Annotated in this window: 42 protein-coding genes and 2 pseudogenes; 41 read left to right on the top strand and 3 right to left on the bottom strand. The window is 43.5% G+C overall.

The window, feature by feature from the left end; all coding sequences use genetic code 11:
- The 12 genes and pseudogenes from AC1U9U_RS03880 to AC1U9U_RS03825 form a co-directional block, all read left to right on the top strand.
- Nucleotides 1-271 (top strand): annotated as a pseudogene (locus tag AC1U9U_RS03880) (hypothetical protein); the annotation flags it as partial.
- 354 nt (nt 272-625) lie between these two features.
- On the top strand, nt 626-1,939 hold the full coding sequence (locus tag AC1U9U_RS03875; RefSeq protein WP_479959232.1) for a radical SAM protein: 1,314 nt from the start codon (nt 626-628) through the stop codon (nt 1,937-1,939).
- Nucleotides 1,936-4,116, top strand: coding sequence for a molybdopterin-dependent oxidoreductase (locus tag AC1U9U_RS03870; protein WP_479959231.1), 2,181 nt, complete (start codon nt 1,936-1,938; stop codon nt 4,114-4,116). Before AC1U9U_RS03875 ends, AC1U9U_RS03870 begins: the two co-directional genes overlap by 4 nt.
- A 366-nt stretch (nt 4,117-4,482) precedes the next feature.
- Nucleotides 4,483-4,962 (top strand): GNAT family N-acetyltransferase, encoded by a 480-nt coding sequence (locus tag AC1U9U_RS03865; RefSeq protein WP_479959235.1) that lies wholly within the window; start codon nt 4,483-4,485, stop codon nt 4,960-4,962.
- Nucleotides 4,959-5,804 (top strand): TIGR04282 family arsenosugar biosynthesis glycosyltransferase, encoded by an 846-nt coding sequence (locus AC1U9U_RS03860; RefSeq protein WP_479959230.1) that lies wholly within the window; start codon nt 4,959-4,961, stop codon nt 5,802-5,804. Before AC1U9U_RS03865 ends, AC1U9U_RS03860 begins: the two co-directional genes overlap by 4 nt.
- A 28-nt stretch (nt 5,805-5,832) precedes the next feature.
- The gene (locus AC1U9U_RS03855) at nt 5,833-6,864 is read left to right on the top strand and encodes an NADH:flavin oxidoreductase (protein ID WP_479959229.1); all 1,032 of its coding nucleotides are present in this window, start codon (nt 5,833-5,835) and stop codon (nt 6,862-6,864) included.
- A gap of 38 nt (nt 6,865-6,902) precedes the next feature.
- Nucleotides 6,903-8,156 (top strand): ABC transporter substrate-binding protein, encoded by a 1,254-nt coding sequence (locus AC1U9U_RS03850; RefSeq protein ID WP_479959228.1) that lies wholly within the window; start codon nt 6,903-6,905, stop codon nt 8,154-8,156.
- On the top strand, nt 8,146-9,027 hold the full coding sequence (locus tag AC1U9U_RS03845) for an ABC transporter permease (protein ID WP_479959227.1): 882 nt from the start codon (nt 8,146-8,148) through the stop codon (nt 9,025-9,027). The genes AC1U9U_RS03850 and AC1U9U_RS03845 overlap by 11 nt, the downstream gene beginning before the upstream one ends.
- 30 nt (nt 9,028-9,057) lie before the next feature.
- Nucleotides 9,058-9,864, top strand: a complete 807-nt coding sequence (locus AC1U9U_RS03840) for an ABC transporter permease (protein WP_479959226.1) — start codon at nt 9,058-9,060, stop codon at nt 9,862-9,864.
- Between the two features lie 39 nt (nt 9,865-9,903).
- Nucleotides 9,904-10,962, top strand: coding sequence for an ABC transporter ATP-binding protein (locus AC1U9U_RS03835; protein ID WP_479959225.1), 1,059 nt, complete (start codon nt 9,904-9,906; stop codon nt 10,960-10,962).
- Between the two features lie 11 nt (nt 10,963-10,973).
- A complete protein-coding gene (locus AC1U9U_RS03830; RefSeq protein ID WP_479959224.1) occupies nt 10,974-12,068 on the top strand; it encodes an aminoglycoside phosphotransferase family protein in 1,095 nt (364 codons plus the stop codon).
- A 49-nt stretch (nt 12,069-12,117) separates the two neighbouring features.
- Nucleotides 12,118-13,056: a nucleoside hydrolase gene (locus AC1U9U_RS03825; RefSeq protein ID WP_479959223.1), complete on the top strand. Its 939-nt coding sequence runs from the start codon at nt 12,118-12,120 to the stop codon at nt 13,054-13,056.
- A 92-nt stretch (nt 13,057-13,148) separates the two neighbouring features.
- On the opposite strand, the gene AC1U9U_RS03820 is transcribed toward AC1U9U_RS03825, so the two are convergent.
- Nucleotides 13,149-13,754, bottom strand: a complete 606-nt coding sequence (locus AC1U9U_RS03820; protein WP_479959222.1) for a DUF2238 domain-containing protein — start codon at nt 13,752-13,754, stop codon at nt 13,149-13,151.
- 210 nt (nt 13,755-13,964) lie between these two features.
- Between AC1U9U_RS03820 and AC1U9U_RS03815 the strand changes: the two genes are divergently transcribed.
- The 19 genes from AC1U9U_RS03815 to AC1U9U_RS03725 all read left to right on the top strand — a co-directional run bounded on the left by AC1U9U_RS03815 (nt 13,965) and on the right by AC1U9U_RS03725 (nt 30,212).
- Complete coding sequence (locus AC1U9U_RS03815) at nt 13,965-14,762, top strand: SDR family NAD(P)-dependent oxidoreductase (protein WP_479959221.1); 798 nt, start codon at nt 13,965-13,967, stop codon at nt 14,760-14,762.
- A 24-nt stretch (nt 14,763-14,786) separates the two neighbouring features.
- Nucleotides 14,787-15,566 carry an ABC transporter ATP-binding protein gene (locus AC1U9U_RS03810; RefSeq protein ID WP_479959220.1) on the top strand — a complete coding sequence of 260 codons (780 nt, stop codon included), beginning with the start codon at nt 14,787-14,789 and terminating at the stop codon, nt 15,564-15,566.
- On the top strand, nt 15,563-17,455 hold the full coding sequence (locus tag AC1U9U_RS03805; protein WP_479959219.1) for a putative ABC transporter permease subunit: 1,893 nt from the start codon (nt 15,563-15,565) through the stop codon (nt 17,453-17,455). Before AC1U9U_RS03810 ends, AC1U9U_RS03805 begins: the two co-directional genes overlap by 4 nt.
- A gap of 174 nt (nt 17,456-17,629) precedes the next feature.
- On the top strand, nt 17,630-17,842 hold the full coding sequence (locus tag AC1U9U_RS03800) for a Sec-independent protein translocase subunit TatA/TatB (RefSeq protein WP_479959218.1): 213 nt from the start codon (nt 17,630-17,632) through the stop codon (nt 17,840-17,842).
- A 652-nt stretch (nt 17,843-18,494) separates the two neighbouring features.
- Nucleotides 18,495-18,620: a hypothetical protein gene (locus AC1U9U_RS03795; protein ID WP_479959217.1), complete on the top strand. Its 126-nt coding sequence runs from the start codon at nt 18,495-18,497 to the stop codon at nt 18,618-18,620.
- 265 nt (nt 18,621-18,885) lie between these two features.
- The gene (locus tag AC1U9U_RS03790) at nt 18,886-19,506 is read left to right on the top strand and encodes a cobalamin B12-binding domain-containing protein (protein WP_479959216.1); all 621 of its coding nucleotides are present in this window, start codon (nt 18,886-18,888) and stop codon (nt 19,504-19,506) included.
- Nucleotides 19,507-19,551: 45 nt separating this feature from the next.
- Nucleotides 19,552-20,355, top strand: coding sequence for a methyltetrahydrofolate cobalamin methyltransferase (locus tag AC1U9U_RS03785; RefSeq protein WP_479959215.1), 804 nt, complete (start codon nt 19,552-19,554; stop codon nt 20,353-20,355).
- Between the two features lie 42 nt (nt 20,356-20,397).
- Nucleotides 20,398-21,513, top strand: coding sequence for a uroporphyrinogen decarboxylase family protein (locus AC1U9U_RS03780; protein WP_479959214.1), 1,116 nt, complete (start codon nt 20,398-20,400; stop codon nt 21,511-21,513).
- A gap of 68 nt (nt 21,514-21,581) precedes the next feature.
- Entirely contained in the window at nt 21,582-22,310 is a 729-nt protein-coding gene (locus tag AC1U9U_RS03775; RefSeq protein WP_479959213.1) for a GntR family transcriptional regulator, read from the top strand.
- 31 nt (nt 22,311-22,341) lie between these two features.
- Nucleotides 22,342-22,992, top strand: a complete 651-nt coding sequence (locus tag AC1U9U_RS03770) for a cobalamin B12-binding domain-containing protein (RefSeq protein ID WP_479959212.1) — start codon at nt 22,342-22,344, stop codon at nt 22,990-22,992.
- A gap of 11 nt (nt 22,993-23,003) precedes the next feature.
- Entirely contained in the window at nt 23,004-23,702 is a 699-nt protein-coding gene (locus AC1U9U_RS03765) for a DUF1638 domain-containing protein (RefSeq protein ID WP_479959211.1), read from the top strand.
- A 39-nt stretch (nt 23,703-23,741) separates the two neighbouring features.
- Complete coding sequence (locus AC1U9U_RS03760) at nt 23,742-25,571, top strand: ASKHA domain-containing protein (protein ID WP_479959210.1); 1,830 nt, start codon at nt 23,742-23,744, stop codon at nt 25,569-25,571.
- Between the two features lie 2 nt (nt 25,572-25,573).
- The gene (locus AC1U9U_RS03755; protein WP_479959209.1) at nt 25,574-26,212 is read left to right on the top strand and encodes a GTP-binding protein; all 639 of its coding nucleotides are present in this window, start codon (nt 25,574-25,576) and stop codon (nt 26,210-26,212) included.
- Nucleotides 26,193-26,741 (top strand): hypothetical protein, encoded by a 549-nt coding sequence (locus tag AC1U9U_RS03750; protein ID WP_479959208.1) that lies wholly within the window; start codon nt 26,193-26,195, stop codon nt 26,739-26,741. Before AC1U9U_RS03755 ends, AC1U9U_RS03750 begins: the two co-directional genes overlap by 20 nt.
- Before the next feature lie 13 nt (nt 26,742-26,754).
- Nucleotides 26,755-27,306 carry a DUF2284 domain-containing protein gene (locus AC1U9U_RS03745; RefSeq protein ID WP_479959207.1) on the top strand — a complete coding sequence of 184 codons (552 nt, stop codon included), beginning with the start codon at nt 26,755-26,757 and terminating at the stop codon, nt 27,304-27,306.
- A gap of 247 nt (nt 27,307-27,553) precedes the next feature.
- Nucleotides 27,554-28,183 (top strand): DUF3786 domain-containing protein, encoded by a 630-nt coding sequence (locus AC1U9U_RS03740; RefSeq protein ID WP_479959206.1) that lies wholly within the window; start codon nt 27,554-27,556, stop codon nt 28,181-28,183.
- Nucleotides 28,184-28,257: 74 nt separating this feature from the next.
- Nucleotides 28,258-29,127 (top strand): SDR family oxidoreductase, encoded by an 870-nt coding sequence (locus AC1U9U_RS03735; protein WP_479959205.1) that lies wholly within the window; start codon nt 28,258-28,260, stop codon nt 29,125-29,127.
- Nucleotides 29,128-29,164: 37 nt separating this feature from the next.
- Nucleotides 29,165-29,662: a dihydrofolate reductase gene (locus AC1U9U_RS03730; RefSeq protein WP_479959204.1), complete on the top strand. Its 498-nt coding sequence runs from the start codon at nt 29,165-29,167 to the stop codon at nt 29,660-29,662.
- A 109-nt stretch (nt 29,663-29,771) separates the two neighbouring features.
- Nucleotides 29,772-30,212: an ImmA/IrrE family metallo-endopeptidase gene (locus AC1U9U_RS03725; protein WP_479959234.1), complete on the top strand. Its 441-nt coding sequence runs from the start codon at nt 29,772-29,774 to the stop codon at nt 30,210-30,212.
- Nucleotides 30,213-30,540: 328 nt separating this feature from the next.
- On the opposite strand, the gene AC1U9U_RS03720 is transcribed toward AC1U9U_RS03725, so the two are convergent.
- On the bottom strand, nt 30,541-31,809 hold the full coding sequence (locus tag AC1U9U_RS03720; protein ID WP_479959203.1) for a YecA family protein: 1,269 nt from the start codon (nt 31,807-31,809) through the stop codon (nt 30,541-30,543).
- Between the two features lie 278 nt (nt 31,810-32,087).
- On the opposite strand from AC1U9U_RS03720, the gene AC1U9U_RS03715 reads away from it, so the two are divergent.
- From AC1U9U_RS03715 to AC1U9U_RS03690, 6 genes are all read left to right on the top strand, one after another.
- Complete coding sequence (locus AC1U9U_RS03715; RefSeq protein ID WP_479959202.1) at nt 32,088-33,176, top strand: hypothetical protein; 1,089 nt, start codon at nt 32,088-32,090, stop codon at nt 33,174-33,176.
- Between the two features lie 17 nt (nt 33,177-33,193).
- Nucleotides 33,194-34,801 carry a hypothetical protein gene (locus AC1U9U_RS03710; protein ID WP_479959201.1) on the top strand — a complete coding sequence of 536 codons (1,608 nt, stop codon included), beginning with the start codon at nt 33,194-33,196 and terminating at the stop codon, nt 34,799-34,801.
- Nucleotides 34,798-35,499, top strand: a complete 702-nt coding sequence (locus AC1U9U_RS03705; RefSeq protein ID WP_479959200.1) for a DUF6063 family protein — start codon at nt 34,798-34,800, stop codon at nt 35,497-35,499. Before AC1U9U_RS03710 ends, AC1U9U_RS03705 begins: the two co-directional genes overlap by 4 nt.
- Complete coding sequence (locus tag AC1U9U_RS03700; RefSeq protein WP_479959199.1) at nt 35,492-39,898, top strand: coiled-coil domain-containing protein; 4,407 nt, start codon at nt 35,492-35,494, stop codon at nt 39,896-39,898. Before AC1U9U_RS03705 ends, AC1U9U_RS03700 begins: the two co-directional genes overlap by 8 nt.
- A gap of 195 nt (nt 39,899-40,093) precedes the next feature.
- The gene (locus AC1U9U_RS03695; protein ID WP_479959198.1) at nt 40,094-40,585 is read left to right on the top strand and encodes a CBS domain-containing protein; all 492 of its coding nucleotides are present in this window, start codon (nt 40,094-40,096) and stop codon (nt 40,583-40,585) included.
- Nucleotides 40,586-40,842: 257 nt separating this feature from the next.
- On the top strand, nt 40,843-41,217 hold the full coding sequence (locus tag AC1U9U_RS03690) for a YccF domain-containing protein (protein WP_479959197.1): 375 nt from the start codon (nt 40,843-40,845) through the stop codon (nt 41,215-41,217).
- Nucleotides 41,218-41,338: 121 nt separating this feature from the next.
- Here AC1U9U_RS03690 and AC1U9U_RS03685 read toward each other — a convergent pair whose 3' ends face one another.
- Nucleotides 41,339-42,709: an amino acid permease gene (locus AC1U9U_RS03685; RefSeq protein WP_479959196.1), complete on the bottom strand. Its 1,371-nt coding sequence runs from the start codon at nt 42,707-42,709 to the stop codon at nt 41,339-41,341.
- 350 nt (nt 42,710-43,059) lie between these two features.
- Here AC1U9U_RS03685 and AC1U9U_RS03680 point away from each other — a divergent pair, with 350 nt between their 5' ends.
- From AC1U9U_RS03680 to AC1U9U_RS03665, 4 genes and pseudogenes are all read left to right on the top strand, one after another.
- The gene (locus AC1U9U_RS03680; RefSeq protein ID WP_479959233.1) at nt 43,060-44,439 is read left to right on the top strand and encodes a tryptophanase; all 1,380 of its coding nucleotides are present in this window, start codon (nt 43,060-43,062) and stop codon (nt 44,437-44,439) included.
- A gap of 46 nt (nt 44,440-44,485) precedes the next feature.
- Entirely contained in the window at nt 44,486-44,614 is a 129-nt protein-coding gene (locus tag AC1U9U_RS03675; RefSeq protein WP_479959195.1) for a hypothetical protein, read from the top strand.
- Nucleotides 44,615-44,818: 204 nt separating this feature from the next.
- Nucleotides 44,819-45,865 (top strand): spermidine/putrescine ABC transporter ATP-binding protein, encoded by a 1,047-nt coding sequence (gene potA, locus AC1U9U_RS03670; protein ID WP_479959194.1) that lies wholly within the window; start codon nt 44,819-44,821, stop codon nt 45,863-45,865.
- Nucleotides 45,862-46,179, top strand: a pseudogene (locus tag AC1U9U_RS03665) (ABC transporter permease); the annotation flags it as partial. The gene potA and the pseudogene AC1U9U_RS03665, both read left to right, overlap by 4 nt.

Here is a 46,179-nt window from a genome sequence, read left to right as displayed (position 1 = left end):
TAAAGAGTACGGTGAGGTGGTGCTTCAGGGTCAAGAAAAACTCAACGATGTTAAACATTGGGTAATAAAATTCAACCCCACGATCCAAAATCAGATCATGGAGAGCGGATGGACTGACTTTTCTTACATTGTGTTTATCGGTAAAGGAGATAAACTGATTCACCGAGTGATTATTGAAGCCAAAAGTAAGACTGATAAGCAGTTAATGTCTTTGATGATGGATTTTAAAGACTACGGTGAAAAGATTGATATTAATCTGCCAAACCTATAAGTAAAAAGATCAAACGAAAGGAGATTTGATTACTCTCTAAAGTAAACAATTTGAATGTCAATAAGAGGCTTTCACGGGGTAAAATCCAGGAGCCTCTTTCTAGTCTATCCTGAAAAAGATCCTTCGCTTATGCTCAGGATGACACCGCGCTATGTCATGCTGAACGCAGTGAAGTATCCTGACCCATAAGTACTTTTTTCATCCTTTCGATGGCGCCACATGTGGCATGGGAGTCTAATTTGAAAGTATAAGTTTTCAAGAATATAGTTAGTAATTATGGTTCCAGCTAATTTTCAAGGAATATAAGGTTTTAAGTGATGAAAATAACTAGATCGGAAAATGGAGGAAATTATAATGAGGCAGCAATGGGAAGATGGTATGATTCTTGATCATACACAGAGCGTTTGTCCGATCTGTCTAAAGGTCATTAAGGCCCAAATCGTGGTTCGCGACCAGGCTGTTTATATGGAAAAAACCTGTCCACAGCATGGAGCCTATACCTCCTATCTGTGGCCGGATGTGGAGCATTATCAATGGATGAGTCAGTTAAAATTACCGGCTATTCCCCCTCATTCTCCGATTTCTGCTAAGGACGGGTGCCCAAGTGACTGTGGGTTATGTGAGGCCCATCTGCGCCATCCAACCTTAGTAGAAATCGAGGTGACTGAAGGCTGCAATCTCCGTTGCCCGGTATGTTTTATGGCGGCCAATGATTTCCGCCCCGACCCTAATCCGGATTTAGCTGCAATAGCGGAAAAATATCGATATATTCTTAAGTATACAAGTCCCGATACCAGCATCCAATTAACAGGGGGAGAACCAACTACTCGTAAGGATTTGGCAGACATCGTTCGCTTAGGAAGAGAAATTGGTTTTCAAGCCATTGAAGTCAATACCAATGGGGTAGTAATTGGTCAGGATTTAGATTATATCAAAGACCTGGCTGAGGCGGGAATTAGCGGCATCTATCTGCAATTTGACGGTATGACGGGAGAAGTCTATGAGCAAATACGTGGTCGGAACCTTTTGCCAATCAAGCTGAAAGCCATTGAAAACTGCCGTGAGGCCGGTGTTCAGGTAGTTTTAGCGATGACGGTAATCGAAGGAATCAATGAAAACCAAATGGGACAAGTGCTGGATTTCGCCTTAGAAAACAGGGATGTGATCGTAGGGATCGCCTATCAACCGGCCTTTGGTTCCGGGCGTTTTGATGTGCCTTTGCTTAAAAGATTGACCATGGGCGATGTGATCTTTATGCTCGCTGAGCAAAGTAAGGGAATAATTGAGCCCTCGGACTTTTGGCCTTTGGGTTGCTCAAATCCTCTTTGCTCCACATCTACTTACTTAGTAGAAGATCAAGGGGGGATTCAGTCCCTTTCCAGGCGCCTTACTATCGAAGAATATATAGAGAATTTTAATCCGCAAAGCCCTCAAGGTTCGGTTTTTGCCGATATTGCCGGACTGAAGTATCCGGAGCTCGAACCGGGATTGACCATCCTAATTGAAAACTATATTGATGCAGGAAATATGGATCTGAAGAAACTTCGGGAGTGCAGCATGATTGTTGCGGGAAAAGGAGGCGGCTTAACTCCTTTTTGCGGTTATCAATTGACTAATATAAATGGTAAAAAACTGAAGGAAATAAATCAGACAGGTGAAGACTTATGATTGAAAGAAAAACTGTTCCAACCAACTGTCGTTTTTGCGGATATCAATGTGGGCTAACCGCCACTATAGAGGATGGCAAAGTGCGTAAAGTTCAGCCTGATGCAACGCGCTTTCCTAATAATGATGAAGTTTTGCGTGGTTGCAAACGCTGGCCCATGATCCCGGAAGTAATGGATCATCCTAAGCGGATCAATTACCCTTTAAAGCGGGTAGGGGAACGGGGAAGCGGCCGGTGGGAGCGAATATCCTGGGAGCAGGCCCTGGCTGAAATTGCTGAAAAACTTCAAGCCTTAAAAGAGCAATACGGCCCTGAAGTCCTGGCTACCAGTATCGCCGGTCCCCATACGACCTTTTGGCCCTTGCATCGCTTCTTGTCCCTATTCGGCAGTCCCAATAATGTGGGGATTGGTCAGATTTGCTGGAATCCGGGGATTTGGGTCAATACTATCACTTATGGCTGGCCGGTGGATATGGAATTAGATCCCGAGCTGACCGAATGTGCGATTCTTTGGGGGGTAAATCCTGCTCATTCGGATAACTCCTTGTTCTGGCATACAGTTAAGGAATTTAAACGGCGGGGAAAACCCTTGATCGTGGTCGATCCCCGTTACACGGAAACAGCCAGGGAAGCAAGCCTCTGGCTCCCGCTGCGACCGGGCACTGATGTGGTATTGGCCTTGGGTCTGTTACATGTAATTGTTGAGGAAAAATTATATGATGAAGATTTCGTGACTAACTGGTGCCATGGTTTTGATCAGTTAGAAGAACATCTTTCTACTTATACCCCAGCTTATGTGGAAGAAATCACCGGGGTAAAAGCGGAGGATGTGATTAAAGCCGCCCGTTTGTATGCACTAAGTACCCCATCTTGCTTGTATAGCGGCAGAGGAATCGACCAGCTGGGGTTGAATAGTTTTCCTGCCCACCGTGCGCTTGCTATCTTGAGGGCCATTACCGGTAATCTGGATCTGCCGGGGGCTTCCCATTTAAGCGAAATGCCGGATTTTTACCCGGAATTAGACCTTGAACTCAGTGAATCCTTTGCCGCTGCCGGTCCCCGCTCGGTTAATCAGGAAAAACTAAAACTTCAGTCCTATGAGGGATACAGCAAGGTTCGCGAGCAAAGCATGAAGCACAATAAACGGCTCCCCATGCGCTATATGACCTCTGCTCACCCCAACCGAGTATGGAAAGCGATGCTAAATGGAGAACCTTATCCTATTCGTGCCATGATTGTCATGGCCTCTAACCCCCTCCTGACCCAAGCTGATACCCACTTGATTTACCAAGCTTTGAAGAGTTTAGATCTACTGGTGGTTTTGGAGCTGTTCGAGACTCCTACCTCCATGTTGGCGGATTATATACTACCTAGTGCCGGAGTTTTGGAGCGTCCCCTTCTCGAGACTAAAGCGGGAGTGGCTAATATTGCCTACGGAGGGGATCAGGCCGTTGAACCTTATTACGAGCGGAAGCCGGATTATTATTTCTGGCGGGAACTCGGTGTGAGGCTGGGCCAAGCAAAGGATTGGCCCTGGGAAACTTATCAAGAGGCCTTGGGATACAGTTTATCCCCCCTTGGAATCACTTGGGAGGAGTTTTGCCAAACTGGGTTATACAGTACAGAAAATAATTACTTTAAGTTTCTGGAGCAGGATAATTGTGGAAACCCTCAAGGTTTTGCGACCATGAGCGGGAAGGTAGAAATCTTCAGTGAATTGCTTGCATCAATGGACGAGGACCCTCTGCCAAAGCCACGACACTTTCCGCAAGTCAATGGGGATTATCCATTGCTCTTGATGACCGGGGCCAGATTCCAGCCATATTATGCTTCCAGTTACCACCAACTAGAGAGATTTAGACGTATGCATCCGGAACCGATAGTTGAGATGAGTGCAGAGACCGGTAGAAAACTTGGTCTGGAGGAAGGATGTTTTGTCTATGTAGAGACAGAGCGGGGCAAAGCACGATTCATGACAAAATTTATCTCCATGTGCGATAATGTTGTCAGCGTGGAATATGGTTGGTGGTATCCTGAAGCCAAAGCCGCTGAACCGGAGCTGGGAGGAATCTGGCTCTCTAATGCCAACCTTCTCACCAGTGGTGATTTTGAAACTTCCGACCCGCTGATTGGGACCTGGACCTATAATGGTAGTCCCTGTCGACTTAGAAAGGCCTAAGAAAAAAGTTGTTAAATCTTTTGTTAGCTAATCAGACTCCCATGCCGCTTTGCAAAGATTCTTTTACAAACCACACATGTGAATTGAGGCGCAAGATCTCTTTATAATTCCATTTGTAAATAAGATTTTCCAATATAGTTTATGTCAAAATGAAATTATTTTTCTCCAAAATGGAATTCAGGAAGTTAAAATCAGAATCTATGGATACGTGAAAATGGGTATTTAGTGTAAATCTAGCTCTTTCCGAGAGTGGCACGAATCTTGCAATAGCAATAAACGAGAGACCACATTAATAATTAGAATTTCAGTTAAAAGCTAGTTATGCAGTAAGATTCATTACAACGAAGGAGGGTTAAATTGCAAAACATGGCTTTAACAATTGGCTTCGGAGAATGCCGGGATGAAGACCAAATCTTTGAAATCTTAACCGAGTATGAGATGGGTGTACCTGGCGATATCAGTGAAGTAATGGTAGTAAAAGAGGAACGAGGGATTATGGCCGTAGCCAAGATTTCCGAGTTTGATGATGGTCAGTTTTTTTTGGAAGTCATCGGGGTAAGGTCAGATCTCCGCTCCCAAGGGGCAGGAAGATTTCTTCTCAGTTACATTCTAAAAAATCCGTGGGAATGCTGCAAATATCCTCTAACCGAACAAGAGACTCTAGAAGGTTATTCTGTCTCAACTTTAGCTCGTGGTTATGCCCTGGGCTTTTACCTTAAGATGGGATTTGTACCCTGTACTTTAGAGGAAATACCGGAGTGGTGCGGGGACCAATGTGAGGAATGTCCCAATTGCGACGACTGCCAACCGGTGCCGATGATTTATTTTGGAGGGAAAGATAAATGAAAAAAGCAATATTAGTATTTACAAAAGTGCCTAGAGTCGGGGACTGCAAGACACGTTTAACCGAAGCTCGGGGAGGAATCTTAACTTATGAAGAGGCCACTAAGTTTTATGAGGCCTGCTTACTGGATGTGATCGATGTCTGTCTGGCTGTTAAAGAAGCGGACTTCTGGATTTGCTATAACCAAGAAGGAGATCGTGCTTATTTAGACAACCTTTTGACCCAAGTTAACCATCCGGAAAAAATCGCTGGGGTCTTCTCAGATCAGGGCGGAACCTTTGATGAGTGCATGCAATATGCTTCTGACTATATTCTGAAGTCAGGGTCCGAGGAACGTTTAGCAGATGCTATCTTAATCAGTGGGGGAGACTTGCCCACCCTCCAACCCTATATCCTCAAGGATGCGCTCAATAAACTCGAGGTATTAAGCAAGAGCGAAGCAGGCCAAAAGGTCGCCTTGAGTAAAATCCAAGCCCAAGATGGAGCCTATATCGGAGCAGCTTTAGTAGAGGGATCTTGCCAGGAAGGCGGTTTCTCAATTGTAGGACAGACCTGTACCACTAAATTCGACTACTACTCCGTTTTCTATAACAAGAACGGAATCACTGCCTTGGATATGCTGGCCGCCAAAGCTGCCGAGGAAGATCTTCCTTTGGCTTATGTTGAACAAGTTCCTGATATCGACATTCCCGTAGATCTTGCTAGTCAACTGCCAATGTTAAGGGTCATCGAGCATGCTGCTAAATTCGACGATTCCCTGGTGGTACCCCGCAGAACTATTAATATCTTGAACGAGATGGGCATTGAATCTGTCGCTTTACCACCGGAAAAGAAACAAGCTTAAATAAAAAAGCCTTTAAGGTATGGGGGTGATGGATATATTACCGTTATTTACTCCTTATCAAATTAAGGATTTAAAACTTAAAAACCGCATAGTAATGGCTCCCATGGCCTTGGATATCGCCACAGAGCAGGGAGCAATAACCCATAAAGTAATAGAGCATTATCGGATGCGGACCCGTGGGGTAGGAATGATGATTATTGAGCATACCTATGTTAACCCCGAAGGAAAAGCCCATCCATGTCAGTTAGGAATCTATGATGATTCTTTGATTCCCGGGCTGGAGCATCTTGCAGCTGAGATTCATGAGCAAGGTGTAGCTGTTGGAATCCAAATCAGCCATGCTGGGGCGAGAGCCCTAGATTATCCTTGTGGTCCTTCCAGTATTCAATCCCAATATCTTAGCCGCTTTGGCGGTAGGGATAAACATACCTATCGGGTTCTACCTAAAAAGTTAGATAATGATAGTATGAAGGATATCGTCATGGATTTTGCCCGGGCAGCCCGTAGGGCTCAAAAAGCAGGATTTGACTTTGTTGAGATCCATGGTGCCCACGGCTACTTGCTCAATCAGTATTATTCTCCCTTAACTAACATTCGCCATGATGAGTATGGGGGATCTTTGGTGAGGCGGTTAACCTTTCCTATCGAAGTGGTTAAGAAAGTAAGGCGGGCAGTAGGTAAGAATATGCCAATCTTTTACCGACTGGGGGCCGATGACCGTTTGCCCGGCGGTACGACCTTAGAAGATAGCATCCTTGCAGCTCAAGCCTTGGAAACGGCCGGCGTAGATTGTCTTGATCTCTCTGGGGGAATCTCTGGTTATCTACTAAATGGAACCGAAGGGTTTTTCGCCTACATGGGGGAAGCCATCAGGCCTCATGTTAATATCCCGGTAATAGTCACAGGTGGGATCAAAACAGGGAATAAGGCCAATGAAATAATCGCTAAGGGAGCCGCAGATTTTGTTGGTATAGGGCGTGCTCTGTTGAAAGAAAATGAATGGGCCTATAAAGAATGGATCAAGATGGGCTCTGGTGAGCATCCCTATAAAGCAATCTAACTAGGAAGACATTAAAGCCATTAGGAGTGGAAAATATTATGAAAGCCAAAAGACTTTGTTTAGTTATGCTGGTGATAATCGGCCTAGTCCTGACTGGTTGCGTAGGCTCTAGTGGTACAACAGGGGTTAAGACTAATCCTTCGGATAAAGACTGGGAAACAGTCTTAGCTGATGCCAAAGGGAAGACCGTTAACTTCTATATGTGGGGCGGTGATGAACTCACCAACTCCTGGGTGGATAACTATGTAGCTCAGAACATGAAAGAGCTGTATGGAATTACGGTTAACCGCGTTCCCATGGGGCCTGATGAATATCTCAACAAACTCCTTGGGGAGAAGCAAGCGGGAAAAAATGAAGGAACTATCGATCTCTTATGGATTAACGGGGAGAATTTCCGTACTGCCCGGCAAGCTGGTTTACTCTGGGGACCCTTTGCCGAAAAAATTCCTAATTACCAAGCATATGTGGATCAAACAGCCCCTGATATTGCTTTTGACTTTGGTTACCCTGCGGAAGGCTATGAAGTTCCTTGGGGAAAAGCCCAATTCGTCTTTGCTTATGATACTGCTAAGATCCAAGAACCACCGAAATCCGCAGCCGAACTTCTGGAGTGGGTCAAGGAAAATCCCGGACGCTTCACTTACCCAGAGCTTCCCGATTTTACCGGCAGTGTTTTTGTCCGTCACCTAATGTATGAGCTTTGCGGCGGTTATGAGGCATTCCCGTATACGGAAGAAGTAGATCAGGCAGCTATGGACACTCAATTAGAACCATTATGGGCTTATTTCGACGAAATGAAGAGTTATCTATGGCGTGAAGGGAAAACTTACCCCCCCACAGTAGGTGGTTTACATCAAATGTTCCAAGACGGTGAAGTAGATATTACCATGACCTATAGCCCAGCCTTAATCTCCAGTATGATTGAACAGGGACTTTTGCCGGACACAGTTCGCACCTATGTCTGGGATAACGGAACCATCGGTAACACACACTTTTTAGCCATTCCTTTTAATGCACCTAATAAAGAAGGGGCCATGGCGGTAGCTAACTTCCTTTTGAGTCCTGATGCGCAATTAAGTAAGTATGAACCAATTAATTGGGGAGACTTAATTGCTCTTGACCTAACCAAACTGGAAAGGGAGGCAATTACTAACCTTGAAGCCATCGATCAAGGGATTGCCACTCTATCCCCAGAAGAACTCCAAAGCCACAGCCTACCGGAAATTGCCGCAGGTTATATCCCGGTGATCGAAGAGCTCTGGAAAAAGAGAGTCGTGCAAAATGTTAAGTAAGCACAGGAGTAGAGATACCCTGAAAGGGTATCTCTACTTAGCCCCGGCTTTGGCTGTAATCTTATTTTTCTTCTTGGGAGGATTCCTGATTGCCTTTGTGCAAAGTTTGGGGTATTTTCCTGTCATTGGCCTGGAGGAGTTGTCTCTTCAGTACTATAAGGAAGTCTTTCAAGATCCGGAGTTCCTCGCATCCTTAAAATACACCTTCCATATTTCCTTAATTTCCACAGCTATAGCAACAGTATTCGGAACCTTATTAGCTTACTATTTCTTAAAAAATGCTCAACAGAGTCGCATTATTGCTTTTCTCTATAAAGTGCCTATTGCCGTTCCCCATCTGGTGGCTGCTTTGATGCTCGTTTTTATTCTTTCTCAAGGAGGAGTTATTTCCCGCTTATTTTTAAAGATTGGTTTAATAACGGATACTGGTTCATTTCCTGCTATTTTTTATACCCAAAATGCTATCGGTATCATTTTGATTTATATTTGGAAAGAAGTCCCCTTTGTTACCTTTATGGTTTATACGGTTATGCGCAACATCCATACTAAATTAGGGGAAGTAGCGGCCAATCTTAAAGCCTCCCCCCGGCAAGTTTTTCTTCATGTGATTCTGCCCTTAAGTATGCCCAGCATCATTTCTGCATCGGCCATTGTCTTTGCTTTTTCCTTTGGGGCTTTTGAAATCCCTTATCTTTTAGGAGCCACCTATCCTAAGACCTTACCCGTCTGGGCTTACTTGAATTTTATCTCAGTGGATTTATCAGCACGTCCCATCGCCATGGTAATTAATATGATAGTTTCCTTAGTCTGCACGCTGCTGATCTTCATCTATTATCTATCTATGCGCAAGTATCTGAAGAAGTGGAGTTAGAGGAGCTGTCCAGTAATCATAGAGGTGAATATGTGGAACTTAAAACCCTTGCGATCCATAATCAATTTAGCAATCCTGATGGCCATTGTTTTTCCTTTTCTGGTCCTGGTGGTTTGGTCCATTAGCCAGGGCTGGGATGCCAATGCCCTTTTCCCTAAAGACTTCGGATTAAGAGGCTGGGGGTACCTTTTTTCTCCGGAAAGCAAGATGCTCTCCAGTCTCGGGACTAGCACCTTGATTTCTCTCGCAGTTACTGCTTTGGCCATAATCTTTAGCATCCCAGCCGGCAAAGCCCTAGGGCTCTATGAATTTAAAGGCAAACGTATCGTGGAAATCATCGTTTTAGCTCCTTTGATTATACCTACTATTACCGTGGGTATGGGAATCCAAATTGTTTTTATTCGCTATGGTCTAACCGATACAATCCTCGGGGTAATTTTAGTTCATTTGCCTGTAGCTCTGCCTTATGGGATTCGAATCTTCGCCAGCATTTATAAGGCACTGGGAACAAAATGGGAGGAACAGGCCAAAGTGCTCAAGGCTAAGCCTTGGCAGCGCTTCTGGTATGTCACTTTACCTTTTCTATATCCAGGTCTTATTTCCGCCGGGGTACTTATGTTTAATGTCTCTTTTAGCCAATACTTTTTAACTTATCTAATTGGCGGGGGGAAAATCCTCACCTTACCCATTCTGCTTTTCCCCTTCATTAATTCCGGGGATCGAGTGATTGCTTCGGGGTTAGGCTTAATAATCGTGGCTGCTTCCTTGATCTTTATGTATATCATTGAAAAAATGGTTGCCAATCCGGACCAAGATACAAACTTCTACTACTTATAGTCTAATAGACATTATTTGTTGCAAAAGTGGGGAGATACTATGCCGAAAATTACTCTAAACGGACTCACAAAATCCTATGCAGGGAAACCGGCTGTCGATCAGGTAACTATGGATATCGCCGATCAGGAGCTTTTAGCACTGGTGGGACACTCCGGCTGTGGCAAGACTACTTTGCTCCGTGTTATCTCCGGACTGACCGCACCTGATCAAGGCAGCATTTGGATTGATGGGGTGGAGGTTACCAAACAAAAGGCTGAAGAACGGGATGTAGTGATGGTCTTTCAGGATAATTTACTTTTTCCTCATCTAACCGTAGCCGAAAATATCGCCTTTGGCTTGAAAATGCAAAAGGTCCCCCGTAAAAAAAGAGCTGCCAAAGTGGAAGAACTTTTGGAACTAATGCAGTTGCCGGATTTGGGTAAAAGGTATCCTTCAGAACTATCAGGAGGACAACAGCAACGGGTGGCCTTGGCCCGGGCCTTGGCACTGGAACCTAAAGTTCTGTTAATGGATGAACCCCTATCCAACCTAGACCCTAAGTTAAGGGATGAGTTAAGGGATCTCATTTTACGGCTCCATAAGCAATTGCAGATGACCACCATTTTAGTCACCCATGATCGTGATGAAGCGATGATGATGGCCGACCGGATTGCGGTCATGTATTATGGGAAGCTCCTACAAGTAGACCAACCTATTAATATTTATCGCCACCCGGCCACTCGGGAGGTGGCCGGTCTTTTTGGCCAATGCAACTTTATCCCCGGTCTCTTAAGGAATGGAGAGTTTCAGACAGATAGCTATCGTTTTACAGTACCTGCCCTTAAACGGGGAGGAAGAGTGGAGGCTTGTATTCGCTCTGAACATATCAAAATCATTAGACCCAGCACTGATCGCCCCACCGGGGTTATCTTGGAGAAAAAATACGTTGGGGGCCAAGGTATCTTAAAAATCGCTGTTGGGAATCTGATCTTCATCGCCAGAGGCAATAACTATTTCGATCTGGATATCGGCAATCAGGTAAGTCTGGATATCGATTGGTCCCAAGTATCCTTTACTAATGAGAAGCAAGTTGCCAGCGATAAGCATTCCTGCGGTTAGGAGGGGAAATAATGCTGCATGAACAACTAACAAGCAAGATTAGAGCTTATGTGAACAGAGCGGAATTCAAAGAAGCCCTTCGCATCCAAGGGCCGGTTGATGTGCAGTTTCTCGCTCAAGGTGAGTATAACCTGAACTATCTGCTCCAAGCCGAAACTAGGAAATTAGTCTTTCGTCTCAATACCGGTAGCCAAATGAATCTTGCTAACCAGATTGGCTATGAGTATCAGGCCTTGGGCCTTTTGCAAGATTCCGGAGTCACTCCCATTCCTTTATACCTAGATGATCAGCAACAGGAGGTGCCTTATGGCTGCCTAGTGATGGAATACCTGCCCGGTGAACCATTAAATTACACTAGGGACTTGGTCATGGCCGCCGAGACTTTTGCCAAAATTCATAGCCTTCCATTTCCGAAGGAAAGTACTGACTTTTTAGTTCAAGCAGAGGGGCCTTTCTCGGTTATTTATAAAGAAGCCGGGTCCCTGCTTAAAGTCTATTTTGAATGTTCGCGAGGGGATTCCCAAATAAAAAGATACCTAGAAAAAGTCTTGCGGGCCGGTAACGATAAAAGAAAAGAAGAAGGGTATTTTCTGACTAATCCTGGGCGGGCTGTCATTAACACTGAGGTTAATTCTCATAACTTTATAGTGAATCGCTCCCAGGGAAGCTGTCATCTTATTGACTGGGAAAAACCCATCTACGGGGAGCCGGCTCAAGATCTCAGTATGTTTTTGATACCGACCACGACTTTGTGGAAGAGAGATACTATTTTAACCCCCGAGCAGGAGGAGCTCTTTCTTGAAAGCTATCTGCGGGCTTATAAGGCCTATTCCCAAGGGCAGCAACTCAAAGAATTGGGCAAACAGAGTAACGTATTGGCTTACAGAGATTTTTACCGGCAAGAGGACTTGGGTCTAACCTTGCGGGATCGGATAAAAAGTTTTAAATTTTTTAATCTGCTCCGAGCTATAGCTTGGTGTGCCATGGCTTGGACGGAATACACCAAACCAGGGCGTCCTTTGGTCAATCGAGAGACTTTCGCGAAAATACAGTTGTATTTGGAAGAAGATTTTATCAAAAAATGTTTTCCGGAAGTATTTTACTAGTCAGCTTTCATTTCGTATAAGGTTCCAAAGAGGAAGTAGGTGGTAAACTATGAATTATGCTATAACTAAAACAGTGTCTCAAGAGATGCCCCAGCAGAAGAAAATCATCTTCGACTGCGATAATACCATGGGAATTGATGGTTGTGACGTAGATGACGGGCTGGCCCTGCTCTATCTCCTGGGGGCAGGCAATTCTAAGTTATGTGGGATCACTACGACCTATGGCAATAATACTTTGGAGGCAGTTTACGCCAATACCAAAAAAATGCAGGAAGAACTAGGGCTAAAGGAAATACCGGTATTGAAAGGTTGTCCACAGAAATCTAATCTTCATACTGCACTTGAAAGCGAAGCCGTGGATTTTCTGGTTCAAACCGTTAATGAAAACCCCCATGAGATTTCTATTTTAGCGACGGGATCTTTAACCAATCTTTTGGGAGCTTATCGGAAAGATCGAGAAATCTTTCGTAAAGTAAAAGAGATTGTGATTATGGGAGGGATCACCCAAGAGCTGGATATCAACGGTAAAATAATGGACGAACTGAATTTGTCATCTGATCCGGCGGCCTCAGAACAGGTTTTAAAGGAAGGTGGGAAGGTCTCTGTCATTACCGCTAACAATTGCCTGGATGCCTACTTTAGCTGGGAAGAGTACGTTGAAATTTTAGAATCCAGCAGTTTGCCTATTTCTGCATATATTTTACAAAAAAGCTGTTGCTGGTTTGGGTATATGATGAACCAATATGGCTTAAACGGTTTTTATAACTGGGATGTAGTAGCCGCAGTATATTTATTGAAGCCTGGGCTTTTTATCGATGATTATCAGGCATTTGCACCGACTCGTGAGGATCAGGCTATCGGTCTGCTTAAACAACCCTTGGACAAAAGTGAAGGCACAATAATTAGTGTGCCAAGAATACGGAATATCGAAGCATTTAAAAAAGAGGTCTATAGGGCTTGGCTGAGCTTTAAGTTCAGCGTCAACTAAAATACCATTTCATCCTGAGCGTAAGCGAAGGAACTAAAACCCAAGCTGATCTCGATAGTGAGTTCTGCTTGGGTCTTTTATAATTAATCCGTTTACCGGGTTTCCTTCCTAATGATTGGTTGAAACTTACGGCTTCTCTGAAAATAAAGGACGAGTGCAAAAACCAAAGCACCCAGGGCATCCAGAATCACATCCCACATTGTATCGCCAATACCAATGCCTTGATAAAGGGTACCGAAGGTTTGGTCCATGGAAAATTCGTAGATCTCCCAGACCCCTCCACAGGCTAAGGAGAAGGAAAAGGCAAATAAGGCAGCCAAAATGCGACCTGGACGAATATCTTGCTTTTGGCTGGGATCGAGGAACATGAGGATTAAGAAGCCCATATGGGCAAAAATATATCCTGATGATCCGTGAAGCATTTTATCCCACCACCAAAACACGTCGTAAAAGCGGTTGCCGGTACCCAGGAATACGGAGGCATAAATGAAGATAATTAATACTGTAAGAAAGCTGCGTGGGATCTTTAAATTATATTTAGCTTCCAAGCGAAAAGGGATGGACATAAAAATAAGAGTAAGCACGCTCATTCCAGCCCCTAGCCATTTTAAGTTAGCGAGATGGATAAAAAACATAGGCACTACGGTTAAACTAAATAAAATGTATAGCCAAAAGACAACAGGTCGTTTCTGTTTCATTATTAACTCCTTTCATTCAATAAAAGCACTTAATTTAATAGCTTCTAAATTGGAGAGCTGCTTGATCTAAACAGCTTTCTTGCTTAGATTCCTCATAGTGGGTATAATTTCCTTAGATGAGTGATTTAATTCAGTTTGAGGGGAAAGAGCAGGGAATCACCCAAATACCCTGCTTTTACTATTATGCTATTTGTTGAGGGGGGTAAGCAAGTGAAAACTGTTGTTATCACAGGAAGTACCCGAGGTTTAGGTTTATGTATGGCAAAGGAGTTCTTAAAAGCGGGCTGCAAAGTCACAGTTTCCGGACGAAATGAAGCTTCACTGACCGGTGTTAAGCAAGAGTTGGCTCAATATGGGGATAAGGTACTTTATGTACCTTGCAATGTACAAAAGAAAGAGGAACTGGAAAACCTATGGCAGAAGTCAGCTGCTAAATGGGGCGCTGTGGATATCTGGATTAATAACGCAGGACAAAATACTCCCTATGAATTGGCTTTCGATACTGATCCCGAATATGTTGATAACCTCATCGACACCAATATCAAAGGTATGATATACGCTTCCCAAGTGGCGGTCAAAAACATGCTTGCTCAAGGTAAGGGTCAGCTGTGGAATATGGAGGGGCTGGGATCTAATAATATGATTCAACTAAGAACCATCCTTTACGGTACCACTAAATGTGCCTTAACCTATTTTACTAAAGGCTTAGCTAAGGAAATTGCCTCTACTGGCAAGCCTGTATTAGTGGGACGCCTTTCCCCAGGCATGATGTTGACGGATTTTATCACCAAGACCCCTCGGGGAGAAAAATCTCCGGTATTGAAAAGCGAATCTTTCCGTAAAATATTTAATATCCTCGGCGATAAACCTGAAGATGTAGCCGCCTTCTTTATCCCGCAAATCCTTGTTAATCAGAAAAATGATGCCCATATCGTCTGGTTAGACAAATGGAAGTCAATGAAACGCTTTGCCCTCTACCCATTTCAGAAACGCAAATTAATCGAGTAATCCGAAGGGAGTAATCTATAATCTATGAATCAAGTTTTAATTCGCACCCACCAATTAACCAAACGCTACGGTGACGTTCCTGTGGTAAATAACCTTAATCTCGAAGTTAAAGGAGGAGAAATCTTCGGCTTTCTCGGACCCAATGGAGCAGGTAAAACTACAACTATTAAAATGTTAACCGGTCTGATGGAGCCTAGTGCGGGAGAAGCAGAGATCTGTGGCTATGATATTCGCAAACAGTCCACCCAAGCTAAATCCCTGATGGCTTATGTCCCGGATCAGCCGAAACTATATGGTAAACTCTCCGCCTGGGAATTTCTCCAGCTGATGGGGAACCTTTATCAGGTTCCTAAAGAGGTAACCCGTAGGCGAGCCGAACAGCTTATGGAGATGTTTGGCTTACTTGATCGGGCAGATGAACTTTTGGAGGGTTACTCCCATGGTATGCGGCAAAAAGTTGTGCTGGCCTCCGCCCTCATTCATCAGCCGAAGGTCATTCTTTTGGATGAACCTACTGTAGGACTAGATCCGGCTAGTGCCCGCCTCTTAAAGGATGTCCTCCAGGAATTGGCTAAGCAGGGTGTGGCAGTCCTTGTTTCCACTCACATTTTAGAAATCGCGGAAAGAATGTGTCATAGGGTAGGAATTCTGCAAAAGGGAAGACTCATAGCTCAAGGCAGCCCTGAGGAATTGCGCCGGAAGGTTGGCCATGGCGGGGATAGCTTAGAAGATATTTTCTTAGAGCTGACAGGTAGTCAGGATAATGAAGATTTGATTAAAAGCCTGGAGGGGGATAACCAGTGAAAATCCTTTTACCGCCTCCCTTAGAGGGACCCCTCCAAACCCAGTCTTTTCTTCAGGACTTTATGCTTTTGTCGAAAAACCAGCTACGGGTGTCCTGGAATAAGCTAAGGTATCGTCCCAAAAGGGTCATTTTCGCCACTTTTATTGTTGCTATTGCCATCTTAGGTATGATCTCCTCTTTGGGTGTTATGGCCTTCGGTGCCTTAGGATCGATCTCGTATGAAGTTTTAGAAGGTTTTCTTTCCTTAATCTTTCTAGGTGGTTTAGTTAGCCAGATCTTCTTTGGTATTACCGCTGCCTTTGCGGCTCTCTATATGTCGGAAGATTTAGAGCTGCTCTTCATGGCACCGGTCTCCTTAAAAGCGGTCTTTGCCGTTAAGTCTCTTAGTGTAATCGGGAGTAATTTCGTGGCAGCGGCCTTTTTCGTGTTCCTGCCGGGAATTTTCTATGGCCTATTCTTTCAAGCGGGAGTGTGGTTTTATCTCCTTGTTATCTTAGTGGGTCTGGGATTAATGACCCTTGGCACGGCTATTGCCGAGCTTCTTAATTTGATAGTAATGCGGATTGTTCCTCCTCATCGCAGTAAAGAAGCTGTTGGCTTCATCGGAGCTTTGGCAGGAATCATGATTGCTTTGTTCTTTCAGATTCCCACCATCATGATGGGGAGAGGGGGAGAATTTAATTATACCGCTTGGCTGGCGGGAAATGAACAGATGTTAAGTCTCATGAACCTTTTTCCTTGGGGCTGGGGTGCCCAAGCTTTAGTGGCCGGTATGTCCGGAGAGTTCCTTAAGGGTCTGGGTTTTAGTATTTTGATTCTTGCCCTTGGGGTTTTTATGTTTATTCTGGCCTTCACCCTCTTGGAGAGAGGATTTCGCAGAGGCTTTATCTCCCTAAGCCAGGGTGAAGGGGGCCGCCGCCGGTCGAGGGGACGCAAAGGTTGCAAAGACAGCGAAGATAGGAAATTCAACCAACTAAGTCAACAGAGGCAAACTGAAAAGGCGTCTTTAGGATTCTTTGCTACCATGCAGGATGAAATCCTGCCAAAAGCCTCCCCTTTAAATGGAATGTGGGCTGTGGCTAAAAAAGACTTACTTTACCTAAAACGGGATACTAGAGAGTGGTTTGGCTATCTTACGCCCTTAATTATCATGGCATTTTTCATTGCGCGCTATATTTTTGATGCTAATCCGGGGGCTCAAGGCTCTTTGGTAACGGTTTTTGTCATGTATACCATTATGTTCAGCGGGAATATGGCCTTGCAATCCTTTGGTCGCGAAGGAGAATCCGATTGGCTTTTGAACAGCGTCCCACTCTCCGGCTGGCCGGTGGTTTGGGGAAAACTAATCGCAGCGGTACTACCCACTTTGATCCTAATGGAAGCCTTATTAGCAGGAACCGGCATAGCAATTGGCTTAAGTCTAAAAGCGATTTTAGCTTTAGCTCTCGGAGCCGTTTTCCTTTCCATGGGTGCCAGCAGTATTGGACTTTTTTACTCCATCAACAATAGTCGCTTTAACCCTGATAGTCCTCAACAGCGTATTTCGCCGGGAGCTTCCCTGTTTATGTATCTGATCAACATGATATTTATGCTCTTTTTGTCTGTGGGGATTATCTACCTATTCCGCCCGGATGAATTGGTGGTTGTGCTTCAAGGACTTCCCCCCGTAACTTATGAAGGAGGCTTCTGGTCAGGGATAATTTACGGACTATATTTATTGACCCGTCCCTTGCTCTGGCCCACGGTTATGAGGGTTCTTACCGGCATTTTGGTCACCATCGGTATCTGGGCAGCTATGTTCTTTGGCTTTATGGCTGCCACCGTTCGCCAAAGTCGCAAAGGCTTCCGAGTGGAGATTGTCACAGGTAAGAAAAAGAAGAAGAAGTAGCTGCAGCGGAAGTAAGCTCTTACGATATTTGATTATTTTCTGGTATTCTAGAATTAGCTACTATATAATAAAATTAGAAGCTTGGTAATACATGATTTGCTATTATTGAGGGATTAATATTTGGGAATTCTATAATGACGTGAAGAGTATTCAGCATGAAATTGAGGTGAAGATATGCTAACCTTTGGAATGATTTCTCCAACTGTAGCCATTATTGTTCTGATTATTGCCCTACTCATTTTTGGCCCAGGAAAGCTTCCCGAAGTGGGCAAGGCCATGAGCAAAAGTGTCAACAATTTTAGAAGAGAAATGAACACTGTGGACGCGGAGATTATTAGTGAGGAAAAGACCGTAAACAAACAAGAGGATAATAAAGAGGAAAAATAGTAAACGAATAGATCACATAGACGAAACGGCTAAGGCTTTAAATTAAGCGATAGCCGTTTTTTTGACTGAGTAGGTGGCATCTAACCAAAAGGTGGAGCTTCATCGAGAGATTCCCGGCGCAGCTACCGAATGCCCGGGACGATACTTCCCGGAGGACTTATTCAGAAGAGAGCTGCGGGAAAGGTCAAGTCCATAGTGCTAAAACGCTAGGTAAATATGCCCATTGCTTTGCCATATTTACGAATGTTATATTTAAAAGACCATCTTGAGCAACCTATAATTGCAACAAGAGATAGATGATTGAGAAGGAGATACAGAGGATGGATTCAAATAAAACATGCGTATTTTGCAATAAGGGTGGGCAATTGATACATAGTTCAGAACGAAATTGTTATGCCCACTCCCAATGCATTGTGTCTAACTTGGGGAAAGATAACCAACTTGCCATCGCCATGGCCAAGGAATTTGACATGATCCCGAGCTACAGCCAGTGCGGCTCCGGGTGTGAAAATTGCAAGGACCGCTGGTGCGGTAGGTAAAGGGACTTATATGGAAAGGCTTAGGAGGATAACCGTTGGGTATATGTTCCTAAGCCTTTTTTGGCTATTTAGGCGAAGAAGCTCAGGCAATCCTTGATAAAGCCCGTAACTTATTGGAAACTGAACATATTGTCCAGGATAAGCTCAAAGCCGGTGCCACTATCGGTCAATTGATCAACATAGATGAAGTGTTTACAAAAACTTTTGCTTACCAGGAAAAAGCGGTAGAGAAGAAGTAAAATCGATTTTCCACAGTGTTTTTGAAGTTTATAAAAAACAATATTTGGATAACTAAAGCGGAATACCTAGGCCATCTCTTGAAAAGTACCTCAAGAAGATGGCTTTTCTATTTAATAAGCAAAGCAGCACCTCCTAACTACGAACAAAGTCGAATATTACAACATAATGTAGATATAATTATCTTTACAATTTAGAAGATTAAATATAATATAAAAACAACAAGTATACTTGTATATACACCTATAATTGTTTAAGGGGGTAATTTTGTTGAGCGAACTGGCTAAGAAACTTGGCGAATTGGATGAGGATGCTGTTTTAGCGGAAGTACAAGCGTTAAAGGAACAAGGCGTTCCCGGTCTAGAGATCATTCAGGAATTACAGGTGGGAATGCAAACAGTCGGTCAAAAATACGAGGCTAAAGAATTTTTTCTTTCAGAATTGATTATGTCAGCAGAGATTTTCAATGAGGCCATTGAATCTCTTGAGGATCTATCCGGAACAAATCAATCAGATCTAGGTGTTTTTGTTTTAGGCACCATCTATGGCGATATTCATGATATCGGTAAAAATATCGTCAGTACTGTTATGAAATGTAACGGCTTTGATGTCATCGATCTCGGGGTCGACGTACCTACGGAAAAGTTCATCGAAGCTATTAAAGAGCATCAACCTAAAGTAATTGGTTTCTCTTGCCTACTTACCACTGCCTTTGAAAACATTAAGACTGCTATTGAAGAGATTGACAAAGCAGGATTGAGGAAGGATCTCAAGATTCTAATCGGTGGTGGTCCGGTGGATCAAACAGTATGTGACTATGTTAAAGCAGATGCAGTCTGTAAGAGTGCTCAAGAAGCTGTGGACGTAGCCCAAAAATTTATTGCCTAAATAGCAATTAAATTTAGCAAATCGGATCGAAGAGGAGGCACTCCAATGCTCATTGTTGGCGAATTGATTAATACTAGTCGTTCAGAAATTAAGACCGCTGTCTTAAATAGAGATGCCGAAACTATTCAAAGAGTGGCAAAGGCCCAGGAGGAGGCAGGGGCGAGTTATCTGGATGTCAATTGTGGTAGTTTAGTGGAACAGGAACTTGAGGCTATGGCCTGGCTTGTTGATACGATTCAAGCGGTATCCGGCTTACCCCTTAGCATTGATAGTCCAAGTGCAGTAGCTTTAGCTGAAGGATTGAAGCGGGCTAAGAACGGCCAGCCAATGATAAACTCAATTTCCGATGAATCTGAGCGTTGGCAGAGTGTGCTACCTCTGGTTTTGGAATACAAGGCAAAAACTATCGCACTCTGTATCGAAGGGGCAGGAATGCCAAAGGGACTTGAGGATCGCTTGCGAATTGCGGATAAGATCATCAACAAGCTTACTCAAGCCGGAGTTCCTTTGACAGATATCTATATTGACCCTCTGGTGACACCCATAAGTACCGACCAAAAAACCGGAAAGATTTTATTAACGGTTATCCGAAAAATTATGGAGGATTATCCGGGGATTCACACGATCTGTGGCTTAAGTAATATTTCTTACGGATTACCTGCCCGTAAAGTCTTAAACCGCCTTTTTATGGTTCAAACCATGAGTGCCGGAATGGATGCCTATATACTTAACCCTACGGATAAAGGAATGCTGGGATCTCTAAAGGGTTCCATGGCCTTACTTGGCTTGGATAGGCACTGTCGAGCCTACAACAATGCCTATCGGAGTGGTCTTTATGACGAAATCTAAGATAGCATTTCCAAAACTGTGTAAAAGTTAGGAGTGAATTAAATGTCAAATGATAAGTTATATCAAGAGCGTAAAGAAAGAGTTGCGAAGGCCGTGGCTCTCGAGAAAACAGATCGAACTCCTGTGATACTTGAATTTTCGGCTTTTGCGGCTAGAGTACAGAATATGACAGTAGCTGAATATGCCAGCAGCAGCTTAATCTCTGCTCAGGCAATGATTGAAACAGTAGAAAAAGTTGGTGGAGCAGATGGTGTTGACTATGGAAGTTGGTTTAAATATGGTTTGGGCCTGATATGGCTAAGTAAAGTTAAGGTGCCCGGTGAAGAGCTTGCAGAGAACGAATTATGGCAGATTGAAGAGCAAGAGTTGATGAAGCAAGAAGACTATGACCGAATTGTTGCTGAAGGCTGGCCTAATTGGCATTTGTCCTATATACAAGAACGTCTTGGTTCTAACATGCTTCCATTAATTATGGCTGATGCGCAAAACGCCCCCAAAGTTATGGAAATGTGGAAAAAGGCCGGTATACCTCAATTGACTGGTGGTGCCGGTACAATAACGACAATTCCATATGAAATGTTTTGTGGAGGACGATCCTTCAGTAAGTTCGTTCGTGACTTATTTAAAATACCGGATAAAGTTCAAGCTGCTATGGACGTTGCATTACCCTATATGACATCTCAAAGCATACCTAATTGCAAGAATCTGGGAGCAAATTATATGTGGCTAGGGGGCTGGCGGGCCGCTAGTGAAATGTTGTCTCAGAAACAGTGGGATCGCTTTGTTTTTCCTTATTACGAAAAACTAATTTATGAAGTCCTTGATGCAGGAATTACTCCCATTCTCCATTTTGATTCAGACTGGACCCGTGACTTAGCGCGTTTCAAAGATTTCCCGAAAGGAAAGATCATCTTTGAAATTGATGGTATGACGGACATCTTCAAGGCTAAAGAAATCTTAGGCGATACTATGTGTATTATGGGTGATGTATCCGCATCTCTTCTTTCACTGGGTACACCCGATGACGTTCATAAATACTGCCGAAAATTGATCGATGAAATCGGTCCTACCGGCTTCATTCTGCATTCGGGATGCGATATTCCGATTGATGCCAAATTAGAAAATGTTCAAGCGATGGTTGCAGCTGTAAAATCCTAAAAGATGCTAAAAATGGACAAAGGCAGTTTTACTGCCTTTGTCTACATTACTTAAGGAAGAAGGTCATTATGAAAACTCGAGAATCATTTGTCCCAGCTTATTTTCAACTTGCTGAGGATCTAAAGGAAAAGATTTTTTCCGGGGAATTGAAACCTGGAGACGCCTTACCCTCGGAAACACAATTAGGTGAGCAATACGGTATTAGTAAAATGACTGTGCGCAATGGTTTAAGACTTTTAATAGAGGAAGGGCTAATTGAATCTTTTCGAGGTAAAGGAAGTTTTGTTGCTCGCCCTAACCTAAATGAGCTTATACTAAAGCTTTCGGATCATGATTTAAAAAGTACAAATAGCAACGATAGTATAAAATTTCTCGGCATCAACATAGTTTCTGCCGAAAAAAGGATTGCCCAACTACTTAGTATTAAGCCGGAAAGTAAGCTCATTCGCTTCCGTAGACTCCTCTTTGTCGGCAATGAGCCTGCTGCGGTAGAAGACCGTTATCTAACTTATCAAAGGGGTCAGCCCCTCGTCGAACAAGAAATCAATTATGCTGACTTTCCCGAAGCAGTGGCCAACCATACCGGGATCGTAACCGAGCGTAACCAAGTTACTATTACCGCAGTACCCTTACCCCAAGTTGAAGCAGAATTATTAGAGGCAATGGCAGGAATTCCAGCCTTAAAGATTGAACAACTGGTTTATGGTAGAAATGACATCCCATTAGGATTATCCATCATGGTTTGTCATGGGGAAAAGTATCATCTCGCTGCTTCAACAAGAAGCTTTTTCAGTTAAAGGATCTTCGGATTAGGGGAGATGTACGATTATGGTTGAAAGTATGCTTGCTGCCGCGGTAACCCGTCTTGATGTCGATAAAGTGCTTTCTCTAGCGCAGTCGGAAATGAACAGTGGGAAAGATTCCATGACAATCATTGAAGAAACACGCCAAGGAATGACCCAAGTTGGGAATTTATATGGCCAGGGAAAATATTTTTTGGCAGATCTTATGATGTCGGCAGAAATATTTAATGATGTTATTGGTCTGGTGTCGGGTAATACGGATATCACTAAACGGGTCAATCCTTCAAAGACCCTCTTATTCGGTACTGTGAAAAAGGATATTCATGATATTGGCAAAAACCTGATGATAAGCTTACTGCGTTTCAATGGCTTTAATGTCATCGACTTAGGGGTGGATGTATCCCCGGAAAGATTTGCTGAAGCCTGCATTGAACACAGGGCTTCGATTGTTTGCTTATCTGGGCTGATTACCCAATCCTATGATTCTATGCGCTTAACTGTTCAGGCCCTCGAAAAAATAGGTTTAAGACCGGGGGTAAAAGTAATTATTGGGGGGTTAGTCAACGAACAGGTAAGACAATTTACCAAGGCCGACTATTGGGTAAAGGACTGTTCGGAAGGAGTTAAGCTTTGTTCTTCCCTTTTCAAGATTAAGGAACGTCAAGAAATATCCTGAGGATGATTGAAATGAAGACAATAATTATCGCTTGCCATACAATAAAGGACGAACTCAACACAGCTATTGAAGAGACTGGATGTGAATACCCGGTTTTATGGGTAGAATCCGGCTTGCATCTCTACACAGATACTTTAAATAAGCGGCTACAACAGGAACTTGACCGTATTTCTAACGTGGATCAGGTATTAATGGCTTTTGGTTATTGTGGTAACTCCTTACTAGGGTTAACCTCTCCTTTTTCCCAGTTGGTTTTCCCCCGGGTAGATGACTGTATCAGCCTATTATTGGGTTCTCAACAGGCAAGAAGAAAGATATCCGAAGAAATGGGTACCTATTATCTAACTAAAGGTTGGCTGGAATTTGAAAATAACATTTGGCAGGAATATCAATACGCTATAAAACGCTATGGTCGGGAAAAAGCTGAACGCCTTTTTAAGCAAATACTCAATCATTACCGCCGTCTTGCGATCATCGACACAGGGGCTTATGAGGTCTCAGACTTTCTTGAGATAACTCAAGTGATTGCCAATACCCTGAAATTGAACCATCAGGTTGTACCCGGTTCCATACGACTTTTGAAAAAGTTGCTTACCGGTCCATGGGATCATGAGTTTGTGGTGGTTTCTCCGGGACAATCAATCACCTTAAACCATTTATGCCTTGACAATTCGGAACCAATGTTACAGACCCTGATGAGTTTTGCGTAATTATTGAAAATGATGAGGATTTCGGATGAGGTATTTGCAATGAGTGAGGATATTAACAGGGAAATCATCCTTGAAGGGAAAAGAATTATCCCAGTAAAAGATAACAAGTGGACTTTAATGGATGCACTTACAGCTTTAGGCATTTTTTTAGAATCCGTTTGTGGTGGGAAAGGGACTTGCGGCAAATGCAAGGTGCGAGTTTTGAGTGGGCAGGTCGTGAATAGTACTGGAATTCCTGCAAAACCAGAAAAAGATGGTTCATACCTAGCTTGTCGGGTTTACCCGGTAGGACAGGTACACTTAGATAAAATCACCCCCAAAGGAGTTACGGCTAAAGGAAAAATTGGCCGAATCCACATCCCCTCCAAGCATAAAATGCCCATGCTCAAAAAGTATGTTGTGCGACCGACTTATCCCACCCTGGCTCACAATTACTCCTTACAGGATATGATCCAAAGAGAAATAGGAAAAGAACATGAATTCGATGTGCTTGCCCTGCGAGATCTCGCCCAAATAGCACCGACTAAAGCAAAAGAATACACCGTAGTCTGTCTTGACAATACTGTCACAGCTGTGGAGGTAGGGGATAGTCTAGCTACCTTTTACGGAATTGCTTTTGATATTGGAAGTACGACGGTTGCCGGTATGCTCATTGATCTGAATAGTGGCGAAGTAGCAGCTGCGGCTGCCGAAACTAATCCTCAAACCGCTTTTGGAGCTGATGTGATATCACGAATCAAAGCAGCAGGAAAGCCAGGAGGGCTGGATCAGCTTGCTGATCTTATTCGTAATTGCCTAAACAGCCTTATTGAAAAGCTATGTACGGCCCAAGGGATTAGGAGAGAGAATGTCTATCTGGCGACCATTGTGGGCAATTCCACCATGGAACATCTTTTAATGAGGATTTCACCCTCTAATTTAACAATCCCTCCCTATGTTCAAGGTTTTAGAAATTTGCCACCACTTCGTCCCGAAGAAATTTTCTTAGAGATTAATCCGGGAGGACGGGTAATTCTGCTCCCCAATATTGCGAGCTTTGTCGGTGCGGATACAACCGCCGCAATCATGGCCATGGATCAGGACCTAACAGAGAAGCTCACATTATTAATTGATTTAGGAACAAACGGAGAAATTGTCATTGGTAATCAGAAGCGGATGATCGTGTCCTCTACAGCAGCCGGACCGGCTTTTGAAGGGGCACAGCTGAGCTGTGGCATGAGGGCAACCGATGGTGCCGTCGATGATATAACCATTACCGAGGATGTAATAGTTCGAACGATTAATGATAAAAGACCCGTGGGAATATGTGGGTCAGGGATTATCAAAGCACTGGCAGAAATGGTTCGAGCGGGAATTATCACATCTTCCGGACGATTTGTAAGCGGCAGTCAACTTTCTAAACTTCCTAGTAAGCTCCAATCAAGGATAAGAGAAAGGGAGGGGCAGCGAGAATTTGTCCTGGTTTTTGCCGAGGAGAGCTCAACTGGTTCAGATATTGTGATTACTCAAGGGGATATCCGCGAGATTCAACTGGTTAAGTCCGCAATTTGCACTGGTTCCCAAATATTGATGGAGGGATTCGGTGCTAATCCGGAAGATATAGAGCAGGTCCTCATCGCCGGTGCTTTTGGAAGCTTTGTTGATTTAGATAGTGCCTTAGCCATTGGCTTAGTCCCTATCCGGGAACGTCATAAGGTCCGCTCCGTCGGTAATGCTGCCGGGGAAGGAGCTGCCAAAGCTTTACTCTCAGGTTATAACCTTAAACGTTGTCGATCAATCGCTGAGAAAGCTGACTTTATCGAGTTAGCCAATAATCCTGACTTCCAAAAGAGATTTATTACCAATTTAGCATTTCCGGAGGTGCAGTAGGCGTGAAAGTTCTGTTATTTGGTGGTTTTTTAGGCTCAGGAAAGACCTCATTAATTCTATCCCTGGCCAAGTTCCTTACGGAAAATGCTCCGAATGGCCACTTGGTAGACCCGGAAAAGCCTTCGTTAGTTATTATTGAAAATGAAGTGGGCGAGACCGGAATTGATGATAAAATCCTCAGGGCGGACGGACTTATGGTAAGGGAGCTTTTCTCAGGCTGTATTTGTTGTACCTTAACCACTGAGCTGACAGTGACGTTAAATAAGCTATATGAGAGTTACAATCCTCAATGGGTAATAGTTGAAGCAACGGGTATGGCCTATCCCCATAAAGTAGCCGAAACCATTCACGCTTATGGGAAAGGAATCGAGAATTTGAAGATTCTGATCGTTGCCGATGCGGAGCGTTGGGAGGAACTAGTGGAGATCGTCCCCGGTCTTGTCGAAGGACAGATCAGCAAAGCCGACACCATCTTTTTGAACAAGATTGACTGTCTGGAATCAGAAGCCCTGACAGAGGTGGAAAACAGGTTGCGACAGCTTAATCCCACTGCTTCACTCTATTGTGTATCTACCTTCAAAGGAATAAAGCCGGAAGTTTGGCAAGAGGCGGTGATGGGAGATGGAGAAAGCGAAACTTGAACATGGGCATGATCATAAACATGAGCATAGTCAGGATTGCGAATGCAAGCATTGCCATAGCTATGAACAAAACTGTGATCATGAACACGGACACGACCACGACTATAAGCATGAATATGTTAATAATCATGCTTTGGATCTTAGCCCTGACCCAGCGGTTTTTTCCGAATCTTATGAATTAGCATTTCTGAGGGAAAGTAGTACCGTGCCGGTCCAAGAAGCCCTTGTTCACTGGATTGAAGAGATCCTTAAATGGGTAGGAGAAAACCGTGGGTATGTAGGGCATATTAAAGTTTATATCGAAGGAACGGAAAGCCTTTGGTTATCCTCCACTGGAAAATCAATCAATATTAGGACATCTTCGGGGTGGAATGAAGCCAAACTGAAAAGGGTCAACATTAACCTTACAGCTATAATTTTGGGTGTGACTAAGGCTTCACTTGATGAATATGCAAGGTATAGTCTAAAGTACTCCGTAGAAAGAAAGTGTCTGGAATCAACTTTAAGAAAGATACCGGTATCAAAGTGAGGAGGAGTCAGATTTGAACTATAACCTTGATGATTTATGCATTTTGGCAAAAAAATGCGGTGCAGCCCATGCCGCCATTATTGCTGTGCCAGATATCAAATTTAATGAAGATTTTCGAATGCAGTGTGAGCAGAATGTTTGTGGTAGCTACAATAAAAACTGGATGTGTCCCCCACATATCGGCCCTATTAAAGAACTAAAGGAAAATGTATTGCAATTTAACCGGGGATTACTATTTCAGTCCGTATATCAGCTCGAAAACTCCTTTGATTGGAGAGGGATGCAACAAGCGACCATTGAACATACGGCTATGTTTAGGGACATCCTAGGAGACCTTAGAGAGTGGGCAGTTTTTCAAGAAATCCTACCATTGAATGTCGGTCCTTGCACATACTGTGATAGGTGTGCTTTTCTTGATGGGCAAGAATGTCATATTCCTGAAGAGGCGATCTCTTCGGTTGAAGCCTATGGAATTGACGTAATGGCCTTGGAGAAAAGTTGCGGAATGCCCTACTATAATGGTAAGAATACAGTATCCTGCGTAAGTTTAGTTTTATTTCGTTAAGAAGAAAACCCTAAAAAGGTTTTATATGCTCAGTCGCAAAAGCCATGGTAAAAGAAATATCGAATAAAATCAAAAGGCTTAGGGAGATGTGATTACTGCTAAGCCTTTTTTGCTGACATAGTGTATTGTCATCCTGAGCGGGTGCGTAGGATCTTTTCCGGGGCAGAAAGTGCCGCAATCAGAAGGAATCACACCATATAAATAGAATATCTATACAAATCCATAAAGTGCAAAAGGTGGGTTTACCATGACGCTAGAAAGCCAGAAAAAGTACCGTGACGCTTTGGAACACTCAAAGCGCGAATTTGCCAAACGAAGTTTGGCGAAGGTCCTGGAACTTTCCGGAGGAACTCCTTATGACGATTCCAGCTTAATCATTCGGTATGGGGGAGAGTTGTACCGAGTGGGGCATCCTGACGGGGATATCCAATACCAGGATTCCCAAAAGAGCGAGGAAAAAGTTGAAATTACCGACCATATTCTGATTATCCAATACTTAACAGAAGTTTGCGGGGTGCAGCCGACCGGTCGCTGGATCTCTTTCAGGGAACTTCCTGGGGGGAATAATCACTACGGAACTTTTAAGCTGGAAGCCATGGACGCCTTGGCCAAGCACTTCGGTGCTTCACCGGAGAGGTTCGCAGAAATTTGCCAGCAGTTTGGCGGGAAAAAACTGGACATGGGAGACATTGCCTATGCTATGCCGGTTTTACCAAAGCTTGAGATTGCCTTTGTTCTCTGGCTGGCAGATGAAGAATTTCCTGCTCAAGCCAATATCCTTTACGATTCCACCGCCAGCATGCACCTTAATACGGAAGGCTTGGAAGTCGCGGCGATCAACGTGGTCGAGAAAATGATCAATTGGATTAATGGTTAATGAGTAATGTCACTCTTACGGGGCAACCTAAAGGATAGCTTTAGTTAAACCCTGTAACATAAGGAGTGGCAATTATGAGTGAAACCAAGATCCCTAAACCGGCTTTTCCGGCCCAGCACCAAGATAAGCAGCCTGGCCTGGAAACTTTAATGAACCCCAGCCCGATTTTTGAAAATCCTAACTATCTTCCCAGTGGCAAATTACAGGGAAAAGTCGCTCTCATTAGTGGCGGAGACAGTGGCATAGGACGGGCGGTATCCATACTTTACGCTAAAGAAGGTGCCGATATTGCCATCATCTATCTCGACGAACATGGCGATGCCCAAACCACCAAAGAGCGAATTGAGCAACTGGGCAGGCGCTGCCACCTAATTGCTGGGGATATAGGAGACGAAATGATTTGCCGGCAAGCCGTTCAACAAACCATAAATGCTTTTGGTCACTTGGATATTCTCGTGAATAATGCAGCCGAACAGCATCCCCAGAATTCGCTCTTGGCTATCACTGCCCAACAAATAGAAAAGACCTTCCGCACCAATATTTTCGCCATGCTTTACCTAACCAAGGCTGCCATTCCTCATCTTAAGCAAGGTTCAGTGATTATCAATACGGCTTCTATAACCGCTTATAAAGGAGACGCCAAACTTATCGACTATTCCGCCTCCAAGGGGGCAGTGGTCGCCTTTACCCGTTCCCTCTCCGAGTCCCTTGTCAAGCAAGGAATCCGCGTCAATGGCGTTGCCCCCGGTCCCATCTGGACACCTCTGATTCCGGCATCCTTTGATGCCAATGAAGTATCAACCTTCGGCAGTACTACACCGATGCAGCGAGCCGGTCAACCCGTAGAATTAGCACCTGCGTACCTATATTTAGCTTGCGAAAGTTCCGCCTACATGTCCGGGCAGATCTTGCATGTTAATGGGGGAACCATAGTAAATGGATGATGGTAGACGGCCTTATTAGGTTAAGGGAGAATGATGTATGCTAAGTTATGTTGTAGCAGTCTCACAGAATAATGTAATCGGCTATCAGGGGAAGGTTCCCTGGTATCTTCCTGCTGATTTGGAATTTTTCAAAAAAACCACCTCAACAGGTACGAAGACGATGATCATGGGTAGAAAAACTTTTGAGTCTTTGCCTGGTGTTCTCCCGGGTCGAAAGCATATTATTGTTACTCAGAATAAGGATTATCACATTGACGAAGAAAACGTGGAAGTCATCTACGACCAAAATAAACTATCGGAATACGCCCACTCAGATTTAGAGTACTATGTGATTGGTGGGGCCCAGATTTTTCAACTTCTTTTTCCGCAAACGGCTCGACTTTACTTAACGAGAGTTTATGCCGATTTTGAAGGGGATACATTTTTCCCGGAGTATGATGAATCGGAATGGGAAGTCACGGAGCAATGGGAGGGTATCGTCGATAGGGACAATCAATATAGGCATACGTTTTTTGTCCTTGATCGAAAAAAGTAGATAGAAAAGTGAAATCCTGCTTTCTAGACTGTTTTTAGAGAGCAGGATTTTTTCGAATATATAATAGTTTAAAAATGTAACATTATCATCTCAAATCTAATCACGAGAGATCTTTTCCGTCGCCCATGAAATAGGCCATCATAAACTACATTTATCGGAGCAAGGCAAAACAATAATTCGAGATAATGACTTTTCTGATCGCAATGAGGAAGAAACCGAGGCCAATTATTTTGCTGCCTGCTTGTTAATGCCTGAGGAAAAAATACTGAAATTTATTCGCCTTGAGCTTAGTAGTAAAAATATCAGTGAGTGGAAAGGTTTAGATATTGCTCGTATTCAAACTGCTTTTAATGTTAGTTATGATATGACACTAATTCGATTGAACGGGCTAGGTCTTATCAGTGATCGGGTATTAGATAAGTTGAAACTAGAGAAGATGGAAAAGACTGCTTTGAGATTACTCACTGCTATCCAGGGCAATTTAGATTTATGTAAACCTACGGATGTCAAACAGATACCTTGCAATATATCTGGAATGGGTCATTTCTAATTATTATGATAAGTTAATTCCAAAGAAGAGTTTGGAGACTGCATTAAAGTATGTGGACCTAAAAGTGGACGATTTTATAGATCCGGCAGAAGACCAGGAGGTAGAAGATAGCTTAGATGACTTGCTGAGGGAGATGGAGTGATGGATGAAAGTTTTCTGCGATGATAATAGCATTAATGCGAAAGAAAGATTATATAAATTATCTTGTTTTAAGGAGATAAAGTCCTTCGCCGATAAGTTTTCCACTTAGGACTACTAAAGGGCTGCGGCCATTTTAGTAGTTAAGTCCGAAATCTGCACAGAGCGCAGGGGTAAGGGTGATTAAATCCTAGAGTCGTCCGCAGCATTGTTTGAATTTCTTGCCACTTCCACAGGGGCAGGGGGCATTGCGGCCGACTTTTGAGTGAGCCTTTTCTATGGTTTGACCGGAAGGGGTTGGCCGTGCTACAGGAGCGGCAAAGGGCAGATTTCTATCAAAAGGTATCAGTCTGTTTTCATGCTGTGAAGAGGAGTCAGGATTGGCCTCGGTGCGGATTTCGTCGGGGGAATGTCCTTTCAGTGACCATTGTCGTGTATTATTCCAGAAGAACGTAACGACATCACCTAGCCGTTGTACGGATTCATAATCTGGAAATTCTATTTTCGTCTTTAAAAAGTCAAAAATGGCAGAAGGCTTATTGATTTGATTAATGATATGCTGGCATTCCACAGTGAGATCCTTTGCTTCTTGTTCAGTGATTTTATAGTGATCCAACAAAAAATTACTCAAACGTTGAAAGGCCGGATTATCATCAAAATAGTTAGGTTTCCCTGCTTTGAGTAGCTTACTTTTACTAAATCGATAATAATCAACCTCTGCACGGGCTTTATGCTCTTTCCGTAGGGCATCGATGTCTTGTACGTTTTGATGTGCCCAATATCCGTAGGAGTCCCTCTTGGGGGCACCGTAAAATTCGCTCGCACGAAGTAAGATTGTATGAAACACATTATAATCAGGCCGTACACCAGTTAGTTCTTCAAGCTTAGTGAGTATTTTCATGTAGCCCATTACACCATAGTAATACAACATTCCATAGGTCAGTAAAAGCCATTCCGTATTCTGTCTTAGTTTATGTTGAAGGACCTCGTGATCGAGAGCTTGAAAGGCGTCTTGAAGTTCACTGGGCATAAAAAGTACTTTTTGCCCCTGGACGCAACCGGAAAAGATGAGTCCAGTTTTTCGCCAATAAAAAGCAAGTTGGTTGTCATAATCATCGGCCAGTACGGCCTGGAACACTTTATCGTTTTCACTAACAAATTGCTTCAGAAAAAGATATCGATGCTCATCCATGAGTTTTAATTCAAGGCAAAGTTGGTAAGGTAAATGTTTAACGAGATAATTAACTAAATCATTTTTCTTCAGTGAGCTTACATTTCTTAAGTTATAGTGCCGGGAAATTTGTTGGAGTTCATCTTTGCTCAAGGCTATTAGAAGTTCTTCGTAAGTTTGAGGCAGTGTAATCTCTTTCCAAAGTTTCTTATCCTCATATTCTTCAGCTTCAATTTTCATCTGCTCTAATTCAATGAACAGATATTGGTATACATCCTTATCTTTCATATTTAACAATTCGTCCTCTCAATTATCTTATAAGTTGAGGATACCAGATTGACCTTTTGACGTAAACAAAAAGGAGCAGGCCCTCGTTTGATTTGGGCTTGCCCCTTTTTGATGTGGCGGTCTAGATGGTATACTGTCAATGTACAACTGAATAGGTGGGCGGCCAATCCCCTGAAAGTATATTACAGTCAATGAGTGAGGTTTGTTATTAGCCAATGAAGGATAAAGTATTAAAGATAGAGAATTTGTCAAAAAGGAAGGCTTAAGAGGGGATGGGTATGGAGCAAATCGATAAACTTCTGAAGCATGGCAGTAAAATCGTGAGCGATATCGAACTTCAGCAACTACTTCTGGAAGCGGATTATTCGTGTTTCCACCGGGAAGTGGAGAGACTAGTTGATGCAGGATTGCTCGCTCCGGTCAAAGCGTCCAAGAAAAACGGCCGCATTCCGGCTCTTTATCTAAAATACCGGATCTTGAAACCCCAGGAGGATTATTCCCGATACTTTGATGCGATTCGCCGGCTTCATCCTACGCTAAATATCTCGGGATATTTGCAGAGACCAGAGCATTATCAAAAACATCACGAGATAGTCGAAGGAATCAGCACGTATCTGTGGTATGCTCAAGATCTTCTAGCGAAACCGATGTCCCGTAAGGAACGGTCTTTTTCTATCTGGGGCAAGGAAAAGTTATTGGATCAGCATATGTCCTTAGTCAAAGATGTCTTGAAGTTTAATGGTTTAGCTGAGGATTTCCTTCATTATTATGAGACACCGGAGCCATTTTTCGAATATGTTCATGAACATCGTCAAAGTTCGAATATCCTTGTCCTTGAAAATAAAGACACCTGGTTCACCTTACGCAAACTCCTACAAGAGACCGGAAAAAATATCCTAGCCGGTACGGCCTTCCAGATTCTTTTGTATGGAGAAGGGAACAAAATCACGAAGCCGAGGGCTTTGGAAGGATATAACGCTTCCATGTTGAGTGGAGGGGGACAAGCCAATCGTTTTTATTACTTCGGAGATCTGGATTGGGAAGGGATCAGGTTATTTTACCGCACCCGGGAAGCAAATCCGTCTCTGGAACTCAAACCCTTCTCCGCACTTTATCGTTGCATGGTTGAGTTGGCAGAAAAGCAAAGTAAACGCTGGGAATTGCCTCAGTCTCCGGATCAACGCGGAGTCACGGCAGCACTTCCCGAATTCTTGCTAGACCTTGGCTGGGCAGAGGAAGGCACGGATGGAAAGACTTTAATGGACGGGAAGCACCTGGAAAGCTATTTAAGAAATTTATTAGCTAAGGGGAAATACATCCCCCAAGAGATTATTAATTATCAGGTTGCGGCAGACCTTCTTAAGTAGAAACGGGGTTGAAACATGTGCCGATGACATTCGAGTTTTTGGAAGGCTTTGAGAAAAGGATGCAGTTGGTTGCTGCAATCGATTCCATCATCAATCGCGGCAACCGCAAGATGGAATTTGAGAAGTTGTTTGAGCCAGGACAGTTGGATAATTTAATCCTTACGTTGCTTGTTTTTATTATGGAGCGAACGTTATCTGAGGACGAAGAGTGTACCATGGAGAGCATAGCCCGTTTTATGGCTCAGATTCTCCCGGAATATAACATGCGCTTAAGTTTTGAGACCGTGCATAAGCTGACAGAGTATATCATCAAAGACATTTTGCAAAACGGTGGTGAAGCTCGCTATTATCCCGTCATGAAATATGGCAAGGGGATGGAAGAACTAAGGATCCGCCTGATTGACGATAAGCTAATCGATGATCAACGAGGGTATGTGATAAATTACCAGCTGACCGATCAAGGCTACGACCTGCTCTTCCGAACGAAAGAAGTCGAGCAGGAAATCAGTTTTACGATTGAGGAGTTAAAACTCCGCGAACTCATAAAGCGCAAGAACTATAAAAAAGCGATTGGGCAAAGTGCGAACCTTGTCCAAATGATCCGGCAAAAGAAGAATGATATCCGGCAGTTTGTCCAGAAAGTCCGCGAAAATATTTATGAGGTCAATATAGAAGAGTTTGAACGCCTGATCAACAGTACTTATTCGTTGCTCGAAGAGGAATACAGCATGATGAATGAGATTCGCTCGATGATCGTGCTTTCCGAAGGGCGTTTAAAGGAAGAGGAAAATGCTCGGGGTACCCTTGATGAACAGATGCTAAAAGCCCGTTCCGAGATCAGTCTTATCCGTCGGAACATTAACTTGACGATCAGCGAGCAGCAGGAACTGATCATGGAACGCCTTAGCTTATCCAGAATCTATAAGGAGACCATCGCGGACTCCTTTGCGCTTGCTCGGGCCCGCTATTATGACTTTGAACAGATCCTTCTCAAACCTCTCGAACAATGTTGCGAGAAAAAGCTAACCTCACTTTGGCAACTACTAAATCCCTTACTAAGACCCAATCCGGACCGCAGTCTCAATATACTGACCTTGTTTGAACGTCAAGCGCGTTTAAAGGTGGAGGAAGAGAATGCCCCCAGTCTCCTGATGGAAGACCTAGGGGAAGATGCGGAACTCCGTAACATCAATAAAATTAATGAGCGTAACCTTGCTCTGTTACGCAGTCTTTTCGAGTATGCCGGACGTAAAAGGGAGTCCTTCCGTTTCAGTGAGTTGATGCAAGAACTACAAGTCAGGACAGAATCCTTTCAAGAGTTAACGGAGGATGATTTGCTTTTTAAGACGATGCTAAAGTTGTATGATCTACAGGTCATCGATTTGAGACAGTGGCGGGCGGACCAAGAGGAAGTGGTCGCGAATGCCACCGGAGAATTGGATGTCAGCTATTGTCTATATCGCCTCGAATATGAGATCCCTGATTTATATGGAATCAGGAGAATTGTGATTAGTAAACCGGACGGGCAGTTATATGAACAGGAAATCGAGACGTATATTGGCAACGAGATCTTAAGACGGCGGATAACCATCAGTGATTTTTGGATTGAGGTGAGCTTCGAGTGAGTGAGCTGAAAACGGCCTTGAAAATATATAGAAGACTCCTGGAAAAGGGGCAACTTAATCGAGAGGGCGAGGGAGAGCTTTTCCTAGAGTTCCGTAACGTTGAGGTCAGGGCGATTCTGGCGGAATTTGAAGAAGAGCTCGATTTTAAAGTGATCGAAGTAGCGGGAAGCATCTATATGCTTCCGGATAGCGGGAACGGACTTCTCGGTTATACGACCAAAGATATACGGGAAAGCGTCGCTTCCGATGCCAAGCTCGTCGACGCCTATCTGCTCAATTACATCGCCATGTTTATTTTGTATTTATTTTATGGGGGAAGAAACCGTAACCCGAAACAACGGGAGTTTTTGCGCATTAGCACGCTGATCGAGGAACTGGATCAGCGCTTTGAACTCGTCTTAAAAGATGAAGAAGAAACGAAAGTGCTCGAAGAACGTTATGCCCTGAATTTTACTCGGATTGCGGAGCTTTGGGCCAGTAAACAGGATTTTGAAGAGCGGGGCCGCAAAACGAAAGCGGGTACAATATTGAACACTTGCCGGCTCTTGGAGAGGGAAAACTTGTTGAGAATCGTTGATGAGGACCGGGAGCTACGTCCGACCCGCAAGCTGGATGATCTGATGTTAAATTATTACTTGGAGGACAGCCGGGTTGAAGAAATAAGAGGATTCTTTGAAGGAGCTGTACTCGATGCCTAGAATTAACCGAATTCGGATTATCAATTTTTCCTACAACAATGATAGGAGACATATCCTCGACGAAACCTTTAATTTTCACGGTGGGGAAAATGCCCTCCTTAGTTTAGCCAATGGCGGCGGCAAAAGCGTTTTAGTCCAGTTGATCTTTCAACCGATTGTCCCCGAGACAAGAATCCAGGGGCGTCGGATCAACGCCTTTTTTCGCAAGAAACGCTTACCGGCTTATATTTTAATTGAATGGAAGCTCGATGGAGCAGGAGGATACCTGCTGACCGGAATCGGGATGGCCTCGACAGACGTCTCGGGAGTTGAGGATGAGAAAAATAGAGTAAAGTATTTTACCTTCACCTCGAAATATCCGGGGGCGAATCCTTTTGATCTAACTCATCTGGAATTGGTAAAACAAAAAGGAAACATCCTAGAGATTAAGCCGTTTAAGGAAGCCCGAGAGATGATGGCCGAAAAGGAGAAGAAGGATCCCTATCATTTTGGTTGTTTTTACGAGGATGACGGGGAACGCTATCGCAAACGATTAGCGGAGTTTGGCATTGCCCAAGATGAGTGGAAGAACATTATTGCCAAAATCAATGACAGTGAGGGCGGCTTAGATGAGGTTTTTCAGAAGTATAAAAACTCAAGCCAGCTGCTTAATGAATGGATCCTGAAGACCATTGATAAGGTGATTTATAAAGACCGATCGGAGGCGCACCGATTGGAAGATATGTTAGAGGGGTTAGTCCAGGAGGTCATCGAGAATGAACGTTTTATCTTAGAAAAACAAGTTCTGGATGAGTTCCTCGTGATGTATCGGGAACAGGTCGGAGCTGTGGTGGACATTCTTGGGGAGCTGGAAGAGCAAAAACATTTGGCGCAAAAACTCTCGGCTCTTGATCGGTTCTTAAATAAGGAAACGGTTCGACTGCAGGAAAAAGGTGAGGGCAATCAGCTTGAACTCGATAACCTAAAAAAAGAACAGCAGCGTATCCACCTCGAGGAACGCTCCCATGAATATTGGGAACGTCACGGGGAGCATATTCAGGCAGCTGAACAGTTGGCATTGGCACATAAAAATCTTCAAGAGAATGAGGAAAACCAGAAAGAAACGAATTTGGCCGCAGCAATCATGAAGGCGGCCGGTCTCAGCGAGGAAGTTCGCTCAAAAAAAGCTGAACTTTCTGGGATAAAAGAACAGTTAGACGTTTACCAGTCAAAATATGATACTGATGAAAGAATGCGTAATCTGGAATATTCACTAAAAATCCTTGCCCAGCAAGCTTTAGAGTCCTTAGAGCGGGTTTTAACCCATTTAAAGGGTGAAAAAGTGGAGTGTGCTCAGACTTTAGAGAAGCTCAAGACGGATACGATTAATCTGGAGAAGGATTTGCGGAGATTTGAGAGAGAAGAAGGGAGATTGCAGGAGCAAAAAAAGCAGTTTGAAGCCAAGGAACGTGATGTCAGAGAGAAGCTTAAACTCACTCTAAACCGGAATCTTCTCGGAGAATTGGCTGAAAAGGACATTGAGAAGTCCCAATTTACACTGCAAAAGGCTCAGGAGGAGCTGCAAAAACAGGAGAGAATACTCGCCGATAAAAAGACGGAGATGCAGCAAAAGCAGCAAGAAGTCAACCGGCAGCTCGGGGAATTACAGGAGGCTAAGGTTACTGAGAAAAATACGATTCAGAATCTGGAACGGGAACTTGACGGTTATGTTAAACAAGAGCAAGAAGTATTAGGCATCCTGCGCCAATTTGGATTTGAGGAAGAGCTTCGTTTTGAACGGGAACGCCTTAATACTCTATTTAAACAGCGGCTTAAGCTCCTAGGCCAGAGCCTCGAAGACAGCGTACGCAGACGTGATGAGGCAACGGAGTCTCTAGCTTCCCTTAAAAATGGCAGAATGCATATTCCAGGGGAGATCATCGCCTTCCTTGCCGAAAAGGATATCCCCTATGAAACCGGTGAAACCTATCTGAGTAATCTGACCCCGGAATTGCGGCAGCAGCTGCTTACTGAAAATCCGGTCTTGCCTTATGCGCTGATTCTAGGGAAGGAGTACTTAGGGCTTCTCACTCAAGCGATTCATCCTCTGACCCTGAGAAGAGTCCTACCGCTGATAACCTATGAGGATTTGGGAAAACGGATTCTTTCCCTGAACGAAAAGATGGTGCAGGTAGGGGAAGGGCTTACCTTAGCTTGTCTCTATGAAGGCAGGATCTTTGATCAGGAAGGGCTTGCCCAATTGGCCGAAGAATTACAACAAATGCAAGCAGAAGCTCTGGCACAGTATGCTCATTATACTGAGGAACGCAATGATACCGTAGCAAAGCAAGCAATCTGTGCGCGGTTTGACTATTCGGCAGAATATCGCTACCTCTTGGAGAAAAGGAAACAAAATTCAGAAAAGCGACATGCAGGGATTCTAGAGGATATCGCGCGTTTAGAACGAGAAATAAAAAATCTTAGTCAGGCTTTGCTAGAACTTGAACAAAACCTTCTTCAAACGAAGCAAGACCGGCAAAAAGCAGAGGCTGATCTTAGGCTATTTGAGGCTTGGCTTGAACAGGAAAAGGACTATCAAGCTTGCCGCAAAAAGCTGGCGGAAGTCAATCATGCCCTCACTACTGCAGATACCCGCAAAGCTGAGCTTACCGCGCAGCTTGAAAAAGTGCGTGAGGAGCTTCAGCACCTGGCATCGGATATCGGGGAGAAAAACAAAGAAACTGCAGAGGTCCGCAGTAAACTTGACCTCTACCAAGATGCTCCAGAAGCAGAAATCGTTGAGGGGACCTTAGAAGAACTGGAAGCTCGACTCCAAGCCATAAAAGCGGACTATACCGGAGAAGTCGGGCTCCTCAAAAAGCGTAGAGAAGAACTTCAGCGGGAGTGCACTAAAAAAGAAAAAGAACTTTCGAAGTTGGGTTTAGCGGAAGATACTTATCGGGACGTGGTCTTTCACGAAGATAAGGCTGAGGAAATTCGCGTCTTGATCAAGGAGCTTGTGAGTCTAGGCAAAGAGCTGCAAGAGGAGTATTTTCAAGCAGGACGAAGGGAAGGCGCAACTCAGCAGGCTTGCACGAGTGCCTTAAAAGAGGTACAGAAACTGGGAGCTGAGTCCCCGCTGGGACCGGAAGCGATTCAAGGAGACTTTAAAGGTCGACGTCAAAGATTGTCGGCTGAGGAGAACCGTTTAACACAGGAAATGAAGCAACTTTCCCTTAAGATGAGCGATTACAGTAAGCTACTCGATCAAATTGTTCCGGCCCTTCATGGCGAAAAGGTCGAGTCTGAAAAAGGGTTTCAGCCGGATGCGGATCTTAAGAGCCAAACCAAGAACTTAGTCGAGAGTTTTCAAAAGTGTAAAGCAGAGAGCTACAGTAAGGCTGAAACTCTAAGACAGAGTTATAATGGCCTGAAAAGCGAATACAAGGAGCGCAATACTACCATATCCAATATCTTCAAGGGGCTCGATCCACTGTGGAATAAATTGATGATGGATTATGAGGGTTATTACTTTCTCTATGAACGCATGGTACAACATCAAGAAAAGCTCAGCGAGCTGATTCAACTGCATGAGAATCAGCTATCCAATTTGGAGCGTAATAAAAAGGATATGATCCAACAATGCCTACTTCAGGGCATGCGGTTTTATGAAGAAATCGCCTGGATCTCGGATCATTCTAAGGTACATCTACAAGGAAGAAACCGTCCAGTGCAAATGCTGAAAGTCGAGCTTTCCTTCGATTCCAATGAGGCGGCCCTGGAGAGGATGAGGAACTATATTGAAGAAAGTATCCAAAAAGTCCGTGAGGAAACTCGGCTGGAAAAAAGCGAGGCAGATATTAAGAAGACGATTGCCAAATTAATGTACAGCCGTGAACTCTTGAATATTTATATTGGCTATGCGAATATTCCGGTTAAAGTCTTTAAGATCGACCTCAATATGCAAAACAGTGGTCTAAAGACTTGGGAAGATGCAATGCTCGAAAACTCCGGTGGGGAGAAGTTTGTTGTTTACTTCTCTGTTCTATCCGCATTAATGTCCTATACACGCTCCCGTACTTTGGAGGCAGCCGGTTCAGAGGATAACAAAGATTCCAGCGTCTTGGTGATGGACAACCCCTTTGGTCCTATTTCTTCTGAACATTTGTTGAACCCTCTATTTGAAATTGCGAAAAAGCATCGCACGCAGCTGATCTGTCTATCCGACCTCAAGCAAAATTCAATCTTAAATTGCTTTAACCTGATTTATATGTTGAAAATTAGGACCAGTGCTGTTGGCTCTAATGAATACTTAAAATTTGAAGAGATTATCCGCGATGAGGGTGCCCTTGAAAAGGATGAACGATTAGAAAAAGCAGTGTTTAGGGTCTCGGACCACGAGCAGATAAGCTTATTTTAAAAAGGATGCGTTACAATTTTCGTGCAGACCGTTAATCGTCAGAGTGGTTCTTTGGAAAGCAAGGTGAACAAAAGCATAATTTAGTAGAGGAAAGTGTAGGCAATCAAGTAAATGGGCCGCATGATGTGATCTCTTTGATCCACCGCTTCCTCTTCTTATTTGCATGCACCGCATACTGCTGTAACGAAGGTGAAGATGTACAAGCAAGATTTGGTACATGGCTACAATTATTGCCGTTTTTCGATGTTTACTGAAGGTAAACATAGTTATGTGTTGAATATAACTTATATTGAGGAGGCGATTAGAGTAATGAGAATCGGCGTAGTTATGGAAAAGGAATTTTTTACGGTCAGGGAGACAGACCCGATTGAGAATGTGTTGAAAATAATGACCGAAAAGAAAGTAAATGGGTTACCGGTTGTTAACGAGAATAACTTGCTGATCGGCATGGTTGTCAAAGCAGATATTTTCCGATTTATGATTCAACCTGGACATATTGACTCTTGTCCTGTGGATTGGGTTATGGCTAAAGATGTGGTTTCGGTTCATCCGGATGAGAGTGTACAAGAAGCCGCCGAGAAGCTCTTAAGCAATCATATCGTTGCTATGCCGGTTGTTGAAAATGGCAAAGTGGTAGGTGTCATCAGCGTTGAAGATCTACTGAAATATTACTCACATAGGCAATAAAAAGATACGAAAAATTTAGAGACAAACCACTTTTTCTTCATTTCAATATAAGAATCGGGATTGGACTTCTTGATTACGCCAAGGAAGTCCTTTTTAAACTCTTCTTCAGGTAGCGAGCCTTTTACCTTTGCATACGCAGAGTACTTAACTACTTGAGTTGTCAGGCTCGTGTTCGAACGTCCATTCTGATTTAGAGTACTATCTGATTAGTGGGGTAAAGATTCGACTAATGAGCTGGGAGAATGGGAGGAGAGATAATGAGTTTACTCGGGAATATTATTTGGCTGGTCTTTGGCGGGCTTATAACGGCGATAGCCTGGTTCTTAGCAGGCTTGATTTTGTGCATTACCATAATCGGGATTCCCTTCGGTCTGCAATGCTTTAAGATCGCTCAGTTTGTTTTATTACCCTTTGGTAAAGAAATAGAGCTGGGGCATTTTGGAGTGGGCGGGTTGCTTTTAAATATCCTCTGGATCATCTTTTTAGGTTGGGAGTTAGCTATCGGCCATCTTGTGATCGGAGCAATTCTTTGCCTAACTATTATCGGCATTCCCTTCGGACTTCAGCATTTTAAGTTTGCGATGCTTGGAGTTATGCCTTTTGGGGCAAAGATTAGTCAAAGAGGAGAATAGAGCAAGAACCGTTTATGGGTCACTAAGGGCCTGTAAACGGTTCTTTTCTTAGGATCTTATGAGACGGTTATTAACTATCAGACTTCCATGCCGTTTTGCGGCATTACCAATTAAGCTCTAGTTAGTCACCTTTTGCTGTAGCCGGTTTCTTTAACTTATAGCTGATATAGAGAATGAGAATCCAAACGGGTCCCACATAGAGTGAATATACCATATCCGGCAAGAAAGCCATTAGCGCAACAACCATTGCCATAAATGCCAATGTCAAGTAGTTCGATAGGGGGTACAAAGGCATTTGGAATAGTAATTTTTCGCTTCGTTCTTTTTCCGCATTCTTAAACTTTAAATGGGTAATTAGAATCATGGTCCAGTTGAAGATTCCTGCGATAGTCGCTATAGAGATGAGATAGAGAAAGACTTTACCGGGTACAAGGAAGTTGAGAATGACGGCGACAAGGGTAACAGCCGAGGAGGTAAATACACCATTGACGGGAATACCTCGCTTATTGACACGAGTGAGATAGCGGGGTGCATTGCCCTGAAGGGCCAATCCATGTAGCATCCGTGCGTTGCTGTAAATCCCACTGTTATAAACCGAAAGTGCGGCAGTTAAGACAACAAAGTTCAGGATATGGGCCGCTGCCGGAATTCCAATGGCGGAGAAGATCTCAACAAAGGGACTACCGGTGGTTCCGATTTGATTCCAGGGATAGAGGATCATCAATATAGTTAAAGAACCAATGTAAAAGATAAGAATCCGCCAAACGACTTGGTTAATCGCTTTGGGAATGGATCGGGTCGGGTTATCGGCTTCGCCGGCGGTAATTCCAATAAGCTCTACTCCGCCGAAGGAGAACATAACAATAACCAGGGAGAGTAGAAGTCCCCAGATTCCATTCGGCAGAAATCCCCCATGAATCCAGAGATTACTAAATCCAACAGCTCCATGTGTCCCGATTCCAAAGAAAATCATAACTAATCCGAAGGCGATCATGGCGAGAATGGCTGCAACTTTAATGAGGGCAAACCAAAACTCAAACTCGCCAAAAGCTTCAACGTTAATCAGGTTAATAAGAGTAATAACCACCAGGAACACCAAAGCTGTCACCCATTGAGGAATATTCGGATACCAAAAGTTGATATAGACCCCAACCACAGTGAGTTCCGCCATACTTACAACGATATAGTTGAACCAATAGTTCCACCCGGAAAAAAAGCCGGGAAATTGCCCCCAGTACTTATAAGCGAAATAGGAGAATGATCCTGAAACAGGCTGATCAACGCACATTTCTCCTAAGGCTCGGACAATGAAGAAGATGGCTAAGCCGCCGATTATATAGGATACAGTGATTGCCGGGCCGACTAACTGAATTGTGGTTGCTGAGCCATAGAATAAGCCGGTACCAATGGCCCCGCCAAGAGCAATCATTTGGATATGTCTATTTTTTAAGCCACGGTGCAACTCGACATGATCTGGTGATTGTGAACTCATAAAACTTCCCCTTCCAAGAGTTATTGGCTGGTCACTATTAAAATGATCCAGCAAAAAGAAAAATAAATACTTTTTTAAAAAACTAGCCCGATAGAAAGATTAAGTTCCAATAATTGACACCTTGTAAATAGGGACCTGACTATCCATATGGACTCCTCCTTCTTTTAAAAAAGCTAAAGCGCTAAGGTTCTTATGCCCAGGTTAAAGCTTTTCTATTCTTTTTAAGCCTTGTCTCATTAATTTATCATGATTCTTGAATAGGAGAGTATAGCAGATGTATATAAGGGGAATTTAATGACAAACTAGTATGGAATTTTAATTTTCTCTAAGGAGGTAATCACATGTGTCCCATTAAAGCTAAGCCTGAACCGTTTCGAATTAAAATGGTCGAACCAATTAAAAACATTACTGTCGAAGAGCGTAGAGCTGCCTTGGAGCGTGCGGGATACAATCTATTTTTACTTAAATCCGATGAAGTCTACATTGACTTGCTTACTGATAGTGGAACCGGAGCTATGAGTGATAACCAATGGGCTGGGCTAATGCTAGGGGATGAGGCATATTCAGGAGGTAGGAATTTCTTCAACCTAAAAAACGCTGTGGAAGATATTTTTGGTTATAAATATACCATTCCAACTCACCAAGGGCGTGGGGCAGAACAAGTCCTTTTCCCGGTAGTCATTAAAAAACCGGGCGATGTGTTTATAAGCAATATGCATTTTGATACTACCAAAGGACATGTGGAAATGGCTGGAGGGCGTGCAATTAACTGCGTTATTGAAGATGCTTTTGACACGGAAAAATATCATCCCTTTAAGGGGAATTTTGATACCACCAAGCTAGAAAGTTTGATTCGTGAAAAAGGCCCGGAAAACGTTGCCGCAGTGATTATTACGGTTACCTGCAACAGTGCCGGTGGTCAACCGGTTTCTATGGAAAACATTAAAAAGACCAGCGAGATTGCCAAGAGCCATGGTATCAGGGTGTTTATTGACGCTGCCAGATCCTATGAGAATGCCTATTTTATTAAAAACCGTGAAGAGGGCTATGCTTCCAAAACGATTAAGGAAATCGTTAAAGAAACGTTTAGCTATGCCGATGGATTTACCATGAGTGCTAAGAAAGATGCCATTGTCAACATCGGTGGAGTCCTTGCCATAAAAGATGATGAAGATTTGTTTAACAAATGTGCTTCAAGAACGGTTCCCATGGAAGGCTTCATCACCTACGGAGGACTTGCAGGTCGCGACATTGAGGCCTTAGCAAGAGGCCTTTATGAAGGAATGGACTATGACTACCTCGACTACCGTATTTCCCAGATTGAATACTTGGGCGAACGCTTGCGTGAGGGGGGGATTCCCTACCAATATCCAACGGGTGGACATGCGGTATTTGTGGATGCCAAACGCTTGGTATCTCATATTCCTTATTATCAATTTCCGGCACAAGCTTTGGCTAACGAGCTGTATTTAGATACAGGAGTACGTTCTGTGGAAATTGGCTCGTTCTTACTGGGAAGAGATCCTGATACTGGAGAAAACCTTGAATCCCCCATGGAGTTGCTGCGTTTAACCATTCCCAGAAGAACCTATACCAATAGTCATATGGATGTTATTGCCGATGGTTTGATTGGCATCAAGGATAAGGTCAAGGATTTAGTAGGACTTGAGTTTACCTATGAGCCACCCATCTTGAGACACTTTACGGCCAGATTGAAGCCTATTAAATAGAGTTCAACAGGATTTACATACATTAAATAAAGCGGAGGTTTTAATAATGAGTCAGAACAATATGCCTAAAAGCAAAAAGACCAATGATGAGGAAATAAAGTTAGACGTAAATGTAAAAACAAGCCGTTATAGCAAAGATGAATATGCAAAAATGTCCGATGGCATGGTCCCCTAAAATAATTAAAGAATAATCGAGGAAATTATGAAGCTGAGAATCAAAAACGATTCTCAGCTTTGCTATTATCGGCTTTACAAGAATTCTTTTTTCTTTTTTCCTAAAGAAATATTGACGTTAATCTGCTAAAATGTTATGTATACATTGTTATCTTTTTAATTACCGCATGTTTTCGACAGCGGGTTAGGTTTGAGGAGGTCGGGTATGAACGAAGAAATAATTAGACTTGTCAACGTGACCAAGGAATATGACGGGGCGCAAGTCTTGGATAATATAAATCTCTATATTTTGCGCAATGAGTTTATAACCCTTCTTGGACCAAGCGGTTGCGGTAAAACGACGACCCTTCGGATCATTGGAGGGTTTGAAAATGTTACGAGCGGAGACATCCTTTTTGAAGGCAAGAAAATCAACGACTTCCCTCCTTATAAGCGTAAAGTCAATACGGTTTTTCAGCAGTATGCGCTGTTTCCGCATATGAATGTTTTTGAAAACATTGCCTTTGGCTTACGGATCAAGAAGCTGGATAATAAGACCATAGCAAAAAAGGTTATTCCGGTTATGGAACTAATGAATTTAGGAGGTTTCGAGAAAAGAAATGTTGACTCCTTAAGCGGTGGGCAACGTCAGCGGGTTGCTATTGCCAGAGCCATTGTTAATGAACCGGAGGTACTGCTCTTGGACGAGCCCTTGGCGGCCCTGGATCTGAAGCTGCGCAAAGAAATGCAGATGGAGTTAAAAAACATCCAGCAGCGTTTGGGGATCACCTTTGTTTTTGTAACTCATGACCAGGAAGAAGCCTTGACCATGTCCGACACTATTGTGGTTATGAATCAAGGGAGAATTCAACAGATCGGTACCCCTATTGATATCTATAATGAGCCTAAAAATGTTTTTGTCGCTGATTTTATCGGGGAGAGCAATATTCTAAATGGCGTAATGCTTGAAGATTGCTTGGTTAATTTTCATGGCCGCAACTTTGTCTGTGTGGATAAGGGTTTTTTCGCTAATGAACCGGTGGATGTGGTGATCCGCCCGGAAGACCTGAAGCCGGTGCCGGAAGAGGAAGGTATGCTTACCGGCGAGGTTCAATCAGTTGTCTTTAAGGGTGTTCACTACGAAATGATGATTCAAAGCAGCGAGTTCCGTTGGATGGTCCATAGTACTCTTATGGAGGAAGTGGGTAATACTGTGGGACTCAAGATTCTTCCTAATGATATTCATATTATGAGGAAGGTGAAGCGGGATTGAAGAGAAGGTTTTTGGCAAGTCCTTATTTAGTTTGGATGCTGGTATTTACTATTGTCCCGCTGTTTTTGGTGGTTTATTTTAGCGTATTTGAGACCGGTTCCGCAGGTCCAAGGTTTACTACGGAACATTTACAAAGAGTTTTTGAACCAATTTATTTAAAGGTTATCGGACGGTCTATTTGGCTGGCCTTCATCAGTACGGTTTTTTGTCTGGTGTTGGGTTATCCCATGGCTATGATCTTAAATTCCAAGGAACTGAAAAAAAGAGATATTCTCATTGTCTTATTTGTACTGCCCATGTGGATGAACTTTTTG

The sequence above is a fragment of the Desulfitobacterium sp. genome (assembly GCF_982384815.1).
The sequence above is the reverse complement of the archived record's forward strand: the minus strand, read 5'-3'. Positions and strand labels throughout refer to the sequence as shown.

What these genes read in the sequence shown, in the direction of transcription:
- AC1U9U_RS03875 (WP_479959232.1), top strand. Translation starts at nt 626, where the DNA reads ATGAGGCAGCAATGGGAAGATGGTATGATTCTTGATCATACACAGAGC.
- AC1U9U_RS03870 (WP_479959231.1), top strand. Translation starts at nt 1,936, where the DNA reads ATGATTGAAAGAAAAACTGTTCCAACCAACTGTCGTTTTTGCGGATAT.
- AC1U9U_RS03865 (WP_479959235.1), top strand. Translation starts at nt 4,483, where the DNA reads ATGGCTTTAACAATTGGCTTCGGAGAATGCCGGGATGAAGACCAAATC.
- AC1U9U_RS03860 (WP_479959230.1), top strand. Translation starts at nt 4,959, where the DNA reads ATGAAAAAAGCAATATTAGTATTTACAAAAGTGCCTAGAGTCGGGGAC.
- AC1U9U_RS03855 (WP_479959229.1), top strand. Translation starts at nt 5,833, where the DNA reads ATGGATATATTACCGTTATTTACTCCTTATCAAATTAAGGATTTAAAA.
- AC1U9U_RS03850 (WP_479959228.1), top strand. Translation starts at nt 6,903, where the DNA reads ATGAAAGCCAAAAGACTTTGTTTAGTTATGCTGGTGATAATCGGCCTA.
- AC1U9U_RS03845 (WP_479959227.1), top strand. Translation starts at nt 8,146, where the DNA reads ATGTTAAGTAAGCACAGGAGTAGAGATACCCTGAAAGGGTATCTCTAC.
- AC1U9U_RS03840 (WP_479959226.1), top strand. Translation starts at nt 9,058, where the DNA reads ATGTGGAACTTAAAACCCTTGCGATCCATAATCAATTTAGCAATCCTG.
- AC1U9U_RS03835 (WP_479959225.1), top strand. Translation starts at nt 9,904, where the DNA reads ATGCCGAAAATTACTCTAAACGGACTCACAAAATCCTATGCAGGGAAA.
- AC1U9U_RS03830 (WP_479959224.1), top strand. Translation starts at nt 10,974, where the DNA reads ATGCTGCATGAACAACTAACAAGCAAGATTAGAGCTTATGTGAACAGA.
- AC1U9U_RS03825 (WP_479959223.1), top strand. Translation starts at nt 12,118, where the DNA reads ATGAATTATGCTATAACTAAAACAGTGTCTCAAGAGATGCCCCAGCAG.
- AC1U9U_RS03820 (WP_479959222.1), bottom strand. Translation starts at nt 13,754, where the DNA reads ATGAAACAGAAACGACCTGTTGTCTTTTGGCTATACATTTTATTTAGT.
- AC1U9U_RS03810 (WP_479959220.1), top strand. Translation starts at nt 14,787, where the DNA reads ATGAATCAAGTTTTAATTCGCACCCACCAATTAACCAAACGCTACGGT.
- AC1U9U_RS03800 (WP_479959218.1), top strand. Translation starts at nt 17,630, where the DNA reads ATGCTAACCTTTGGAATGATTTCTCCAACTGTAGCCATTATTGTTCTG.
- AC1U9U_RS03785 (WP_479959215.1), top strand. Translation starts at nt 19,552, where the DNA reads ATGCTCATTGTTGGCGAATTGATTAATACTAGTCGTTCAGAAATTAAG.
- AC1U9U_RS03780 (WP_479959214.1), top strand. Translation starts at nt 20,398, where the DNA reads ATGTCAAATGATAAGTTATATCAAGAGCGTAAAGAAAGAGTTGCGAAG.
- AC1U9U_RS03775 (WP_479959213.1), top strand. Translation starts at nt 21,582, where the DNA reads ATGAAAACTCGAGAATCATTTGTCCCAGCTTATTTTCAACTTGCTGAG.
- AC1U9U_RS03770 (WP_479959212.1), top strand. Translation starts at nt 22,342, where the DNA reads ATGGTTGAAAGTATGCTTGCTGCCGCGGTAACCCGTCTTGATGTCGAT.
- AC1U9U_RS03765 (WP_479959211.1), top strand. Translation starts at nt 23,004, where the DNA reads ATGAAGACAATAATTATCGCTTGCCATACAATAAAGGACGAACTCAAC.
- AC1U9U_RS03760 (WP_479959210.1), top strand. Translation starts at nt 23,742, where the DNA reads ATGAGTGAGGATATTAACAGGGAAATCATCCTTGAAGGGAAAAGAATT.
- AC1U9U_RS03750 (WP_479959208.1), top strand. Translation starts at nt 26,193, where the DNA reads ATGGAGAAAGCGAAACTTGAACATGGGCATGATCATAAACATGAGCAT.
- AC1U9U_RS03740 (WP_479959206.1), top strand. Translation starts at nt 27,554, where the DNA reads ATGACGCTAGAAAGCCAGAAAAAGTACCGTGACGCTTTGGAACACTCA.
- AC1U9U_RS03735 (WP_479959205.1), top strand. Translation starts at nt 28,258, where the DNA reads ATGAGTGAAACCAAGATCCCTAAACCGGCTTTTCCGGCCCAGCACCAA.
- AC1U9U_RS03730 (WP_479959204.1), top strand. Translation starts at nt 29,165, where the DNA reads ATGCTAAGTTATGTTGTAGCAGTCTCACAGAATAATGTAATCGGCTAT.
- AC1U9U_RS03720 (WP_479959203.1), bottom strand. Translation starts at nt 31,809, where the DNA reads ATGAAAGATAAGGATGTATACCAATATCTGTTCATTGAATTAGAGCAG.
- AC1U9U_RS03715 (WP_479959202.1), top strand. Translation starts at nt 32,088, where the DNA reads ATGGAGCAAATCGATAAACTTCTGAAGCATGGCAGTAAAATCGTGAGC.
- AC1U9U_RS03700 (WP_479959199.1), top strand. Translation starts at nt 35,492, where the DNA reads ATGCCTAGAATTAACCGAATTCGGATTATCAATTTTTCCTACAACAAT.
- AC1U9U_RS03695 (WP_479959198.1), top strand. Translation starts at nt 40,094, where the DNA reads ATGTACAAGCAAGATTTGGTACATGGCTACAATTATTGCCGTTTTTCG.
- AC1U9U_RS03690 (WP_479959197.1), top strand. Translation starts at nt 40,843, where the DNA reads ATGAGTTTACTCGGGAATATTATTTGGCTGGTCTTTGGCGGGCTTATA.
- AC1U9U_RS03685 (WP_479959196.1), bottom strand. Translation starts at nt 42,709, where the DNA reads ATGAGTTCACAATCACCAGATCATGTCGAGTTGCACCGTGGCTTAAAA.
- AC1U9U_RS03675 (WP_479959195.1), top strand. Translation starts at nt 44,486, where the DNA reads ATGAGTCAGAACAATATGCCTAAAAGCAAAAAGACCAATGATGAGGAA.
- potA (WP_479959194.1), top strand. Translation starts at nt 44,819, where the DNA reads ATGAACGAAGAAATAATTAGACTTGTCAACGTGACCAAGGAATATGAC.